The 57,671-nt window shown below is 45.8% G+C and carries 51 protein-coding genes (1 of these 51 running past the window's edge); 31 read left to right on the top strand and 20 right to left on the bottom strand.

Going from position 1 to position 57,671, the window contains the following annotated elements:
- Positions 1-389 (bottom strand): LacI family DNA-binding transcriptional regulator (locus GCHA_RS04885; RefSeq protein WP_039992116.1); only part of this gene is annotated, 389 nt, incomplete at its 3' end.
- A gap of 166 nt (positions 390-555) precedes the next feature.
- Here GCHA_RS04885 and manD point away from each other — a divergent pair.
- The 8 genes from manD to GCHA_RS04925 all read left to right on the top strand — a co-directional run bounded on the left by manD (position 556) and on the right by GCHA_RS04925 (position 9,123).
- Positions 556-1,773 carry a D-mannonate dehydratase ManD gene (manD, locus tag GCHA_RS04890; protein ID WP_007985702.1) on the top strand — a complete coding sequence of 406 codons (1,218 nt, stop codon included), beginning with the start codon at positions 556-558 and terminating at the stop codon, positions 1,771-1,773.
- A 51-nt stretch (positions 1,774-1,824) separates the two neighbouring features.
- Entirely contained in the window at positions 1,825-2,964 is a 1,140-nt protein-coding gene (locus GCHA_RS04895) for a Gfo/Idh/MocA family protein (protein WP_007985703.1), read from the top strand.
- Between the two features lie 11 nt (positions 2,965-2,975).
- Positions 2,976-4,808, top strand: coding sequence for a sodium:solute symporter family protein (locus GCHA_RS04900; protein ID WP_007985705.1), 1,833 nt, complete (start codon positions 2,976-2,978; stop codon positions 4,806-4,808).
- A gap of 3 nt (positions 4,809-4,811) precedes the next feature.
- Positions 4,812-5,852 carry a hypothetical protein gene (locus GCHA_RS04905; RefSeq protein WP_007985707.1) on the top strand — a complete coding sequence of 347 codons (1,041 nt, stop codon included), beginning with the start codon at positions 4,812-4,814 and terminating at the stop codon, positions 5,850-5,852.
- A gap of 689 nt (positions 5,853-6,541) precedes the next feature.
- The gene (locus GCHA_RS04910) at positions 6,542-6,922 is read left to right on the top strand and encodes a GreA/GreB family elongation factor (RefSeq protein ID WP_007985710.1); all 381 of its coding nucleotides are present in this window, start codon (positions 6,542-6,544) and stop codon (positions 6,920-6,922) included.
- A gap of 35 nt (positions 6,923-6,957) precedes the next feature.
- Entirely contained in the window at positions 6,958-8,310 is a 1,353-nt protein-coding gene (gene gdhA / locus GCHA_RS04915; protein WP_007985712.1) for an NADP-specific glutamate dehydrogenase, read from the top strand.
- 99 nt (positions 8,311-8,409) lie between these two features.
- Positions 8,410-8,619: a DUF2798 domain-containing protein gene (locus GCHA_RS04920; RefSeq protein WP_013754881.1), complete on the top strand. Its 210-nt coding sequence runs from the start codon at positions 8,410-8,412 to the stop codon at positions 8,617-8,619.
- A 270-nt stretch (positions 8,620-8,889) separates the two neighbouring features.
- Positions 8,890-9,123 carry a DUF2798 domain-containing protein gene (locus GCHA_RS04925; RefSeq protein ID WP_496196112.1) on the top strand — a complete coding sequence of 78 codons (234 nt, stop codon included), beginning with the start codon at positions 8,890-8,892 and terminating at the stop codon, positions 9,121-9,123.
- Here GCHA_RS04925 and GCHA_RS04930 read toward each other — a convergent pair.
- From GCHA_RS04930 to GCHA_RS04945, 4 genes are all read right to left on the bottom strand, one after another.
- A complete protein-coding gene (locus tag GCHA_RS04930; RefSeq protein ID WP_007985714.1) occupies positions 9,120-10,562 on the bottom strand; it encodes a TolC family protein in 1,443 nt (480 codons plus the stop codon). The genes GCHA_RS04925 and GCHA_RS04930 overlap by 4 nt on opposite strands.
- Positions 10,562-11,590 carry an efflux RND transporter periplasmic adaptor subunit gene (locus GCHA_RS04935; RefSeq protein ID WP_007985717.1) on the bottom strand — a complete coding sequence of 343 codons (1,029 nt, stop codon included), beginning with the start codon at positions 11,588-11,590 and terminating at the stop codon, positions 10,562-10,564. Before GCHA_RS04935 ends, GCHA_RS04930 begins: the two co-directional genes overlap by 1 nt.
- Positions 11,587-13,263: an ABC transporter transmembrane domain-containing protein gene (locus tag GCHA_RS04940; RefSeq protein ID WP_007985719.1), complete on the bottom strand. Its 1,677-nt coding sequence runs from the start codon at positions 13,261-13,263 to the stop codon at positions 11,587-11,589. Before GCHA_RS04940 ends, GCHA_RS04935 begins: the two co-directional genes overlap by 4 nt.
- 381 nt (positions 13,264-13,644) lie before the next feature.
- Positions 13,645-14,304: an NADPH-dependent FMN reductase gene (locus tag GCHA_RS04945; protein WP_007985721.1), complete on the bottom strand. Its 660-nt coding sequence runs from the start codon at positions 14,302-14,304 to the stop codon at positions 13,645-13,647.
- Positions 14,305-14,511: 207 nt separating this feature from the next.
- On the opposite strand from GCHA_RS04945, the gene GCHA_RS04950 reads away from it, so the two are divergent.
- The gene (locus GCHA_RS04950) at positions 14,512-15,582 is read left to right on the top strand and encodes an MBL fold metallo-hydrolase (protein WP_007985723.1); all 1,071 of its coding nucleotides are present in this window, start codon (positions 14,512-14,514) and stop codon (positions 15,580-15,582) included.
- 267 nt (positions 15,583-15,849) lie between these two features.
- On the opposite strand, the gene trpS is transcribed toward GCHA_RS04950, so the two are convergent.
- A complete protein-coding gene (trpS, locus tag GCHA_RS04955; RefSeq protein ID WP_007985724.1) occupies positions 15,850-16,872 on the bottom strand; it encodes a tryptophan--tRNA ligase in 1,023 nt (340 codons plus the stop codon).
- A gap of 682 nt (positions 16,873-17,554) precedes the next feature.
- Positions 17,555-19,645 (bottom strand): TonB-dependent siderophore receptor, encoded by a 2,091-nt coding sequence (locus GCHA_RS04960; protein WP_007985729.1) that lies wholly within the window; start codon positions 19,643-19,645, stop codon positions 17,555-17,557.
- A gap of 401 nt (positions 19,646-20,046) precedes the next feature.
- On the opposite strand from GCHA_RS04960, the gene GCHA_RS04965 reads away from it, so the two are divergent.
- A complete protein-coding gene (locus tag GCHA_RS04965; RefSeq protein WP_007985738.1) occupies positions 20,047-20,574 on the top strand; it encodes a hypothetical protein in 528 nt (175 codons plus the stop codon).
- Positions 20,575-20,577: 3 nt separating this feature from the next.
- Positions 20,578-22,020, top strand: coding sequence for a PepSY-associated TM helix domain-containing protein (locus GCHA_RS04970; protein WP_007985740.1), 1,443 nt, complete (start codon positions 20,578-20,580; stop codon positions 22,018-22,020).
- A gap of 199 nt (positions 22,021-22,219) precedes the next feature.
- On the opposite strand, the gene GCHA_RS04975 is transcribed toward GCHA_RS04970, so the two are convergent.
- Positions 22,220-23,188, bottom strand: a complete 969-nt coding sequence (locus GCHA_RS04975; protein WP_007985742.1) for a GlxA family transcriptional regulator — start codon at positions 23,186-23,188, stop codon at positions 22,220-22,222.
- Positions 23,189-23,321: 133 nt separating this feature from the next.
- Between GCHA_RS04975 and GCHA_RS04980 the strand changes: the two genes are divergently transcribed.
- From GCHA_RS04980 to GCHA_RS05015, 8 genes are all read left to right on the top strand, one after another.
- Entirely contained in the window at positions 23,322-24,476 is a 1,155-nt protein-coding gene (locus tag GCHA_RS04980; RefSeq protein ID WP_007985744.1) for an acyl-CoA dehydrogenase family protein, read from the top strand.
- A gap of 79 nt (positions 24,477-24,555) precedes the next feature.
- Positions 24,556-25,518 (top strand): NAD(P)H-dependent flavin oxidoreductase, encoded by a 963-nt coding sequence (locus GCHA_RS04985; RefSeq protein ID WP_007985752.1) that lies wholly within the window; start codon positions 24,556-24,558, stop codon positions 25,516-25,518.
- Positions 25,519-25,602: 84 nt separating this feature from the next.
- Positions 25,603-27,216 (top strand): acyl-CoA carboxylase subunit beta, encoded by a 1,614-nt coding sequence (locus GCHA_RS04990; protein ID WP_007985754.1) that lies wholly within the window; start codon positions 25,603-25,605, stop codon positions 27,214-27,216.
- A gap of 83 nt (positions 27,217-27,299) precedes the next feature.
- Positions 27,300-28,112 (top strand): enoyl-CoA hydratase/isomerase family protein, encoded by an 813-nt coding sequence (locus GCHA_RS04995; protein ID WP_007985756.1) that lies wholly within the window; start codon positions 27,300-27,302, stop codon positions 28,110-28,112.
- Positions 28,113-30,149 (top strand): acetyl/propionyl/methylcrotonyl-CoA carboxylase subunit alpha, encoded by a 2,037-nt coding sequence (locus GCHA_RS05000; protein WP_007985757.1) that lies wholly within the window; start codon positions 28,113-28,115, stop codon positions 30,147-30,149. It begins immediately after the preceding gene.
- Positions 30,150-30,161: 12 nt separating this feature from the next.
- Complete coding sequence (locus tag GCHA_RS05005; RefSeq protein WP_007985759.1) at positions 30,162-31,976, top strand: acyclic terpene utilization AtuA family protein; 1,815 nt, start codon at positions 30,162-30,164, stop codon at positions 31,974-31,976.
- Positions 31,973-32,845 (top strand): SDR family oxidoreductase, encoded by an 873-nt coding sequence (locus GCHA_RS05010; protein ID WP_007985761.1) that lies wholly within the window; start codon positions 31,973-31,975, stop codon positions 32,843-32,845. The genes GCHA_RS05005 and GCHA_RS05010 overlap by 4 nt, the downstream gene beginning before the upstream one ends.
- Before the next feature lie 31 nt (positions 32,846-32,876).
- Positions 32,877-34,478, top strand: coding sequence for a class I adenylate-forming enzyme family protein (locus tag GCHA_RS05015; protein ID WP_007985763.1), 1,602 nt, complete (start codon positions 32,877-32,879; stop codon positions 34,476-34,478).
- Between the two features lie 105 nt (positions 34,479-34,583).
- Here GCHA_RS05015 and rpoH read toward each other — a convergent pair whose 3' ends face one another.
- Complete coding sequence (rpoH, locus tag GCHA_RS05020; RefSeq protein ID WP_007985764.1) at positions 34,584-35,435, bottom strand: RNA polymerase sigma factor RpoH; 852 nt, start codon at positions 35,433-35,435, stop codon at positions 34,584-34,586.
- 530 nt (positions 35,436-35,965) lie between these two features.
- On the opposite strand from rpoH, the gene GCHA_RS05025 reads away from it, so the two are divergent.
- Positions 35,966-37,207, top strand: a complete 1,242-nt coding sequence (locus tag GCHA_RS05025) for an EAL and HDOD domain-containing protein (protein ID WP_007985766.1) — start codon at positions 35,966-35,968, stop codon at positions 37,205-37,207.
- Positions 37,208-37,285: 78 nt separating this feature from the next.
- On the opposite strand, the gene ftsX is transcribed toward GCHA_RS05025, so the two are convergent.
- The 3 genes from ftsX to ftsY all read right to left on the bottom strand — a co-directional run bounded on the left by ftsX (position 37,286) and on the right by ftsY (position 40,499).
- The gene (ftsX, locus tag GCHA_RS05030) at positions 37,286-38,266 is read right to left on the bottom strand and encodes a permease-like cell division protein FtsX (protein ID WP_007985768.1); all 981 of its coding nucleotides are present in this window, start codon (positions 38,264-38,266) and stop codon (positions 37,286-37,288) included.
- Between the two features lie 70 nt (positions 38,267-38,336).
- A complete protein-coding gene (gene ftsE, locus GCHA_RS05035; RefSeq protein WP_007985773.1) occupies positions 38,337-39,011 on the bottom strand; it encodes a cell division ATP-binding protein FtsE in 675 nt (224 codons plus the stop codon).
- Between the two features lie 24 nt (positions 39,012-39,035).
- The gene (gene ftsY, locus GCHA_RS05040; RefSeq protein WP_007985774.1) at positions 39,036-40,499 is read right to left on the bottom strand and encodes a signal recognition particle-docking protein FtsY; all 1,464 of its coding nucleotides are present in this window, start codon (positions 40,497-40,499) and stop codon (positions 39,036-39,038) included.
- 84 nt (positions 40,500-40,583) lie between these two features.
- Between ftsY and rsmD the strand changes: the two genes are divergently transcribed.
- On the top strand, positions 40,584-41,168 hold the full coding sequence (gene rsmD, locus GCHA_RS05045) for a 16S rRNA (guanine(966)-N(2))-methyltransferase RsmD (RefSeq protein WP_007985776.1): 585 nt from the start codon (positions 40,584-40,586) through the stop codon (positions 41,166-41,168).
- Between the two features lie 20 nt (positions 41,169-41,188).
- Here the strand turns inward: rsmD and GCHA_RS05050 are convergent, their stop codons facing one another.
- Both GCHA_RS05050 and GCHA_RS05055 read right to left on the bottom strand, forming a co-directional pair.
- Complete coding sequence (locus GCHA_RS05050) at positions 41,189-41,779, bottom strand: YjaG family protein (RefSeq protein ID WP_007985778.1); 591 nt, start codon at positions 41,777-41,779, stop codon at positions 41,189-41,191.
- Positions 41,780-41,801: 22 nt separating this feature from the next.
- Positions 41,802-42,392 (bottom strand): YhgN family NAAT transporter, encoded by a 591-nt coding sequence (locus GCHA_RS05055; protein WP_007985780.1) that lies wholly within the window; start codon positions 42,390-42,392, stop codon positions 41,802-41,804.
- Between the two features lie 273 nt (positions 42,393-42,665).
- On the opposite strand from GCHA_RS05055, the gene GCHA_RS05060 reads away from it, so the two are divergent.
- Positions 42,666-42,848: a hypothetical protein gene (locus tag GCHA_RS05060; protein WP_007985782.1), complete on the top strand. Its 183-nt coding sequence runs from the start codon at positions 42,666-42,668 to the stop codon at positions 42,846-42,848.
- A 115-nt stretch (positions 42,849-42,963) separates the two neighbouring features.
- On the opposite strand, the gene pepB is transcribed toward GCHA_RS05060, so the two are convergent.
- Complete coding sequence (gene pepB, locus GCHA_RS05065; RefSeq protein WP_007985785.1) at positions 42,964-44,247, bottom strand: aminopeptidase PepB; 1,284 nt, start codon at positions 44,245-44,247, stop codon at positions 42,964-42,966.
- Between the two features lie 67 nt (positions 44,248-44,314).
- On the opposite strand from pepB, the gene sfsA reads away from it, so the two are divergent.
- The 7 genes from sfsA to panC all read left to right on the top strand — a co-directional run bounded on the left by sfsA (position 44,315) and on the right by panC (position 50,332).
- Positions 44,315-45,019 carry a DNA/RNA nuclease SfsA gene (gene sfsA / locus GCHA_RS05070; RefSeq protein WP_007985787.1) on the top strand — a complete coding sequence of 235 codons (705 nt, stop codon included), beginning with the start codon at positions 44,315-44,317 and terminating at the stop codon, positions 45,017-45,019.
- 166 nt (positions 45,020-45,185) lie between these two features.
- Positions 45,186-45,635 carry an RNA polymerase-binding protein DksA gene (gene dksA / locus GCHA_RS05075; protein ID WP_007985788.1) on the top strand — a complete coding sequence of 150 codons (450 nt, stop codon included), beginning with the start codon at positions 45,186-45,188 and terminating at the stop codon, positions 45,633-45,635.
- A 75-nt stretch (positions 45,636-45,710) separates the two neighbouring features.
- Positions 45,711-46,628, top strand: coding sequence for a tRNA glutamyl-Q(34) synthetase GluQRS (gene gluQRS, locus GCHA_RS05080; protein WP_083881826.1), 918 nt, complete (start codon positions 45,711-45,713; stop codon positions 46,626-46,628).
- 150 nt (positions 46,629-46,778) lie between these two features.
- The gene (gene pcnB / locus GCHA_RS05085) at positions 46,779-48,104 is read left to right on the top strand and encodes a polynucleotide adenylyltransferase PcnB (protein ID WP_083881827.1); all 1,326 of its coding nucleotides are present in this window, start codon (positions 46,779-46,781) and stop codon (positions 48,102-48,104) included.
- On the top strand, positions 48,101-48,589 hold the full coding sequence (gene folK, locus GCHA_RS05090; protein WP_007985791.1) for a 2-amino-4-hydroxy-6-hydroxymethyldihydropteridine diphosphokinase: 489 nt from the start codon (positions 48,101-48,103) through the stop codon (positions 48,587-48,589). The genes pcnB and folK overlap by 4 nt, the downstream gene beginning before the upstream one ends.
- Before the next feature lie 86 nt (positions 48,590-48,675).
- On the top strand, positions 48,676-49,473 hold the full coding sequence (panB, locus tag GCHA_RS05095; protein WP_007985792.1) for a 3-methyl-2-oxobutanoate hydroxymethyltransferase: 798 nt from the start codon (positions 48,676-48,678) through the stop codon (positions 49,471-49,473).
- A gap of 7 nt (positions 49,474-49,480) precedes the next feature.
- Positions 49,481-50,332 (top strand): pantoate--beta-alanine ligase, encoded by an 852-nt coding sequence (gene panC, locus GCHA_RS05100; protein WP_007985793.1) that lies wholly within the window; start codon positions 49,481-49,483, stop codon positions 50,330-50,332.
- A 79-nt stretch (positions 50,333-50,411) separates the two neighbouring features.
- Here panC and panP read toward each other — a convergent pair whose 3' ends face one another.
- Positions 50,412-52,019 (bottom strand): pyridoxal-dependent aspartate 1-decarboxylase PanP, encoded by a 1,608-nt coding sequence (gene panP / locus GCHA_RS05105; RefSeq protein ID WP_007985795.1) that lies wholly within the window; start codon positions 52,017-52,019, stop codon positions 50,412-50,414.
- Between the two features lie 232 nt (positions 52,020-52,251).
- Here panP and GCHA_RS05110 point away from each other — a divergent pair, with 232 nt between their 5' ends.
- Entirely contained in the window at positions 52,252-52,965 is a 714-nt protein-coding gene (locus tag GCHA_RS05110; protein WP_318248932.1) for an EAL domain-containing protein, read from the top strand.
- A gap of 16 nt (positions 52,966-52,981) precedes the next feature.
- On the opposite strand, the gene trmB is transcribed toward GCHA_RS05110, so the two are convergent.
- Genes trmB through GCHA_RS05125 form a run of 3 tightly spaced genes read right to left on the bottom strand, consistent with a single transcriptional unit; the run spans position 52,982 to position 55,396 of the window.
- Complete coding sequence (gene trmB, locus GCHA_RS05115) at positions 52,982-53,659, bottom strand: tRNA (guanine(46)-N(7))-methyltransferase TrmB (RefSeq protein ID WP_007985799.1); 678 nt, start codon at positions 53,657-53,659, stop codon at positions 52,982-52,984.
- A gap of 14 nt (positions 53,660-53,673) precedes the next feature.
- Positions 53,674-54,444 carry an ABC transporter permease gene (locus GCHA_RS05120; protein WP_007985801.1) on the bottom strand — a complete coding sequence of 257 codons (771 nt, stop codon included), beginning with the start codon at positions 54,442-54,444 and terminating at the stop codon, positions 53,674-53,676.
- Positions 54,437-55,396 (bottom strand): ABC transporter ATP-binding protein, encoded by a 960-nt coding sequence (locus tag GCHA_RS05125; protein ID WP_007985802.1) that lies wholly within the window; start codon positions 55,394-55,396, stop codon positions 54,437-54,439. The genes GCHA_RS05120 and GCHA_RS05125 overlap by 8 nt, the downstream gene beginning before the upstream one ends.
- Positions 55,397-55,708: 312 nt before the next feature.
- On the opposite strand from GCHA_RS05125, the gene GCHA_RS05130 reads away from it, so the two are divergent.
- A complete protein-coding gene (locus GCHA_RS05130) occupies positions 55,709-56,299 on the top strand; it encodes a carboxymuconolactone decarboxylase family protein (RefSeq protein ID WP_007985803.1) in 591 nt (196 codons plus the stop codon).
- Between the two features lie 180 nt (positions 56,300-56,479).
- Here GCHA_RS05130 and GCHA_RS05135 read toward each other — a convergent pair whose 3' ends face one another.
- A protein-coding gene (locus GCHA_RS05135) for an alpha/beta hydrolase (RefSeq protein WP_007985805.1) crosses the window boundary here: on the bottom strand, positions 56,480-57,671 show its 3' portion. 245 nt of this gene lie beyond the right edge of the window; the window shows 1,192 of its 1,437 coding nt (coding positions 246-1,437); its start codon lies off the right edge, out of view; the stop codon is at positions 56,480-56,482.

Here is a 57,671-nt window from a genome sequence, read left to right on the forward strand (position 1 = left end):
TTCTTACCTGAAGACGCGATAATAATGCCGTCTACCCGCATTTGATAAAGGGCTTCGAGCGATTTTGCTTCGATTTCTGGGTCGAAATCTGTGTTGTAAATTAGTGCGTTATAATCGTTATTTTTGCAAAAATCGTCTACTCCGCGAATCGTTCTGCTGGTGTCAAAACCCGTTATATCACGCACTATCACGCCTATCGTTTTGGTTTTATCGGCCTTTAGATTTCTGGCAATGGGGTTGGGCACATAATCTAATTCTTTAATTGCAGCTCGAATACGTATTTGAGTCTCTTTCGACATATAGTCAAAACGGCCGTTAAGGTATTGAGATACCGTGCTTTTTGATACTGAAGCAAGCTGAGCAACATCGATTAGTCTAACTTTTGCCATGGGGAATTTTCTACGATTAGGTTAAATAGCGCTATGTTGACATAGTGCAAGATTATGCTAACTTGTTCAACTAAACCGGTTTAGTTGATTTTGTAATACACAATTTGATCAGCCAAACGGTATGCAAAAAGTGGTTTATAGAATAACTAGATCAAGAGGGCGTCAGTTGAAAATTACACAGGTGAAAGTATTTGTTTGTAATCCCGGCCGGAACTTTGTCACCGTTAAGGTGATGACGGATGAAGGGATATACGGTTTTGGTGATGCAACACTTAATGGTCGTGAAATGGCAGTGGTTGCTTACTTAGAAGAGCACGTAGCGCCGTGCTTAATTGGTCGAGGCGCCCATAACATCGAAGATATTTGGCAGTATCTTTACAGGGGCGTTTATTGGCGTAAGGGCGCGGTGAATATGGCTGCCATCGCGGCGATCGATATGGCTTTGTGGGATATAAAAGGTAAAGCGGCCAATATGCCAGTGTATCAGTTGTTAGGCGGCAGAAGCCGACGCGGCGTTACCCTATACGCTCACGCCAGTGGTGAAACCATAGAAGATACCCTAGATAAAACCGCTGAGCATATCGCTCAAGGTTTTAAAGCAGTGCGTTTGCAATGCGCAGTGCCCGGTTTGAATGTGACTTACGGCGTGCTTGGTGACAAAGCAGATTATTTTGAGTTGCAGGGTAACCGCCCTTTGCCGCCAGAAGAAGACTGGTCAACCCAAAAGTACTTCAATATGGTGGTTGGTTTATTCAAGCAAGCCAGAGAGCGCTTCGGCAATGACGTACACCTGTTGCATGATGTGCACAGTCGCTTAACTCCCATCGAGTCAGCCCGTTTAGGCAAGCTGCTGGAACCGTACAATTTACTGTTTTTGGAAGATGCCTCTATCGCTGAAAACCAAGATAGCTACAAGGTGATCCGCCAACATACCACCACGCCGCTGGCCATAGGTGAAACCCACAACACCATTTGGGACTGCAAAGATCTTATTCAAAATCAGCTCATTGATTACATTCGCGTTGCGGCCACCCACGCCGGGGGCATTACACCTTTGCGACGTATTGCTGACTTTGCCAGTGTTTATAACGTGAAAACTGCGCCACACGGTGCGCCGGACCTCTCCCCTGTGTGCTTTGCCGCTCACATGCATTTGAATTTATGGGCGCCTAATTTCGGTATTCAAGAGTTTGTTGGTTTTGGCAATGAGCACTCTAAGCGAATTTTTAAGCACACAGTTGAAGTGAAAGATGGCTTGGCCAATGTCAGTGAAGCGCCAGGTTTAGGTATCGAGTTTGACGAAGAAGCCGCGAAAGAATACCCCTATAAACGTTCCTATTTGCCCGTGAGTCGACTTGAAGATGGCACTGTGTGGAACTGGTAATTTGGCATTTTTGATTATGAATTTAGTCTTTGATAAGTAGAGATAAAAAGCATGAGTAAAAGTATAAAAGTATTGATTCAAGGCACAGGTTTCGCTGGGCAAGGGCACGCAGAGGCGTTTAGGTCTGTAGGAGCTGAAGTGGTTGGCATCGTTGGCAGAACGCAAAGCGTGGTAGAGCAAGTCGCCAAAGACATGGAGATACCGTTCGCCGGAACAGATTGGCAGCAAGCGTTAGAGCAATGCAAGCCTGATGTGGTGTCGATAGCCACACCTGGCGGCGCCCACGAAGAGGCGATTACCCAAGCCATAGAGTTTGGATGCCATGTGTTTAGTGATAAGCCCTTAACCGCGACTGGCGAGTCGGCTAAGAAGTTGCACGAATTAGCCGTTGCCAAGAAGGTAAAAACTGCCTTTGCTGCCAGCTTTAGATATATGCCTGACGTTATTTACGCTAAGCGTATAGTGGCAGCTGGAGCAATTGGTGAACCGCTAGAAGTGGAATGCATATCGCATTTTAACTTAGAGCGAGATATCCCATTTGGTTGGTCACACCGCAAAGAAGATGGCGGTGGGCGCTTAAGTAACAACTTCACCCACAAGTTGTCGATTGTTACCTCGATTATCGGTGAGAAGATTTTGTCGATTATGGGCGAAGTGCGGGATGATCTAGGCCGAGCGCCGATAGTGGAAGGCGTACATAACTTCAAAAAACGCCGGGACTTTATTCCTGATGATCTCAATGACCCAGAACTAAAATGGGGAGAATCAAATGTGGAATGGTCATATACCGTTCTGGCGAAACTCGAATCTGAGTTGGCTGAAAAGTCAGTGTCTGTGTTGTTTAAACATGGCGGCTTGCATCCGCGCTTCAATGAAGATCATATTGCTATTTACGGCAGCAAGGGCGCTATATACATCAAAGGCCATTATGGCAGCGGCCCCTTGTATTTCTATGATTCAAATAACCAATGGACTCGACTGCCGTTACCGGACGATATCGTTGATAACACCCCGCAAGGTGAAGGCGACACCGAGCGTAACTGGCGCTACCTTATTCGTGAGTTGGTTAACGATATTAGAGGGGAAAAAGTCGCACCATATCAGACCTTTAAAGAAGGTGCTCAATATCAGCAACTAATTGATATTATTCGCGAAAATGATAATTGGGTTGACGTTAGTCATCTGCAATAAAAGGCAATCCCATGTTTTATGAATACTTGGTTATCGCGGGTTATTTCATACTGATTTTAGGCATCGGCTTTGCCTTTAAAAATATGGCGAAAAACTCCACCAGTGATTACTTTCGTGGTGGTGGGCGCATGCTGTGGTGGATGGTCGGCTCAACTGCGTTTATGGCGCAATTTTCCGCTTGGACCTTTACCGGTGCAGCGGGTAAAGCCTACACAGACGGCTTTGCCATTAGTTTGGTGTTCTTTGCTAACACCTTTGCTTACTTCTGCGGTTGGGCTTATTTCTCAGCTCGCTTTCGCCAAATGCGAGTTGATACGCCAACAGAAGGTATAAAACGGCGCTTTGGTAGTCAAAACGAGCAGTTCTTCTCTTGGGCGTTAATTGTTTTTAGCTTTATCAATGCTGGGGTTTGGCTAAACGCCTTAGGGGTGTTCGCCAGCGCGGTATTTGAAGCGGATATTACTCTGACCATTATTGTGACTGGGCTTACCGTGGTGTTTGTTTCCGTGTTATCTGGTGCTTGGGGAGTTGTTGCCTCTGACTTTGTGCAAACCCTTATTGTGGCAGTGATTTCTGTTGCGTGTGCCATTGTTGCGCTGGTGATGGTGGGCGGCCCAGTTGAGCTTGTGCAAAACTTCCCGACCGATTTTGTCATGGGCCCAGACATGAATTACGGGGCGATTTTAGTCGGTACGTTTATCTTCTTTTTAGCCAAACAAATGATCACCATCATGAATATGCATGATGCGTTTCGATTCTTAAACGCTAAAGACTCCGACAATGCGCGCAAGGCAGCGTTGCTCGCCATGGTATTGATGGGCGTTGGTAGCATAGTGTGGTTCATACCGCCTTGGGCGTCTGCCATTTTATACCCTGATGCGGCGGCGTCTTACCCTGAGTTAGGCAACAAAGCCGCTGATGCCGTGTACTTAGTATTTACCCGCAATGCCATGCCGATTGGCACGGTGGGATTGCTATTAGCTGGGCTATTCGCGGCAACCATGTCGTCCATGGATTCAGCGCTGAATAAAAACGCCGGTATTTTTGTGCGCAGTATTTATCAGCCGTTGTTACTTAAAAAGAACAAGAACGTGAGCGATAAACAGCTACTTAATGTCAGCCGCTGGGTGAGCTTTATCAGCGGGGTGCTGGTTATTGTGGTGGCCTTGTTCTTTAAATCACTCAAAGAGCTCAGCTTGTTTGAGTTGATGATGAGCGTTTCTGTGATGGTGCAAGTACCTTTACTGGTACCGCTGATATTTGGCTTGTTTATCAAGAAAACCCCCAATTGGGCGCCGTGGGCGACAGTGATAGTAGGTATGTTTGTATCTTGGTTGACTGCGAATGTGCTTACTCCAGAGGTTTTTGCTAATGGGATAGGGCTAGAGCAAGCACTTACGCGACGGGAGTCGATTGACGTGAACTTGATGATCACCATCGCCGCGCACTTAGTGATTACTGCTGGTTTCTTTTGTTCAACGTCCTTGTTCTACAAAGAGGCCCGAGATGACCATAAAGCCGGCACAGATAGCTTCTTTAGGGATCTTGAAACCCCGGTGATTGCCGATTTCGAGCAAGATGAATATGACAAACAGCAACGTCATAAGTTGGGCACAATGGTGATGTTCATGGGAACGGGCGTGTTCGTGATGATGCTTATACCTAACCCTATGTGGGGGCGTTTGGTCTTCGGTTTATGTGCAAGCACTATATTACTGATGGGATATTTGCTTAAAAATAGTGCCAAGCCTAAAAATATCCCTCTGAAAAATGCTCAATCAGAAACGGCCACGCTAGAAAAAAGCCAAGCTAGCGAGCGTTTCAACCCAGAAGAAGGGCGCTAAGCAATGATTGACACAAGATGTGTAAATGAAGGAAAGGGTTCAATAGCGCCATGGGTATCCAAGTTAGCGCCTAGAGGCTTGACTGTTAGCAGAGTAAATCAGGTTTTTATTCTGCTAATAGCAGCAATGCTAAATCTGGGTTGCCACGCTGTGCCTGAAAATGGCGCTGTTAGCCAAAAAGCTGAACAAAATGCTGAAAAAAACGCGAGTGACATTAAAGCGACAGGCAACGATGAGACTAAAGCGGTGCACTTACGCCATGGGGTTGATGAATCCGCTGGTGGTCTTAGTGCTTATATTGTCACTATCTCAAACGCGATTTTTTATCTTGAAAAAGAAGGCGGGGGCTTATCCAGCATGCTCGACACAGACGGTGTTGATTGGATAGGCTTTCATAATGTTGCGGGCTCAGGCTGGAAGGGGGAATACCGCGGCTTTCCTAATGCAATTCATAAACAAGATGGCAGTTATTTTCATGCGATGAATGCAGGTACAGCGCCTTCCACGTCTCGGGTGACGATTGAAACCCCTGAGCATGTTCAAATTGTTTTCACGTCGGGCAATGGTAAGTGGCAAGCGAACTGGGATTTTTACCCAGACAGATGCGATTTTACGATGGCGAAAGTGAGCCCAGGTTATCATTACTGGGTGCAATATGAAGGTGTTCCAGGTGGGTTGATGGACGAAAGTGACTTTTGGTACAACTCAGCCGACAACCAGCGTCACCCCATTAACGAATCATTTATTGGTGATTTACCCAGCCCAGAGTGGTTTGCCTTTGGTGATGCGAACTCTCAGCGTATGTTGTATTTACTTCATCATGAAGATGACCTTCAGCGCGGTGCAGAGCAGCTAGCGCCCGATCAATCAGAAGACAAGCACCCAGACAATTACGTTAGTCGCCCTTACATGACGGTGCTAGGGTTTGGGCGCAGCAATAAAGATAAGTTCCTCAACACACCGCGGCGCTTTTCATTGGGATTTGTTGAGTCAACTGGTTATGAGAGCCTTGAAGAAACCGTGAGCCATCTTATTGCTCAATAGTGCGAGGGCTCATTGACACGAGGGCTCGCTGTCTTGGAGGCTCTGCCTTGAGATTGTCGGTATTAGGGGCTCTGTTTTGCAGATTTTCTGCATTGAGCCGTCAATGACCCAGGGCACAGTCTTTCTCGTGACTTAGAGCATCGTGTGGCGTAGTGCATCGTGTGGGGCAGCGCATCGTGTGGTGAAGTCAGTGAGGAGTATGGCCAATTTGGCGCCACCTAATACGGAGTTAAAAATATACCGCATTCTTTTCTATTGAATTATATTTTTTGCGGGCTATTATCAGCCTCATACCTTAAGGGCGTAATGCTCGAAAAAAATAATGCTCAAAGATAACGTTCAAAAAAAGTGTTCAGAAAGAATGTTCAAAAATAGCGACATCAACTTCATAAAGAGTAGCTTACTCACCTTACCAAATTAAGCCGAGCGTAGTCCTTACGCTCGGCAGATTTCCCCTGTTTATTCCTTTGTTTTTGTTAGCAGTACGGTTAGAAAATCAGCCGTCGTTATGGGTGTTTTTAGGCCCTTAAAAACCGTGTTTTATCTAGCTGAATTGACGTTTTAAAAGCGGGTTTATTTACCCTTTTAAAGAACGTGTTCAAGCTGCCAATCGAAATAAAACTAATCAGTTAAAGTCAGAGGCTCTCAAGAGCTTCTTTTTGTAAAACAAAAGAACAGAGGTTACTAAGATGCAACCCAATATTATTATTTCAACTGCCGATTTAGCTGAACTCGAATACCAACTGGAGCGCGCTAAATTACCTGCAGATACTGTACGAGCGATTGAAAACGAGTTAGACCGAGCGAGCATAGTCGCTTGTAAAGACTTACCAGAAAACGTTGTCGCAATTGGCAGTAAGGTCACTTTCAAAATCCTAGACAGCCAGAAAATATTTACCAAAACCTTGTGTCTGCCACATGACACCATTAAGTATGAAGATAGTATCTCGGTGTTTGCCCCCATAGGTTCAGCCCTAATTGGTCTTAGCACAGGGCAGTGTATTACATGGCAAACTCAACGCGGTGAGCAATCCGTGGAAATTATCAATGTCGAAAGTAACAAACGTTAAAGCAAGCAACATCAGCGAAACAAAGAGGGTAATTGATGACATATATTGAGCAAACGATAGCGGATTTGAAGCGCAGTAGTCCGGCACAAACGGAGTTTTATCAGGCAGTTGAAGAGGTATTAAACTCGCTTGAGCCATTGCTTGAAAAGAACCAGCGTTATCAACAGCAAGCGATTATCCAGCGTATTGTTGAGCCTGAGCGGCAAATCATGTTTCGCGTGCCATGGGTAGATGATCAGGGCAACATTCAAGTGAACAAAGGGTATCGGGTTGAATTCAATTCAGCACTAGGCCCTTACAAAGGAGGTTTACGTTTTCACCCTTCGGTAAACGCAGGGATTATGAAGTTTCTCGGCTTTGAGCAGATATTTAAAAATGCGTTAACAGAACTGCCTCTCGGCGGAGCAAAAGGAGGGGCTAACTTTGATCCTAAGGGGCGCTCGGATGCTGAGATCATGCGTTTTTGTCAATCCTTTATGAATGAGCTTTACCGACATATAGGCGCTAGGTGCGATGTACCTGCGGGCGACATAGGCGTGGGAGCCAGAGAAATTGGCTACATGTTTGGCCAATATAAACGCTTAACAGGCCGATACGAAGGGGTACTGACCGGTAAAAGCTTACTTTGGGGTGGGTCACTGGCACGTAAAGAGGCCACTGGTTATGGTGCCGTCTATTTTGCGAATTACATGCTTGAAGAGCGTGGCGATAATCTACAAGGTAAGCGCTGTTTGGTATCGGGGGCTGGCAACGTGGCTATTTATGCCATGGAGAAACTGTATCAGCTTGGCGCTACCCCGATAAGTTGCAGTGACTCATCCGGCACGCTCTATCACGAAAGCGGAATAGACCTGAAGTTAATCAAGCGCCTTAAAGAAGGGCGTCGCTGCGACTTAGTCGAATATCTTAATACCTACTCAGAGGCAGTGCATACCCCAGCGGCTGATTATCCGAGTGACGGCCACACAGTCTGGCGTTATCAAGCTGATGCTGCTTTCCCTTGTGCTACTCAAAATGAACTGACGCTAAAAGATGCCGAAACGTTGCTGGAAAACGGCTGCCATTTAGTGACAGAAGGGGCGAATATGCCGTCTACTAACGATGCGGTTAATGCCTTTTTAAATGCAGGCATTGCTTATGGTCCAAGTAAGGCGGCGAATGCTGGAGGCGTAGCGACCAGTCAGTTAGAAATGGCGCAAAACGCCAGTATGCAAACATGGACCTTTGAACAGGTAGACCAACGCCTGAAACAGATCATGAAGAATATATTTGTCGCGGCCAATGAAACAGCGAGAGAGTTTGATTGCGAGGGCAACTTGGTATTAGGCGCTAATATTGCGGGGTTTCGCCGGGTAGCGGATGCAATGATTGAACAAGGGGTGGTGTGAAGTTAGTAAGCACACAAACATATAGTTGACAATATCAACTATATGTTTGTTATTTGCGTTTATAAAACCAACCCTTTTCGTCAGATTTTGGTGAGCGCTATGTCAAAAACGTTAAAGAAGATTTTACTCGTGACCGCTATGGTCACACTAGTCGGTGGCGCTTTCACTGGTGTCATGACGTATTCGAACATCGGCTTTAGCGACGCATTTACCCGTCAATGGGCGCTTTCGTTTGTTCAAGCTGTATGCGTTATTTTCCCAACGAGTGTGGCGGTGATGTGGGCAATGAATAATACCATTCCACGTTAATAAGTGGTCACTCAGCGAGAGTTTAAAAGGGCTTAAACAAGGCGCATGACTGAATGAATAGTTGTTCTCTTTCGAAGTCATGCAACGCAGTGTAAGCCCTTTTAAAACTCGCCTGCAAGGAATGCCCCAGCGGCTTTTGCTCTGCGTTCTCACTATTCGAAAGGGAACAACCATTACTTCATAGCGACGCCTTAATCAAAAACCGCTGGACGCATTCTGAGGAGGTCACTTATTAATGCGGATTGGTATAAAGTAGTTGAAACGGTATTCGTGCGCTTATCAAGTTTACATAAAAATCTGATTTTTGGCTTTGGTATGGCGCTTAGTATGGAAGCTATCATGGCGCTTAGCACCACCTACCGTAATATCGGTTTAGGTGACCTGCAGCAGTTTAGTCAGGCCTTTTTGGCGAGTTATTTAATGGTATTACCGGTCGCTTTGGTGCTTTCACCTATAATGACGTTGCTGATAAAACCGAAAATGGAAGCGTTTCTGGCGAGCTAAGGCATAGTCTTAAAACCGGATTGGCTGTCCGTATTCAACACCCTAGCTGTGAGTGTTTGCTGAATAAAAGCGTGGTCGAGCACAGCATTTATTTTTAAGATGGCCAGTGCTTCACGGTAAACATTGATACGTGCGGTGAGGGCTTTTAACTCTGCTTGAAATGCGTCAGCTTCTCGATTGTTTAACATGAAAAAATCACTCGAGCCGAATTCAAACTGCCGCTGTTCTTGTTCAAACAGCTTACGAGACAAAATGACCTGCTGTTCTTGCATCTTGTGTAAACGCTTAGCATAAGACAAGTTAACCAAGCGCTCTTGTAACTTGGCATCAATCGAGCGTTGTAGGGCGTTGGTTTTCTGCTCAAGGGCGCTTATTTCGAACTGTGTTTTGCTCTTTTTCGCTTTCGCTTGTGAGCGCTCAAACGGAACCGAAAAATACAGGCCTATCTTGGTTTCAGTGTCTTGCAAAGACGTGGGGCCCGAACCTATGTCTCTTGCGACTTTAGCTTCAATATCAAGTTTGGGTAGTAGCGCCACTTCTGCTAAGCGCATTTTTTGCTTTAGTACTTGCATCTCGTGGGCTTTAGCGGTCAAAGCCGGGTGCTTTGTAGGGCCGCCGGTGATTATTGCTTCGTTGAATGCCTTTGGCCATGCAATCTGTGATGCGTTTATCGACTGCATAGCTTGGCTATCTGGAAGATGCGCACTGTGCATGTAGTAGCGTAACTTTTGCAAGCTGCCTTGCACCTTACGCTCAGCAGCAAGCAATGCAGATTGGCGCTCTAATAATCTGGTTTCAAACTCAAGCAGCTCAATTTCGGCTACGTCCCCTTCTGCGACTCGCGTTTTAATGCCTGCTTGTCGATTTAGGCTCACCGTGACGAGTTGCTCAATTTTATGGTAGTAACTTAGTGCTTCGGCCCAATCTAAATAGGCCAATATGGCTGAATAATAGAATTCGCTTTGGGCTAGTTTTGCTTCTTCGTTCCACATTTTGTATTTGAGCCGTGCATTGGTCATGGCCGTGCGATTTTTATCGGTTTCTCTACCCTGAAGCAACGACAGCTTTACCCCGACAGAGGCTTCGCCCCCAGACAAGGTGGCGTACTCCTGCTCGTATATAGGAAAGTCGCCATCAGAAATACGGTATTCAGAGAAAATTTCAGCATTGTACGCTTCAAGGGGTTTAGAGAATTTTTGCGCAGCTTGCAGCCCATCGTAATACCCTGTTACCCGAGAAAAGCTGTTGTGCTCTAGCTTTGCATCATAAGCACCGTCAGCGTATTGAATATCAGCTTGGTATTGACCTGTGGTGGCATCAATGGCCAATATTTCTGGGTGGTTTTTAGCCACCTGCGATAAGTATTCTTGCAAGGTTAAGGCGCTCGATGATGGACAAAAACCAAATAGTAGTAAGCTATAAACCACGAGCCGGCACATTAATTTGCGCCTCCTTCGGTTTGGTCGGTGCGAACAGGTGGGAAGTTGTTAAGCTGTCGCCATAACTCGTAGCCAAGCCTGACTTCCTCTAGCAGTATCCAGGCACGAACTCGGCTGCCCAAGCGTGCGCTTTCATGCTCTGGCCAAGCAACGGTGGTATTGACTGGGGCAATCCATACGGTGAACATACCAAACTGATCTGCAACAGGTTCAACAAAGGATACTACGCCTTCAAAGGTGCCCACTGACATACCGGGCCAGCCGCTAAATTGGAAGGTCGGCCAGCCTTCAAACTGAATGCGCACTTTCTTACCTTTGGTGGCAAGCGCGGCATCTAAACCGTTAATTTTGATACTAATTTGGCGCTCAACGTTGGCGGGTACAAACCAGCCTAAAATGCTGCCCGCTGTGACATAGGTTGCACTGCCGCCTGACTGAAGCCTAACGACTGTGCCGTCTACGGGGGCAAATTTAGTGCGCGTTTCTTGGCGGGCGAGGCTCATTTTTAAGGTGTCTAGATCTTCTTCTGTTTTAGCCGCTTCGGCCTTGAGTTTTTCTAATGCGATTTCGACAGATTCCACTTCTTTTTGGGAAACCAGCCCTTCTTGCAGTAACTTTTTTTGCCGTGACAGGTTACTTAATGCATTTTGCACAGAGAGCTTATTTGATACATAACGCTGGTTGGCCGCAACTTGCTGCGAGCGTAGCTTTTCAAGACGGTCAGAGTCTACGTCTACTAAAGTGACGATGGGCTCGCCCTTTTTAACCTGGTCGCCCTCTCTGACGTGCCATGTTTCAATTTGGCCATTGAGCAGCGCCGAGATAGGTTGAATGCGCGAGAGCGGGTCAGGGGAATTTACCGAGCCAGTACCATAGGCTGTTTGTACCCAAGGGGTAAACGTAAGTAAAAGAACAGCGCCTATTACTAACGTGATCACCAACCAGATAATCGTTTTGTGGGTTCTGGGTACCTTTAAGCTGTTTAAGGTTTTCATCGCGCCCATAAAGTCAGTGTGTGCGTTGCTCATTGGCTCACCTCCTGACGTTTAGCCCCATTGTGTTGAGGCTCCTTCTTGCTTTCAAGCTCGATCGTGCCATTAAAAAAGGCCGTTGTGGGGGCGTTAGAGAAATACAAAACGGTTAAGTCGGTATCTTGAATAACCCCTAAAATACGCTCGCGCCTGGTGGTGGGTATCGCGTCAAAATGTTGATTAATCACCAACACCTTGGGCTTTGAAAGCATTACCACGACTAATTTAAGCAATATAAATTCAAGGGGCTGTAGCGGTGTTCCTACTGGGGATATCGGCGTTTTTAGTTTTTGCGGAAGCGCGCTAATCACTTCCGTTAAGCCCACTTTTTCAAGGGTAATGTTGATATCGCTGGTGGATACACCGGGCGCGCACATTTGTATGTATTCCTCGATGGTGCATTCAATAATCAGTGAACGATCTAATACGAACACCGCTTGGCGTAAATCGTAAGTGTCATAATCAGATAAGTCGTTGTTATCTAAGTTTATCCACCCAGATGACGGGGTTTCATAGCGCTTGAGCAAGTTGACTATGGTGCGCTGAGTCCAGTTGGACTGAGTCGATACAAAATACTTATCGCCTTGGGCGATGTGTTTATTGATCAGGCATGACTCATCTTTGCGCCGAATAACGACATTGTTGAAATCTAATGCGCCGCCGGCTGGGGCAGGTTTGGGAGTTTGTTCTAGCGCTTCTTGTGGCATATTGATAGCGCCACCGATTTTGTCTGCCGTGCCATATAATTCGTAATAGAGTTTTAAATAGTGGCTGAAGCGAGATAAGCCTAAAAATACCGCTGCCATAATCAATTCTGCAGCCACCAATTGCCCAATAGACAACTGCCCGCTTATTACTAACCAGCCGCCTAAGCCAAGCAACGCAGAGCTAGCCAGTGCGTAAAGCACTAAGAACATAACGACTTGCTTAAAGGTAAATGAAAAGTGGCGAGAGTGGTTATCAACATATTCCGATACGTAACGCTCAGTTTTCTGCCCGGCATAATCGAACTGAGAAGACGATTTTACGAAGTCATTGGCCGACGCCAAGTTGCTTAGCCATTTTGCTGTGGAGTATTTTGACGCTGATAGATGCACAGCTGTTACCTTGGCTTGTGTCGACCACAGCCGCCAAATCACATACATAATTAAAATTACGCACAAGTTAAATGCGAGCAAAAACGGGTGGTAAAACGAAACGAGAGTAAAGCCAACGATCATTTGTAAAATCAGGGCAATGCCATCAATCATCAAGCTGGGAATATTTTTTTGCAGCGTCATGATGTCGAAGTAACGATGGGTGATCGAGGTGTTTTGACTGCCTTCAAAATAGCTATGGGGCGCTAATATAGTGCGCAGACTTAGATCAGCCACTAGGCGAGCATAAATGCGCCTTTCGTAATATTCCATGACTCGCATGCGCAGGGCAGCGAAGCACCCGGAAAGCAGCAAGGTACTGAACAAAACAATCGCCAGAGTGATCACGGCTCGCGTTGACGCTATATTGGCAATGGTGTTGATTAAGGTTTGCACCGCGATAGGAACGGCCAACGTCAGCAGGCCAATGACCACACTGTAAGCGATAACGACCGCGAAAAAAGAACGTTCTGGTTTTAACAGCGCAAACAAGGTTTGGCGCAAGTTAACTAAATCAATATTTTTGGGGGACATTTTGGGCTCGTCTCGAATAAGTTAGCGTCAATACACGGTGAATTTCAATGTTGTTAACTTTATAAAAACTGAGCTCTCACAGTAATACTCAATAGTGGCACTTGCTTGGCAGCAGCATCACTTCAGATAGCTTACTGATTTCTTTCAGATATTTAAATGGGCTATATTCCCTGAGTATATAAAATTTATTCTTAATTAAGGTGCTTAATACTGGAATTATGATGATTCAGTTCAGTTTACAAATGAGAACTTTATCTTGTAGGCACTCTTTTTTGCCAAATTCTTGTCAAAATTCTCAATTAGTCGAGTGATTTTATCCTCAGGCTGGTATACCAATTTCATTAATTAGAACCCCGTCAGAATACGTCCAGCGATTTTGATTTAAGGCGCATTTCGCTCACCGGGTGTGGTGTTAAATGTTTTGAGCATGTCGTGAGGGTTTACGTTTTCACTGTGTGTTTTACAGGCCTGGGCCCACCACGCCAATTGACCAAATGTACGGGCAAAATAGTCGAACCAAGACGCTTGATCTTCACCTGATTCTGGCCTGCCATCTTCGGTAAACACATCTTGCGCTTTAGGGACGTGGATCATGGCTGAGACCGGCAGGCAGCCAAGCTCAGACAAAAACGTTCGCATACCTACAGCCGCGCGCATGCCACCCCATTGCCCAGCAGAATAAGTGACAATGGCACTAGGCTTATAAGAAAACAATGAACTACCAAAATGGTTGAGTAAGTTGGTTAATGCTGGGCTCACGGTGTGGTTGTACTCAGGACTTAGCATAATGAAGCCATCGGCGGCGGAAATTTTTTCAGCCAGAGCATTTAACACTGTTGGCGCTTTACTTTTCGCGTAGGCAAAATGGGGCTTGAACACAGGCTCAAGTGGGTAATCGAGTGCATCAATTAGCTCAAACTCATGCTCATTAAAACGCGTGTCTAAACAGGCCATACAGGCCTTTGCGACCCTCAGCCCAAGGCGAGCAGGACGAGGCGGTGTGCTATCACGCACTGTGCCCAAAAATACTAAAAATTTCATAATGTTACCTCCATTTTTAATCAGTCGAACGAGGGGCAATACCGTTATGCTGCCAGCTATATTTACGCAGGCCTCAGTATTTCATCTTCTGGGCTGAATCGATAGTGTGCTATTCAAGGCTTTGATAGTTAATGATTCATCGTTGTGCGTGGTGATCGAGGTAAAACTTGATTGTAATAGGATGATAAAAATTGTGGAGTACGCCCAATGACGATCGATTTTATTGATGTACAAGCGCCTGAGCCGGGTGAGTGGCAGCAAGTCTCACCTGGTATTTTGTGGTTGCGCATGCCACTGCCGTTCGAGCTGGATCATATCAACTTATATTTGCTTGAAGACAATGACCGAGCCACGGGCAAGAAAGGTTACGCACTGATTGATACTGGCATTGGGGTAAGTAAAACCCAACAGTTATGGGATAGCTTACTGAGCAAACTGGATGTGCCCTTAACCAAAATCATTGTGACGCACATGCACCCAGATCATATTGGTATGGCAGGCTACTTAGTCGATAAATTTCGCGCGCCTTTATACATGAGTCATTCTGAATACTTTGTGGGCAGAGCCATGAGTGCGGGTAGCAGAGGCGCATCAGACTGGCAAGATGATGAGTATTTAGTGCGCTGCGGCATGTCGCCTGAGTACGTTGCCAGCGCCAGTGAAAAGCGCAAAACTAATAAAGGAGTAGGGCAGGTTATTCGGCCTATTCCTGTGCATCATGAACGTTTACAAGAAGGTGACGAACTAACCATAGGCGAGCATCAATGGCGCGTTATGATTGGCCGGGGGCACTCACCAGAGCATGTATGCTTGTTTAACCCTGCCACTAAGGTGTTGATTTCAGGCGACCATGTATTGCCAATTATTACCCCGAACATAGGTGTTTACAGCACAGAGCCAAACGCTAACGCTTTAAAAATGTACCTAGATACCTTGCCACAGTTTAAAACCCTGCCCAGCGACGCACTGGTTTTGCCATCACACAAGCAACCTTTTATTGGGCTGCATAAACGGGTTGATGAACTGATTGAGCACCATTATGAGCATCTAGCCAACTTAAAAGCGTTCTGCGCCCAAGGTAAAACCATTAAAGAATGTTTACCTGTGTTATTTAAACGGGAATTGAACGAACACAATATGTTCTTCGCCATTGCCGAAGCACTCGCGCACCTTAACTATTTGTATTTCGACAACCAAGTCAGCCGAAAGACCAACCAAGACGGCCACTATGTATTTACCTTGATGGATTACGACTTAGCTGACAGGGCTATAGGTTAAGCCCGAAGCAGAGCCAAGCCGTCCGTAAAAGAGCAAAGCTATAAGGGAACTGCGTTTGGACTGGCGTTAACAATGCAGTGCGCAATAGCTCATATCTGATTGTGACGTTGCTACCAATAGGTTTGATCCTGAACTGATAGGCGACTTAAATTCATGACGTTCGGCTTTATCTCTATTTAATAATTACATTTAGGCCTTCGTTAGAATGTACACATGATGTCGGTATGTGCGTACATTTGCTAGCCGAACTAGCTTAGTCGTTTTTGACTAGAAAAATGGATTCAAACCAAAGATATCTTTCACACTATGAAGAGTGATGTTCGTCTTGTGCCGAGAGATTTCACTACCCGTGCGCAATATATCTATTAACTGTGATTTGTCATTCAGGTACTGTTCCCTGCGCTCACGGATTGGCTTCAATAACTCTTGCAGGCACTCTTCAAGGATCTTCTTTGTCACGCCGTCGCCAAGACCACCACGTTGGTAATGTTCTTTAAGTTGGCTTACATACTCTGTATCTGGATGAAAAGTATCTAAGTAAGTGAAGACAATGTTTCCTTCCACTTGACCTGGATCTTCAACTCTCAGGTGATTTTGGTCAGTGTACATACTACGCACAGCAGCTCTTAGCTCTTTTTCGCAAGCGCCAAGGTTAATGGCGTTGCCCATTGTCTTACTCATTTTGTTTTTGCCATCTGTGCTTGGCAATCGTGACGTTTGGCTTAGTAATGGCCGACATTCATTGAGCACAGGCTTACCTGCCAACGAATTTACCTTTCTGACGATTTCATTCGTTTGCTCAAGCATTGGCAGTTGATCATCACCAACAGGAATCAATGTAGCATTAAATGCTGTGATGTCTGCCGCTTGAGAGATCGGATACGTTAAGAAACCTGCGGGAACCGAACGCTCAAAGCCTTTGCTTTTTATCTCACTCTTCACGGTTGGATTACGCTCAAGTCTCGCGATAGTGACCAAGTTGCTGTAATACATTGTTAGCTCAGCAAGGGCTGGTAGCTGAGATTGCAGGCAAATAGTGGTTTTCGTTGGATCTATGCCAACAGCCAAGTAGTCAGCTACTACGTTTAGTATATTGGATGACACCTTTGAAGGGTTGTTTGCGTTGTCTGTCAGCCCTTGCATATCAGCGACAAGGATTGTTTGATCGTGACTGTCTTGCAGGGATACGCGTTGCTTCAGCGAACCAACATAATGACCTAAGTGAAGTGGGCCAGTGGCTCTGTCGCCAGTAAGAATAGTTTCTCGTTTTGTGGGTAGTTGATTTTTCATGATATATCTCTAGGTCAATAAAAAATGCCACTGGAGATATAAAGAAAATACAAACTTAGCTACCGTCCAGCAGCAAAAGAATGTACGAATTCTGTGCCGCTCAGAGTGAGCGCCACCACTTGATAGATGTAATATGAATGAATGATATTTTCATGACTTCAAGCCTAGCAAAATAATTGGAGCGCCTCAATAATACCAATCCGCATTAATAAGTGACCGTCTCAGAATGCGTCCAGCGGTTTTTGATTAAGGCGTCGCTATGTAGTAATGGTTGTTCCCTTTCAAATAATGAGAACGCAGAGCAAAAGCCGCTGGGGCATTCCTTGCAGGCGAGTTTTAAAAGGGCTTACACTGCTTTGCATGACTTCGAAAGAGAACTAGTTTTCTTTTAATAAAGAGCTGTCAGTCATGCGCCTTGTTTAAGCCCTTTTAAACTCTCGCTGAGTGATCACTTATTAACGTGGAATGGTATAACCTTAATAAGTGCCCGCAACTGCGGCTTTTTTCACTTACTCGGCGCTCACTTTGAATAACAGCCTTTTCATCCAACCTACCAGATCACGTTAAGGTGTATTCAGATAGCGATGGCAAAGGTGTAACGATATGCAGCGAGAAAACAAAAAGGGCAAACTCAATTTGCCCTTTTTGCTGTTGATTAGCACGCTATAAATAGTGCCTGGTGTTAAAAGGCGTAAGTCGCGCTGATTACGCCATTGATAGGCGCTGCGTAGTAAAACGAGCTATGTAGGCTGCTAATGTACTTTTCGTCTGTTACGTTGTTCAAGTTTGCTTTTACCGTCAAACTGTCACTAATGTCATAGCTTGCGTATGCATTGAGTAAAAAGTAGCTGTCTTGGGTTACGTTGTAATCGGTGTTCTTGGTTTTTGATTGCCAACGACCATTTAGACCGACTTTCAGGGCAGGTAGTGCAGGAACAGAGTAATTCATCGAAAAGTTAACGTAGTCACGAGGTGCCCAAGTGTTGGCATCTTGGCCGTCAGTATCTTCGATTTCGATGTTGGTATAGCCTAAAACAAGATCAAGGTTTTCGGTAACTTGCCCGGTGATTTCAACTTCAAACCCAGTCGATTCAACATCAACCCCATAATAGTAAAACTGACCGTTATCAGGGTTAATGCCAGCATATGATGCAAGGTTTTCTTGTTCAGCAGTGAAGTAAGCAAAGGTCGTTAAAAGAGATTTATCCATCCATTGTACTTTTATGCCCGCTTCGGTGTTTTTACCTTTAGTAGGGTCAAGGTATTGCCCTGTGATGTCATATTGTTCTTGTGGCTGGTAGATATCTGAATAACTCGCGTAGGCATTGATGTCTTGGGTTATGGCATACGTAAAGCCTAAATAAGGGCTTAACTCACTCTCGCTGTTATCGATTGTGGTACCGCTATTGTCGCCACTGCGCTCGAAATCAATGGCATTTACACCGGCGATCATAAACAAGTTGTCGCTTAAGGTAATTTTGCTTGAACCGAAGATGCGGGTTAGGTTTTGCTTAATTTCTGAATACAGTGTGCGTTCTTGCCAATCAGGCTCGGTGATGGTGTTAAGAGCGTAAGGGAAAGCGGGCAGTGCGCCCCATGCTTCTTCGGCAAGATCGGTTGCGTAGTTAAACATCGTGTCGGTACTTTGCGCATAGCTAACACCCATTGTCGCTTCATGTTCAAAGCCAAACGCAGTAAAAAATCCTGATGTTTTTACTTCAATTAAATCGGAATCAATTTCTGAGTCATAGCGACCAGGGTAACCGTAAAGTCCTAAATTGGTCTCTTTGTCTATGCTGCCATAAGCATAAAAAAGCTTATCTTGTTCTTCGAAATAGCGTTTGTGATAGTTCACATCAAGACGCCAGCTGTCGTTAATTTGGTGGGTAAACTCTACAAATGCGTTGGTGTTGATGGTGTCCCACATGGTCCATTCTTGGGACGTTGTGTCATTGTCGTCCCACTGTGCTTGCGTGCCGTCTGTGTAATTAAATACTAAGCCGCCCCATAAATTGCCATCAGTGTTGGCGTCTTGATGAGATATTCCGACAGTCAGGGTGGAATGGTCCGTTAGCTGACCATCAACAACACCGTAGAGGTAACCTAAGTCATCAGATAAACCATCAAGATGGGAGTTCTTATCTTCAGCGGCTACAACAAAGCGCGCTGCCCAGCGGCCGTCTTCGGTAAGTAAGGTGTTGTAATCGCCTTGAATGCGTTTGAAATCATAAGAGCCTGCAATAACACTCACTTCGCCGCCTGTTTCATTGGTAGGGCGTTTACGCACATAGTTGATGGTGCCTGATGCGTTGCCCACACCGGTTAACAAACCATTGGCACCACGAATGACTTCGATGCTTTCGTAGCCGTATGCGTCGATTGCACCAGTGACTATGCCCCAATCATTGGGTAGCCCTACGCCGTCAATTTGGGAGTTTTTGATTTCGAAACCACGAGATGAGTAGTTAGTACGATTAGTTTCCCATGCTTCAACGGTTACGCCTGTCGCTAAGCGCAAGGCGTCATTGATGTTAAAGGTGGCGAAATTTGCCATTAGGTCAGAGGTGATAACACTAATGGATTGCGGCGTTTCGCTGATATCCATAGTTAAACCGGTGGCACCTTCGCTAATTCTGTCTTGACGTACACCAGAGATAAGTAAGTGTTCTACTTCGCTGACTTCTTGTTGTTCCTGGGTGTCAGTTTTGTCCTGGGCGTGTGTTTGCATGGCAAGTGTCAGTAAAGACAAGCTAAATAAGGTGTGCGGCTTCATGTGGGTTCCTGTTGTTATCAATATATGAAAAATCGAGCTAAGAAGTATACATGAATGGAATTGCTGATGATAATGATTTGTATTTACATGGTGGTTTAAGTGATTTCGAAGGTAGATAGTGTTTTTAGCGTCGTAATATAGTGAAAAGAAACAACTTTACAGTACTAATAGGAATCATTATTATTAACTTTTAGCTCAAGCTATTGGCTTTGCAGTGTATGAAATAGCCGCTAAGCGTTCATTTGTTATGCTATCGGATATCGGATATCGGATATCGCATATCTGATGGATGCTGGCGAGACTCTGTTAGCCTAAGATGCTCTTCGTTTTAGCCGCATTGAGTCGCTCTTTTAGCCCGCCAATACCCTAGGTTTACTTATAATAAAAACGACGGAAACCCAATGATACTGTTACTCGCAATAGCGCTAGGCTTAATAGGCAGCTACCTGCTGTATATCAGCTGGAAGCAAAATAATAGATTCGCCGCCCTAGCAGGGTGGGTTAGCTTATTCGTTACCGTGCCATTACTGGTTATGGATTTAGGGCCTGAGTTTGGTACTGTGTTTGCCCTTGGTTTACCTGCGCTTTATGTCTGGTTGGGTATTCTTCGCGAGCAAAAAACGCAGCCACCCAAGCACATCGATAGGCAGTATAAAAAGACTCAGTTTAACGGCAAAAAGCTGCTTAAAAATAGCGGCTACATTGTGTACCACCTCATCTTATTGATGTTGGTCAGCAGCTTGCTGGTCATTGCCGCTCTTGATTTACTGCCACTTGAGAGGCCGAATCAATTAGCCGCTGGGGTGATTATTATTCCTTTGGTGTGGTCTGGCTTGTCGTTCTGGCATCTAGCTTCTTCGAAAACACGTACGCCCTTACTGTTTAGTGCGTTTGTTTCACTTGCTTCTAGCATTTATCTATTTGTTTAATTTATGAAAAATTCAGATCAAAGCGCAAACCTAGTAAACACGCCATCCATCAGTAAACGTTCGCTCTCTGCCCACGCTTGGTTGGGGTTATTTGTCAGTGCGTTTATGTACATTATTTGTTTGTCAGGTACGTTGGCGGTATTTCATCAAGAGTTAGAGCGATGGGAACAACCTCAAATACCTGAAACCACAGAAGTAGATATACAGGCGATTGATAAAGCCTACGACAACTTTGTCGATACTTACCCTGAGGATACAGAGCATATGTATGTGGTCTTTCCAGGTTCCGGCATTCCGCGGGTGGTGGTCGAAAATGACCATGTTGCTCATTTTGTGAACCCAGACGGTTCCTTAGGTGAAGTTGAGCAATCAAATTGGACAAAAATGCTGGTGGATTTGCACCTCTATCTGCATCTGCCCAAAAGCTTCGGCATGATTGTGGTTAGTGCGTTTGGGGCATTGTTATGCGCACTTATTTTATCTGGCTTTCTTGCTCATCCTCGAATTATTAAAGACGCTTTTCGTTTTCGCCGCGGTGGTCCAGGGCTGCAAGAAAATATTGATTTGCATAATCGTTTTAGTGTGTGGGCAGCTCCGTTTCACATCATGATCGGCGTAACAGGAGCTTATTTCGGATTAACAACCGTATTGATTGGGCTGGCGTCACAAGCGTTTTACGGCGGCGATAATCAAGCCGTTATGGACGAGCTATTTACACCTGAGCCAGTGCTTGAGCAGCCTCTGCAAAGGCCGCAAATTGGCCGAGCAATGGAGTATATAAGCCAGCACAATCCTGAAGGTAGCCCGTTATTTTTAACGGTACACGAGCCAGATACACCTGGGCAGTTTATTGAGTTTTTCGTGAAACAACCTGGTCGGCTTATTTATTCCGAAAATTATCGATTTGATGTTCAAGGTAACTTTATCGAAACGGCTGGATATCGCGACGGTGAAACGGCCAAGCAAGTGATTTATTCGATGTATCGTCTGCACTTTGGTGAGTTTGCAGGGAATGCCAGTAAGTTATTGTATTTTGTGCTGGGTATGATGCTAACGGTGGTATCAGCCACAGGCATTAATATTTGGCTCAATAAACGCAAAACCACGGACGTCATTAATCTATGGTGGCCAACCTTTGTGTGGGGCACACCACTGATATTAAGCGTAAGCGCGCTACTTAACTTATTCATTCACGTACGCTTAGACCTGTTTATCTGGCTGGGTTTAGTAGTGGCCCTAGCGATTGCAGCGCGACAGCAAAATGTACAATTGTGGGTGGCCAGACTAAAGCAAGCGCTAGCAGTATCTTTGTTGGCACTGGTTGCTGCGTACACCGCTAAATCGGGTATTGCGGCCTTTAACATAGCGGCGCTACAGTTGAATATCCCGCTGGCTTTATTTGCGATTTACTTATTGCTTAAAGGGGGCCGGCAAGCTCGCCCTTAGTCGCGCTGGTGCTGTTATCAGCAACGTGCCGGTGCTATTTAATGCATCTTGAAAGGAATGTCCCAGCGGCTTTTGCTCTGCTTTCTTACTATTTGAGCGGCAACGGCCATAACGGCAAAGCGACCCCTTGTTTAATAACCGCTGGATGAATTCTGAGGGGGCAGTTATTAATGCGCAATGGCACAACTACTGCGTAACGTTAGTGCTGACGATAGTGTTGTCGCCAAGAAGAGGCATTTTTACCATAGCTACGCTTGAACAAACGATTAAAATGCCCCGCATCTTGGTAGCCGACTAGCCAAGATATTTCCTCAACACTCTTGTCGCTGTGCTTTAGAAATTCTTTTCCTTGCTCAACTCTTAGCTGCTGAATGTAGCCCAAGGGCGTTTCCCCTGTGGCTTCTTTAAAGCGCCGCTTGAAGGTACGGGTACTCATATTCGCCTTACCCGCTAACGTCTCAATACTAATGGGTGCCATAAAGTGGATCTCTAGCCACTGCTGTATAGCTAAAATATCATCGTCTTGATGGTAGGTTTGATGACCCATAGAGGTGAATTCGCCTGAATAGCCACTGCGAAAATCGACTAAAAAAGCGTGCTCTACCGCCTCTCCTACTTGTGGGCATGATAAGCGCGAAATCAAATACACCATACTTTCCATGGCTGCGTTCATGCCTGCTGAACAATAAATCTCCCCCGTGGCTGTAATGAATCGCTCGGGGCGAATATTCACTTTTGGATAACGTTTTGCAAAGTCTGCCTGCTTATGCCAATGGGTGGTGGCTATTCGGTCATCTAGTAGCCCTGCCTCCGCCAGAAAGTAAGCCCCCGTCGCCGCAGCCATAATGGGTTTACCTTGTTTGTGCCATGCGCGCAGCCTAGGGTAAAGCGCTGCTTGTTGTGTCAGCAGCGTATCCACCTCGCCCCATATACTGTGCAGAATAATCAAATCAGTATCTTGCACTGCTTCTAATGCGCAGTCTGGGGTAATGGCTAAACCGCTAAAGGTGGTCGTGGGCTCTCCATCTACCGTCACCAACGAAATATCAATGGGCGGGCCAAGTAGGCGCTTTTGTAAGGTAGAGGCAAAGGCTAATACATCGTGAGTTAGTCCTAAGCTAAGGCCCATGGCGTTTTCGCTGGCAAATAATGTAACGTGTTTGAGCATTTTGATCTCCAGTGCTATTCGGCATTATTTACAAAGTTGGCCCAAATGGCCAGTTAAATGACCTGAGTCACGCTGTTAACAGAAATTTTACAACTTTAAGATAGGGACACTGATGCTGAGCCTGGAGAAAATAATGCAGCTTACCCAAGAGCACGATGCCCTTAGAACAACCGTTAAAAATTTTGTCGATAACGAAATGGATCCTTTTGTCGAAGAATGGGAAAACGCAGGTATTGCCCCTTTGCATTCCTTGTTTAAAAAAATGGGAGACTTGGGCTTATTAGGCATCCACAAACCTGAAGCGTTTGGCGGTTCGGGACTCGATTACAGCTATAACTTGGTTTTTGCTGAAGAATTGGGCCGTGCGTATGGCGGTTCACTCCCTATGGCAATTGGTGTGCAAACGGATATGGCGACTCCGGCTTTGGCGCGTTTTGGTAGCGATGAACTTAAGCGAGAGTTTTTAGCGCCTGCCGTAGCGGGGGAAATGGTCGCATGTATTGGTGTCAGTGAGCCAGGGGCTGGCTCCGACGTGGCTGGGCTCAAAACTACGGCAAAAAGTGACGGCGATGATTATGTCATTAACGGCAGTAAAATGTGGATAACCAATGCGACGCAAGCTGATTGGATCTGCCTGTTAGCCAATACCAGTGAAGGGAATGTGCATACCAATAAATCCTTGATAGTGGTACCTCTTGATACCCCAGGGATCGAAATTTCAAAACCACTGAACAAATTAGGTATGCGTGCCAGCGACACTGGGCAAATCTTTTTTAACGATGTCCGGGTACCCAAACGTCATTGTATAGGGGAAGAAAATAAAGGCTTCACCATGCAGATGATGCAATTTCAAGAAGAGCGAATGTACGCTGCAGCAAGTGCCCACAAGGGGATGGAGCGCATGATTCAAAACACTATTGAGTGGTGCAAAGAGCGTCACACATTTGGTCAGCCGGTACTAAACAACCAAGTAGTGCATTTTCGCCTAGCAGAGCTACAAACTGAAGTGGAAGCTCTGCGGGCCCTTACATGGCGCGCCTGCCAACAACACGTAAATGGTGAAGATGCGACCTACTTAGCCTCGATGGCCAAGCTCAAAAGTGGGCGTTTATGGCGAGAAGTCACTGATTCTTGTTTGCAGTATTGGGGAGGCATGGGGTTTATGTGGGACAACCCCATCGCCAGAGCGTATCGAGATACACGTATTTTATCCATTGCTGGTGGCAGTGATGAAATGATGCTGGGCATTATCGCTAAGCACATGGACATCTTCCCTAAACGCCGTTAGTAGGCAAAGGGTTAGCACTAGCCTGTGAACGAGAGTCCTTGACTTGTAGTCACCTCTGGAAAAACCAAGGGAAAATAACATGGCGATACCTGCCTTATTTAAAAATAAACTGAGCCTTCCTGTGATTTGTGCACCCATGTTTTTGGTGTCCAGTCCTAAGTTGGTCATCAGCGCCTGTAAAAATGGCATTGTTGGGTCGTTCCCTAGCTTTAATGCCCGCACACAAGATTTACTTGATACTTGGCTTAGCCAAATTCGCAGTGAGCTCGATGAACACATAGCAACCAATCCAGAGGGGCCGGTAGCGCCCTTTGCGGTGAACTTGGTGGTACATCCTTCCAATACTCGACTCAGCAGCGATCGCGCTGTGGTTAAAAAACATCAGGTCCCCTTTGTGATCACTAGCCAAGGTAACCCAGCTGAGGTGGTTGAAGAAGTGCATCAATGGGGTGGTTTGGTTTTTCATGATGTTATCCGCGCAGATCATGCCAAAAAAGCCATTCAAGCTGGCGTTGACGGCATCATCATAGTGACGGCGGGCGCAGGCGGGCATGCGGGTGAAATTAACCCCTTCGCGTTAGTGCGCGAAATTCGCGAGTTCTGGAATGGCCCTTTAGCTCTGGCAGGTGCGATTAATGACGGTATGGGGGTGCGCGCAGCAGAAGTGCTTGGGGCAGATTTTAGCTACATGGGGACCCGCTTTATCGCCACTGAAGAGGCCGAAGTTGAGGGGGATTACAAAACCATGTTGGTAGACGCTCAAGTTAGCGACCTTATATACACCGACACCTTTACCGGCGTGAAGTGCAATTTTTTAAAACCTTCAATTGCACGAGCGGGAGTCGATTTAACGAAATTTACTGCGAAAACCCATGTGGATTTGGACCTAGGGGAAAGCAACGCTTGGAAGGATTTCTGGAGCGCAGGTCATGGTGTGGCGGGCATTAAACATGTGCTGCCCATGACTGAATTGGTGGCGCAGCTCAAAGAAGAATATCGCAGCGCTGTGGCGACTCCGGCGTTTTCAAGCGCGAGCAAATAAGCATGAGCAATCTGTTATCACAAAATAGACAAAAACAGATACCCAACGTCTTTTTCACCCACGCTTTTAATATGGATGGAACACATGACCCTATTTAACAGCCAGCTTGATGAGCAAAGCGATTCTTTTAAACAAAACGCAGAGCTGATGCACAGTGCGGTATCGGAATTTAGAGATATTGAAACCCGAGTTATCCAATTAGCAGAGGAAAAAGCCCCGCGTTATATCAAGCGCGGCCTTCTCCCACCCAGGGAAAGATTGTCGCGTTTGCTTGACCCGGGAGGACCGTTTTTAGAACTGTCGACCTTATGTGGCTATATGCAAGAAGGCGATACAGATGGTTCTGCCGCAGGTGGTGGAGTGATCGCTGGCATAGGCTATGTTTCAGGTGTGCGCTGCATGGTCATGATTGATGACTACTTAACCAAAGGTGGCAGTATTACTCAGCTTGGTAGTCAAAAACGCCTGCGCATGTATCAAATGGCTTTGCAAAACAAGTTACCGGTGATTGCCTTAGCCCAAAGTGGCGGCGGCGACTTAACCTCATTGGGGGATTGGTTTGGGTTCTCAGGCGCGGGTTTTGCTCTGCAGGCCAAGCTGTCTGCGGCGGGTATCCCACAAATTACTCTTGTACATGGGAGTGCAACAGCGGGCGGTGCTTACCAACCTGGGCTGTCAGATTATGTGGTCATGATCAAAGGGCAATCCACTGTGTATCTGGCGGGGCCGCCACTGCTAAAAGCGGCAACGGGGGAAATCGCCACCGACGAAGAAATTGGCGGAGCACAAATGCACAGCGAAATTTCTGGTGTTGCCGACTATCAAGCTGAAAATGACGCAGACGGTATTCGGATTGTGCGTGAGATAACCGCTAGCTTGGACTGGAATGACAGTGCTCATTCTCATGCAGTAAGTCAGTACAAGGGGCCTTTGTACGACAAAGAACAACTATTGGGCATAGTGCCAAAAGAAGCAAAAACGCCTTACGACGTGCGCGAAGTCATCGCACGCGTTGCCGATGGCTCAGACTTTCTCGACTTTAAAACTGAGTACGACATGGGAACCGTATGCGGGCACATGAGATTGCACGGCATGGTCTGCGGCGTTATTGGTAACAATGCACCTATCACTGCTCACGGCGCAGCCAAAGCAGCGCAATTTATACAGCTATGTGAACAGTCGGGCACGCCGATTGTTTTCCTGCACAACACCACAGGTTTTTTGGTCGGCACAGAGTCAGAACGTGCCGGCATTATCAAGCACGGCGCCAAGCTCATTCAAGCGGTCACTAACACTAGCGTGCCTAAAATCAGCCTTGTGCTGGGCGGCTCATACGGCGCCGGCAACTACGCTATGGCAGGGCGTGGTATCGAACCTCACTTTATGTTTGCTTGGCCACGATCGGTTGTGGCCGTGATGGGGCCAGCGCAAGCAGGCAGTGTACTCAGAACGGTAGCCAGCGCCAAAATGGCCCGAGCTAATGCGATTGATACAGGCAAATTGGACGCACTTGAAAAGCGCACGGTAGAAGTGATGCAGGCAAAGTCTGGCGCCTTGGCTAATTCCGCTCGCTTATGGGATGACGGCATTATTGACCCAAGAGACACCCGAGAAATACTGGCTTTCGTGCTAGATATTTGCAGTGAAGGCCAAGCGCGTAAGGTCAATACCAGCCAGTTTGGTGTACCTCGATTCTAGCGATAAAAATACGAAATATGCACTGCCCTTATTTGGGCTAGTCACGATTAACGGAATAGAGATAACCAAATAGAGATAAGTAAATGTCGAATGTAAGCCAACAGCAGTATCGGGAAATTTTAATCAGCCTTACTCAAGGGGTGTTGACCATCACCTTTAATCGCCCTCACAAGAAAAACGCGATGAATTTAGCCCTAGTTAAAGAAGTCATGGCGGTATTTAGCGATATAGCAGATGACAGCTCGGTGCGTGCAGTGGTCATTTGTGGCAGTGAAGGCAACTTTTGCGCTGGCGGCGATATTTCAGATATGCACAGCGACGCGGGCAGTGAACAAGATAAGCAACAAGCTATTTGGAATTTCAATCGCAGCTTCGGGCGCATGGTCGCCCAAGTGAATCAGGCGCCCCAAGTGGTTATTACCTTACTTGAGGGGGCGGTATTGGGCGGTGGTTTTGGTTTGGCGTGCGTTTCAGACATTGCTATCGCCCATCAAAGTGCGGTGTTTGCGATGCCTGAAACGGGGCTTGGTGTGGTACCGGCACAAATCGCCCCTTTTGTGGTGACGCGTATCGGCTTAACCCAAGCACGGCGTCTAGCGTTACTCGGGGAACGTGTTGGTGCAAATCAGAGCCAAGCCTTGGGTATTGTGCACTTTGTTTGCGAGTCACAAGAAGCACTGCAAGCTCAGCTCAATGAGGTACTCAAACAAGTACAGCGCGGTGCGCCAAAGGCCAATGCCAATACCAAAGCACTGATGCTGAAGGTAGGAACAGTCGAGCTGGAAACCCTGTTGGATGAAGCGGCGGATGTATTTGCCCAAGCCTTATCGTCTGACGAAGGTAAAGAGGGCACTCAAGCCTTTATGCAAAAACGCAAACCAAGTTGGTGTGTATAAATGAGTACTGAGCAAATGACTGATAAACAAATCAAGGAAACGCAAAAGCGTGAGTTATTAAAACGTGGCTTGTTTAATAAAATACTGATTGCCAATCGTGGAGAAATCGCCCTCAGGGTGATCCGCACTGCGCGTAATTTAGGTTACCGCACCGTGGCGGTTTATAGCGAAGCAGACAAAAATTCCCCGCATGTACTCGCTGCTGACCAAGCAGTTTGTGTTGGCCCTGCCAGCGTGTCCGAGTCGTACCTGATGATCGACAATATTATTGCTGCAGCGCACAAAACCCAAGCCGATGCTATTCACCCAGGCTATGGTTTTTTATCCGAAAACCCAGCGTTTGCGCAGGCTTGTGCTGCAGCGGGGATTCAGTTTATTGGCCCTGATGCCTCGGCCATTGAATTGATGGGCAGCAAGCGCTTGTCTAAGGTGGCCATGTTAGACGCAGGCGTGCCGTGTATCCCCGGTTATCAAGGTGCAGAACAAAGCGACCAAGTGCTGATTGAAAAGGCGGCAGATGTGGGCTTTCCCATCATGGTTAAAGCCTCAGCCGGTGGCGGTGGGCGCGGTATGCGTTTGGTCACTGAGCAAGGTGAACTGGCCGCGCAAATCAAAACTGCACGCTCTGAAGCACTTAGTGCGTTCGGCAGCGGTGAACTCATTCTTGAACGCGCTGTTTTGGCTCCCCGTCATATCGAAATCCAAATATTTGCTGATAGTCAGGGCAATACCGTTTATTTAGGTGAGCGTGACTGTTCGATACAGCGTCGTCATCAAAAAGTGGTTGAAGAAGCACCATCGCCCTTTGTGGATGAAGGGCTGCGGGAACGTATGGGGCAAGCTGCTGTGAGTGCAGCCAAAGCGTGCGGTTATCGAGGTGCAGGCACGGTTGAGTTCTTGGTTGATAGTGACAAAAATTTCTACTTTTTAGAAATGAATACCCGCTTACAAGTAGAGCATCCGGTCACTGAACTTATCACAGGTCTGGACTTGGTTGAGTGGCAACTGCGGGTAGCTGCGGGTGAAATGCTACAACTGACCCAAGAGGACGTTTCACTCAACGGACACGCCATTGAGGTGCGGTTGTACGCGGAAGATCCTCGTCAAAATTTTATGCCGCAAACGGGCAATATTCTTGTATGGCAGTACCCTGAACGTGAAGGCATTCGCGTTGATCACGGTATTCATTGCGGCGATACCGTCAGTGCCCATTACGACCCTATGTTGGCTAAAGTCATCGCCTTTGGGCCAGACCGAGCAACCGCCGCAAGGCGACTCGCCAGTGCCATTGAAGACATTCAACTAGTGGGTGTGAACACCAACAGACGCTTTTTACTCAATGTACTGCGCCACCCCGCTTTTATAAACGCCGAGGCGACAACGGCCTTTATCGAACAACATTTTACTGAGCATGCCAGTACCCAAAATACAGCCCCCGCTATAGGCACACTTGCCAGAGCCGCCATGATTTACTTTCAGCACCCTTCATTTGGCCAGCCCTCTTGGAGCAGTGCAGCGCCTCAGGTGTATCACTTTACCCTGAAAATCAATGAGCAGACTCACGCAGTGCAAATACAAAAACACGAGGATGGTTATTTAGTCAAAAGTGAAGCACAAGAGACCGAACTTACCCTAGTAAGTCATGGGGCTAATCAAGCCGTAGTGGTTGAAGAGGGGATCCGCCAAGGTTTTAGCTATGCGCTGCAAGACAAAACTCTCTTTTTAGACGATGGCAGCGGCCATTACCAAATAGACGATATCACCCAGTTACCGGCAAGCGTGAGTGAACAAAACGCGAGTGGCGAAATCAATGCCGTCATGGACGGAGTGATAGTTGACGTATTGGCAAAAGAGGGGGATGCCGTTGAAGCCGGGCAACTTATGGTCGTCATGGAGGCCATGAAAATGGAACATCAGTTAAAGGCGCTGAGCACAGGGCGAGTCACTGAGGTGCGCGCAGCAATAGGCCAGCAGGTGAAATCCAAACAGCTATTGGTCACTATCAGTAGCAACGACGATACGCACAGCGATGCGTAACCAAGGACGTTTATGAGCAACAAAACAGTAAGAATTGGCGGTGCATCGGCCTTTTATGGCGACAGTCAACTATCAGCTCGCCAGCTGGTGGACGATGGCAATATTGACTACTTGGTGTTTGATTATTTAGCCGAAGTCACTATGGCGATTTTGTCTCAAGCCAAAGCCAAAAACAGTGATTATGGCTATGCCGTAGATTTTGTCACTGTGGCCATGCGAGATGTATTGGCCGATTGCGCCCAAAAGGGCATAAAAGTGATAGCAAATGCGGGCGGCATGAACGTACCAAGCTGCATCACGGCGCTTGAGCAATTGTGTAGTGAGCTTGATATTAATTTGAATATCGCTGGGGTGTACGGTGATGATTTATCCACCAATCGCCAGAATCTAGATAGCGATGACCTTGCAGAAATGCAAACTGGACAGCCTTTACCCGAGCGTTTGAGTAGCATCAATGCCTATTTAGGATCGCGCCCCATCGCTGACGCCCTAGCTGCTGGGGCAGACCTGGTGGTAACAGGTCGCGTAGTGGATAGCGCCTTAGTGTTAGGGCCACTAATGCACGAATTTAACTGGCAAGAAAACGAATACGACAAACTGGCTCAAGGTGCATTGGCCGGGCATATTTTAGAGTGTGGTGCCCAGTGCACCGGTGGTAATTTTACTGATTGGCATTTGGTGCCTGACTTTTCCACCATGAGCTACCCTATTGCTCAAGTGAGTGCCAACGGCGCGTTCGAGGTAGGTATAGTACCAAACACAGGTGGCATGGTGACTGAGGCCACGATCGGCGAACAGGTTTTGTATGAAATAGGCGACCCAGCGAATTATTTATTGCCAGATGTCGCCTGTGACTTTAGCAATATCACCCTGACCCAAATGGGCAAAGATCGGGTCAGCGTTTCAGGGGCGAAGGGGCGAGCGCCGGGTAATCAATATAAAGTGTGCGCCACCTACGTCGATGGCTACAAGTTGTTAAGCTCTTTCTTTATGGGCGGCGAGCGGGCAGCGGAAAAAGCCAGAGTAAACACAAACGCCTTTATTCGACGTACAGAGCGAGCCTTCGCAGATAAAGGATTAGGAGGATATCGGCGCACGAGTGTCGAGATTATCGGTGCTGAAGATACCTATGGTCCACACGCGAAAGCCCAAGAGACGCGAGAGGTGATTGCTAAGGTTGGTTTGCATCACGATAGCAAGTTGGCGTTGCACTTTGCCGCCAGTGAAATCGCCTATTTAGCCACTTCAGCTGCACCGGGCATGAGTGGTTTTGGTGCTGGGCGACCCAAACCGCAACCATTGATTCGCGTACATTCGGCGCTGATTGAAAAATCTCACGTACCCGTTACGGTGCAATTAAACAAAACCGTGCTCTTCACACAATGCTACCTTACCCCAGAGTCATCTCACTTTGCAGAGGCTGCGCAATTTTCGCCAGATGCGATTAAAGCTGACGCTACAAGCTCTGATGCTGCAAGCAGTGAGTCGCTGACTAGCGTACCGCTGGTAACACTGGCTTATGCTCGCAGCGGTGATAAAGGCGATAACGTCAATATTGGGCTTATTGCGCGAGAAGCTAAATACTTACCTGTACTTTACCGACAAGTGACTGAACAGGTCGTCGCTACCTACTTTGCTCATCAACTTGAAGGTCACGTTTTGCGCTATAACCTACCAGGCATAAACGGGTTTAACTTCTTGATGACCCAAGCATTAGGCGGTGGTGGTACGGCGTCACTCAGAACAGACACACAAGGCAAGGCCGCAGCACAAATGTTGTTATCGATGCCGATTACGGTGCCGAAAAGCTGGGTAGAAAAAGCATGAGCTATCAATCGTGCTTGAGGGCGAATTGTTTTGCTGATCAAACATATGTCATCACGGGTGGCGGCAGTGGCATAGGGCGCTGCGCCGCCCATGAACTGGCAAGTTTAGGGGCAAACGTTGTTCTGCTTGGCCGTAATCTAGAGAAATTGCAGCGCACCAGTAATGAGATCATCGAAGATGGCGGAAGTGCAGACTATTTTGCTTTAGATATCCGCGATGAAGAGCAGGTCATCACCACCGTAAGCGCCATTTTACAAGCCCATGAACACTTACATGGCTTACTGAATATCGCAGGTGGGCAATTTCGCGCGCCATTAGAGGCCATCAGTAAAAAAGGCTTTGAAAGCGTGGTGCAAACCAATCTTGTGGGCGGCTTTTTAATGGCCAGAGAATTGTTCAAACAACACTTCAGAGCCCATGGCGGCAGCATAGTGAATATCACCGCGGATAATAAAAACGGTATGCCGGGTATGGGCCACTCGGGTGCAGCGCGGGCTGGGGTCGAAAACCTCACCAAAACGGCCGCGTGGGAATGGGGGCGATATGGCGTGCGAGTGAATACGGTGGCCCCTGGCTGGGTGGCGTCTTCTGGCCTTGATACCTACCCTCAAGAGATGCAAGCCGCCATAAAAAATCTAAAACATGCAGTACCCCTGGGGCGTATTGCTAGCGAAGCAGAAATCTCTTCGGTGATTTGCTTTTTAATGAGCCCAGGCGCCAACTTCATCAGCGGCCAATCTATATGGGTAGACGGCGCTGCAAGTATGGGCTCTGCCCCTGCACTTGCGCCACTTGGCCAAACAGCACCCGTTAACGGCACAACATGGGACGGCTTTCATCGCTCAGCGCCGCCCAAGGTTTTGCGCTAACGCCCAGCACAATATCAACGAGGATATGAAGATGAATAACCACGCATTGAATAGAAACCTGATAGAGCGCGTTGCCCTAGGTGACCTGCTACGTAAGCGCAGCAGAGACAGCGGCGAGCAGCCTGCCATTGTAGATTTTCCAGCCGGTGAGCGCCGTGCAACCAGCTATAACGAATTAAACAAACGGGTGAATCAGTTGGCCCACGGCTTAATCGCAAAGGGCGTTAAACAAGGGGACAAACTGGCGTTATTCTCAACCAATCAGCGCGACATGCTTACCGTGTATTTTGCCTGCTACAAACTCGGTGTAATTGCCGTACCGATTAATTTTATGCAAGGCGTAGACGATGTGCGCTACAACCTTGAACACAGCGAAACCTCAGCCGTTGTTTACGAAGCGATGTTTGCCGAGCTAGTGCACGCCAGCACCGAAGGTAATCCACACATCAAGCTGACGGTGCAAATGGGCAATACCAAGGGCAAAACTGATTACAGCTTAGAAGCGCTGCTCGATAATCAAAGTGAGCAAGAGATTAATGACCGTATTATTGAGGACAGAGACACGGCCCACATGATCTACACTTCGGGCACCACTTCACGACCTAAAGCGGTTGAGTCATCCCATCTGGCGCTGACCATAGCGGCGTTAACCGGTGCCATTGAGCTTGAGCTAAATCGATATAATCGCATGTTGTTGGTGCTGCCGCTGTTCCATTGTGCGGCATTATCTGTGCTGCACCCAGTGATGATGCGCGGGGGCTGCACTGTGCTGCACGCCGCATTTGACCCTAACATTATTGTGGATAGTCTTGAGCAGGAAAAAATCGAAACCGCCGTGTTCATGCCCATGATGTGGCATGCACTGCTCGCTACGCCGAATGTTGAACAGCGCGACTTTAAACACTTCAAATTAGGGGTGTATTCCATGGCTGCTATGAATAGTAGAAGCCTAGAAAAAGTACGTAAAACCTTTGGGTGCGTGATGCATTTGGGCAGCGGCCAAACCGAGTTCGCCCCCGTTGCCTGTATGTATCGAGATAAAACCCCAACCGAATTCAGCGAAGGTAATTATTGGGGGGAGCCCGTTTGTACTGGTGAGCAAGCGATTATTGATAAGCAAGGCAACGAGCTTCCCAACGGCGAAGCGGGAGAGATCGTATGGCGCGGGCCACAAGTTATGAGTGGCTACTATAAAAATGAGCAAGCCACAGCGGAAGCGGGTAAATTCGGCTGGCATCACACGGGAGATATCGGCTTAATCGATAACCAAGGCCAACTGCTGTTTATTGACCGGATCAAAGACACGATAAAATCGGGTGGCGAAAATGTTTCATCACAAAAAGTAGAACAGGTGCTTGAGCTATTTGACGGTGTTGAACGAGCCGCTGCTTTTGGCGTGAGTCACCCTCATTGGGGGGAAGCTGTATGTGCCTGTATTATAAGCAGTACTTTGAGCGAACCAGACATTCCCAGTATCGAGGACCACTGTAAAGCGCAGCTAGGGAAGTTCGAAGTCCCTAAAGCTATTTTCATCTGCGAAACATTACCCGTAACAGGCACAGGAAAAATCAGAAAGGTAGAGCTAAGAGCGCAATATAAAGACTTGTTTATACCCATTCCAGTCAATAATTAATCACTCAGCAAAAATTTAAAAAGGACTTAATCCAAGCGTTTTAATATTTCACAGGCAATAAAAAAGCGCGTTAATAAACGCGCTTTTTTGGTATCAATGAGTGGATTATGACATCGCACTCTGTAACTTTTTCATAGCGTTCTTTTCGATTTGACGAACACGCTCTGCAGATACTTGGTACTTATCTGCAAGATCTTGCAATGTGGTTTTATCGTCACTTAACCAACGCGTCTGAATAATATGTTGGCTACGCTCATCAAGGGTTTTTATCGCAGAGTAAAGCTTTTGTGATGCGGTCGCATCCCAATCGGCATTTACTACTTCTGTTTCAACGTCAGGGCTTTTATCTTCTAAAAACTGTACTGGCGCGAAGCTGCCACTTTCGTCGTCATCGGCAGACAAGTCAAACGCTTGGTCATGGCTACTCATGCGAGCTTCCATCTGTAGCACTTCTTTCTCGCTTACCCCAAGATCGCTTGCAACCTTTTGTACTTCTGCATGGGTAAACCAACCTAAACGCTTTTTGTTTTTACGTAGATTAAAGAATAACTTACGCTGCGCTTTGGTGGTCGCAACTTTCACTATACGCCAGTTACGAAGTACAAATTCGTGAATTTCTGCTTTTATCCAATGTACAGCAAAAGACACTAATCGAACGCCTACTGTAGGGTCGAAACGTCTCACTGCTTTCATTAGTCCAATGTTACCTTCTTGGATTAAATCCGCTTGAGGTAAGCCGTAGCCAGAATAAGATTTAGCAATATGCACAACAAAACGTAGATGAGACATAATCAGCTTTCTTGCAGCTAATAAATCGTCTTCCTGTTGTAAACGTTCTGCTAGACCTTTCTCTTCTTCAGCGGACAACATATCAATGCTGCTAACAGCTTGAACATAAGTTTCGATGCTACCGGTCTGTGGAACGGTTAACGTTAATGCACGCATATCTGTAGTCATAATCACCTCGTGTAACATTGTGTTCTAGGAACCATGCAATGACTTTGCCATCCCAGAACTGCTTTGAGTTTACGCTTGTTGTAATAGACCACTCAAAGGCGAAAAAATTTCATGTAGCGACTGATGTTTCAGTAATATATTATACAAAAAACAGATCTCTGTGATCCAGATCAATTGAAAAGTTTTACTGCGCTACTTTTGGGGGTTGCTCATACTTCATGAACAACGAATGATGCAACCATAATAACAGTTACCATTGTACGCAAGAACTATCTTCGCAATATTAATATTCTATTACATATGCTGGTCTTTCATCACATTTGATAGACTATATTGATCTTTTTTTGTTTTATTGAAGTAAAAACAATCCTTTGTCGTATTTACAAGGTTTAAAATAGTCTGTTAGTCTGACTTTGTTCAAAAAAACGACGAAAGTACATCGAAGGTACTAAAATTAATTTGCAGCGCTCCCCAAGCGTTATATCTTTTGGACTAAATAGTCTTAATAAAATGTTTTCATAGGGATGTAAATGTTCGCCTTTATTGCTCGTCAGCCTATTTTAGATCGTAAACGTGATGTATTTGCCTACGAATTGCTTTTCCGAGACGGTAAAAACAATTGTTTTCCCGATGCCACTCGCGATGAACGTACCGAAAAGCTCATCGCTAAGCATTATCTTACGCTAGGATTGGATGACATTTCTTGCAATAAAAAGTCGTTTATCAACTTCCAAAAAGAAACATTAGTCAATGGCTTACCTGACGTTCTTGACCCGTCAAATGTGGTTGTCGAACTATCCGATACCGTATTACCTCACGACGCTTTGTTAGATGTGTGCCGGCAAGTCAAAAATACCGGTTTTACCATTGCGTTAGATGATCATAAACTCGATCCTAAATGGGATGATTTTTTACCTTACGTCGACATAGTTAAGGTGAACATCATGCAAAGTGACTATGACGGTATAGCTAAGGGGATGCCTAGGTTACTAGATTCCAATGTAAAATTGGTTGCTGAGCAGATAGATACCCAGCAAGATTTCGAAATTTATCGAGACATGGGCTTTGATTATTTCCAAGGTTATTTTTTCGCTAAACCAGAGGCGATAAAACAACAGAATTTACCCACCTCAAAGCTAACCTTAGTCGAGTTAATGGGTGTGAGCTCAAGCGAAACGTTTGACATAGAGCGCGTTAACTCTGTGATAGAGCACGATGTTGGCTTATCTTATATGTTGTTGCGCTTTGTGAATAACCCTATGGTTAACAAGCGTTACAAGATTACGTCATTACGCCATGCTATAACTTATATGGGCGAAGTGGAGCTCAAGAAGTTTGTCGCCTTGTTGGCTTTAGCGAACCTTAATGATGACAAACCGATAGAGTTATTACACTTATCTCTTGTACGGGCTAAGTTTTGTGACTTGGTGGCGCGTGAATCGAAGAAAGGTGATAACCCACCAGTAGGCTTTTTAGTGGGGTTATTTTCATTGTTGGATGCAATATTAGATCAACATATGGATACCTTGCTCAATCAATTGCCAATTGATGATGACGTAAAGTTTGCATTAAGTGGTGGGCAAAATGATTTGTCTATTTATTTAGTGCTGGCGAAGGCATTTGAAAGTGCTAATTGGCTCAAGGTTATCCGCATTGCTGGCTTGCTGAAAATAGACCAAAAGCGCCTGCACAGTATGTTTAATCAGGCGATTGTGTGGGGTAACGGCTTGCGTCAATCTGTATCGCCACACTTTCCTGAATCAAAAGTATAGCCACTCGTTTCTAGTAGTTTACCAATTGCTTTTGCAGCGACTTACATCCTGTCGCCTGAGATTTACCTCAGGCAAATATTACTTAGGCTCAATTGCGCTCACATGGCGCTTCACGGAAATCATTGAGCCAACAAGCCCCAATACAACAGATGTAGAAAGCATAATAAGTAGGGTGCTGAAATCAACGCCTGTAAGGGTAAATTGCTTTTGATAAAGCGCACTAACAGCTTCAACACTTGAGCTCATCCACCATAGTAAGCAAATCACAGTAAACCAGGCCAACAATCCACCTAATAAGCCGTACCAAAAGCCTGTGTACATGAAGGGGCGTTGAATAAAGGCGTCAGTGGCACCCACGAGTTTCATCACTAAAATTTCATCTTTTTTGCTTAAAATATTTAGTCTAATGGTGTTACCTATAATCAACACCACGGCTAAAAATAGCAACAATGCGATCATAGTGACCAACTCTTTGGCCACCGTGAGAATAGCGTCTAGACGTTGTAACCATTCTAAATCCAGCTTGCCGATATCGACTTCTCGCTCGCTACGCAGTTTATCGAGTAGCAAACGCGCGGCGGCAGGGCCAGCATGCTTTTCGGTAGGGGCCACTAAAACCACGGGAGGTAACGGGTTCTTGTCAAGATACGCAATCGCATCACCAAAGCCTGAAAGTGTCTTAAATTCGTTTAGAGCGTCATCTGCGGGTATGTAAGTGACTTTACTAACCTCTGGCCAAGAATTAATGCGCGTCAGTAATTGGTCAATATGTTGTTTGGACGTTTCAGCTTTTAAAAATAGCGATATTTCGGAAGCCTGATCCCAACCGGCATTTATCTGCTCAGCATTTTTGACCAGAATATATAGGGTGCTGGGTAAGGTAATACTTAATCCGAGTACGCCTATGGTCATCAATGAAGCGGCCCCTGCTCGCCACATTTCACCTAAGCTACCTAACGCTTGGCGAAGATGGCTGAGAAAAAACATTTGAATGCGTTGAAGAATAGAAATTTGACTTAGTTGAGCGCCTCTAGAGCGCCCTTTAAATAATAAACTCATTCTTCAAACTCACTTATGTGTGTGCGGCCAGTTAATGCTGAGTTGGTGTTCAGCTGCATGAGCGCTCTGATTAAAAGTCTTGAGATAGGCCATCGGTGATCATTTGCCCATTTTTAAGGGTCAGTGTGCGGTACTTCATGCGAGCAATCAGGCCCAAATCATGAGTTGCGATAAAGACTGATACCCCAGCTTGGTTAAAATCTTCAAATAAGCGGATGATTTCCATCGACAGTTTTGGATCTAAATTACCGGTTGGTTCATCTGCTAACAACAGTGGCGGCTTGTTCACGACAGCGCGAGCTATGCCGACTCGCTGCTGTTCACCGCCAGAAAGCATAATAGGCAGGTTTTTCACTTTATCGCGCAGGCCCACCATTTCAAGCGCCGCATGTACTCGTTTGCTGGTTTCTTTATGGGAATAGCCCTCAATAATGAGCGGCAAAGCGACGTTGTCGAACACGCTTTTATCCATCAATAATTGATGGCTTTGAAATATCATACCGATATCACGGCGAATATAGGCAATTTGCCGACGGCTGATTTGATTTAGGTCATGACCATTGATCAACACTTTTCCTACAGTAGGGCGTTCCATCAAACTGATCAGTTTCAACAAGGTACTTTTACCCGCGCCGGAGTGGCCGGTGAGAAAAGCCATCTCACCAGGCTCAATGTGAAAGTCAACTTTGCGCAGTGCTTGTTGCCCTCCAGGGTAGGTTTTACTGACTTGCTGAAATTTGATCATAGCATCACTCTTGGCGCGTTCGGCTTATTGACTACTTTGGGCATTCGCATCAGTGCCGCTCTCAGCAAAGAGTGCTTCCACAAATTCATCACTGGCAAATGGACGTAAATCGTCAATCCCTTCGCCTACACCTATATACCGAATAGGAATTTTAAATTGGTCGGCTAAGGCGAAAATGACCCCGCCTTTTGCGGTGCCATCTAACTTGGTTAATGTGATGCCTGACAGACCCACTGCCTGATTAAATAATTTAGTTTGGCTAACAGCGTTCTGACCCGTCGCTGCATCTAGGGTTAACATGACTTCGTGAGGTGCGTTTGGATTAATTTTTCGCATAACGCGCAACACTTTTTTCAGCTCTTCCATCAGGTGTTCTTTGTTTTGCAGACGCCCTGCGGTGTCAGCAATCAGTACATCCACATTGCGAGCCTTCGCTGATTCAAGAGCATCATAAATTACTGACGCGCTATCAGAGCCAGTTTTTTGCGCTATCACAGGGATGTTATTACGCTCCCCCCATACTTGTAGTTGTTCAACCGCAGCAGCTCTGAAGGTATCGCCGGCGGCTAACATCACTTTTTTGCCCTGTGACTGAAATTGCTTAGCCATTTTACCTATGGTGGTGGTTTTACCTACGCCATTAACCCCAACCATCAAAATAACAAACGGGCCCTCATCTGCTTCAGGCACAAGTGGCTGACTGACTTCTTGTAATATTTCGCTCATCTGTTGCTTGAGTAATTGATACAAGGCATCGCCGTCTTTTAATTGGTTACGTTTCGCGCCATCAGTCAATTTTTTAATGATTTTATTGGTGGTATCCATACCCACATCAGCGACTAATAACTGTGTTTCCAATTCTTCGTATAAATCATCATCTATGGCTTTACCACGAAACAAGCTGACAAAACCGCTACCTAAGTTAACTTTGGTACGCGACAAGCTCTGTCTTAACTTGGCAAATAGTCCCATTTTGGCTGGTTTCTCTGATTCTGGCTCAGGTGTCGGCTCTGGTTCAGGTGTTAATTCTAACGCTGTTTCTTGCACCTCTGAGGTGATTTCTACTATCTCGCCAGGTTGCTCAATTTCAGCTGTTTTTTCAATTTCATCAGCTTCTTCAATTTCATCTGGTTCTTCAATTACAGGTGAGGTTGAAACATCAGCTTCTTCCAGCTCAGAGGCCAAGACGGAGGCGGATTCGTCTATGTCATTCGTTTGACTACTCTCACCCATAAGAGACTGTTTATCGGTAAGGGGCGGCTCATCTACCGCGCTTTCTACTTCCACAGCAGGATGAGCATGAGAAGCGTTTTCTACCTCAGTCTCCACAACATTATCAGGGGCACGCTCTTGCTCGACAACTTGCTCGTCGATGATTTCATCGCTTTGCTGCGGTATTTCTTGGGCTTCTTCTGGTGCGCTCTGAGGGGGATTTTGTGGCTCTGACTTGGGCTTGTCTTTTTTGAGCCAACCGAAAAACTTGGACATATTAAATAGAAATCCTTGGAAAATCGTTGAATTAATTGAGTACACTTACGTTACTTTGCAGCAATGATAGCATTCCTACTATAAATGAAGCGAGACGTAAAAAAGACTCAAGCCGCCAATGGCGCAATTCGTATTATCAGCGGGCAATGGCGTGGGCGTAAATTGCCGGTGATGAACGTTCAAGGCTTAAGGCCAACCACAGATAGAAACAAAGAAACTTTGTTCAATTGGTTGATGGCATATACCCAAGATAGCCGCTGCTTAGACGTATTTGCAGGCAGCGGAGGCTTGGGGTTTGAGGCACTTTCTCGCTACGCTAAACACGTTACGTTTATTGAGTTAGACAAAAATGTTGCGCGCAATTTACAGCAAAACCTGATCACCTTGAAAGCCACAGAAGATAGCGCAAAAGTGCTATGTGGTGATGCTTTAAGTTATTTAAAGCAGCTAAACGATGAGTTTGATTTGATTTTTGTGGACCCACCTTTTAATCAAAACCTTGTTCCTAAAGCCATTGAGAGCATTGAACAGGGTGGTTTGCTCGCCAAAGATGGTTTGATTTATATTGAATGCGAAACACAAAATGCTCAATACAATGTGCCGCCTCAATGGCGTTTATTAAAAGAGAGCAAAACTAGCCAGGTGACAGCGCGGCTGTATCAAGGCTAGTTGCTGATGGCATAATAAAACTAAGGAGTAATATCGATTCCGATGTTACTCATACCCTCGCCGATAGCGATTGCTTTTAACGCTTTACATGTTTCGCCATTTTTAGGGCTATTGGCTAACAAAGTGAGCAACTCTTGTTGGATTTCGATTTCCCATTGCATCAGTGGGTGCTGTTTTATTTCTTCGTCTGTTATTTCGTCATCAGAGGTGGCTTCAACAAAGGTTTCCACTGTGCCTTGGGCGAGTTTACTGACCACAACGGCACCTTGTAGATCTTCTCCCATTAACAATAAAATAAGCGCAGACATTGACATGGCGGTGTCGATAGCCGGGTAAACGCCTATGCTGTCGTAATCGTTAGGGTCAGGTACGTTTGCTTCTACCTTTTCCAGTTGTGCGGCAAAATTGATTTTTGTTTTCGGATGAGCAAGCCATTCCCAGATCACATTTAAACTATTTCGATATGGGCTAGGGTCTGCAAATTCGGTCGCTTCACAAAAAAGCTGGTAATTCGGTAACATACGCTCTAATAACGCTGCTGAAAAGGCAACCGACTGCCAAGTCTCTAATTCTCTAACTTGTTGAAAAATAGTTAGTTTGTTTTCTTTCATTGTTACCTCGTTGTTCCGCTTCTTACACTAGCGAATAAAATTTTCCGATGCCATCAAGTAGCATTTGAATTGAAATCATAATTAGGATCATCCCCATCAAACGTTCAATGGCGATCAGGCCTCGCTCACCTAGTATGCGATGGAACAGGTTCGAAAATATCAATATAACCGCGCTCACCGACCAAGCGGCCAGCAGTGCCAAAGACCAATCTAACATACGGCTATGATCTTGGTTTGCGAGTAGAATAAGTGCCGCAAGAATAGATGGGCCAGCAATCATTGGGATAGCTAATGGGACAATAAAGGGCTCTTCACCTGCCGGTAAGCCGGTTACACCGCCGGGTTGTGGGAATATCATTTTTAATGCGATCAAGAATAAAATAATGCCGCCGGCGATACTGACAGTTTCTTGCTTAACACTTAAGAAATCGAGTACGGCTTGGCCGCTGAACAAAAAGCCCATCATGATCAGTAGAGAGAAAAACAACTCTCTGATCAGAACGATACGACGTCGCTTAGGTTCAATAGTTTTTAACACTGACATGAACACTGGAAGATTGCCTAGTGGGTCCATAATCAAAAATAATGTAATGGCCGCGGACCAAGTTTCCATAGTGCTACTCTTTCGGGAGTTAATTAAGACGGGTGTGGTTGGGCAAGTGTATAACATCTATGCAGCTCAGCCCATCTGATTGAAACATTTATCTATTTTTAAGTGTTAAAGATCAACGGCTCTCAAAGAAATTGTTTGCTATGGTTATATCAATACCATTAAATTTTAGCTGAGTGGTTAATTATTTTTTGGAATTGGTATCAGGTGCGGCATTAGCCTAGTTGTAAAGTTTCCACGTCGGTAAAAGGTGTGCATATTTAAAAGGATTAGAAAATGAGCGTGATGACAGTAGATGAGGTAGCAACGTTTTTGGGTGTAGAAGCAATACGCGTTGAACGCTTAGAACGTGAGAGTTTATTGATTGCTGTAGACAAAGACGAGCAGGGCAGGCCGCTATTTAACGCCAAAGATGTAGAGAAATACAAAGTGCTCGCTGAGCGTCTTGGCGGGCTATGAGCTTTAATTCAGCAAACCTAGGTACGTCTTGCGCACCTAGGTTGTTTCACAGTATTCGGGAAACCAAATACTTATTCAGTTACCCATTATTCTGACATTCTTTATTCAGACCCCCTTATTCTGATAATAGGGCCTTGGCTATGGTTCGAATACCTAAACCTGACGCGCCTGCAGGTGTATAGGCATCTGCGCTATCGTTAAATGCCGCGGCCAAATCTATATGCAACCAACCTTGACCGTCATTGCTTACAAACCGCGAAAGAAAGCCCGCTGCGTTTGATGCGCCTCCGGCACCTCCGCCTTTTTGCGCCCGGCTATTGGCGGTATCTGCATAATGAGATGGGCATTTTTCTTGATGCCATTTCTCTAGCGGCAAGGGCCAAGCCGGCTCGTTTTCTTCATTAGCGTACCCTAATGCGCGCTGCATCAGACTTTTATCTAGAGCGAAAAAGGCATTGTAGTCACGGCCTAGTGCTGCACTGGCAGCTCCTGTTAAGGTTGCTGCATCAATAATCAATGGCGCTTGGGTCTCGCATGCCGCCATTAAGCCGTCTGCTAGCACTAATCGGCCTTCGGCGTCGGTATTGACGATTTCTACCGTTGTGCCGTTTTTATAGGTGATTACATCGCCTAGCTTATAAGCATGGCCACTGATTAGGTTCTCTGCACAGCATAAATATAGTTTCACCCGTTTGTCTAGGCCCTGCATAATCGCTAAGCCTAAACCACCGGTTACCATCGCAGCTCCGCCCATGTCACATTTCATGTGCAACATACCTTCGCTACCTTTAATGCTATAACCACCACTGTCAAAGGTTATGCCTTTGCCCACTAACGCTGCGCTAACAGGAGCAAGGGGGTCGCCTGTTGGGTTGAAGTCTACTTCAAGCATTACAGGTGGGCGCTGGCTGCCGCGGCCAACGTTATATAACCCGTGCCACTGTTGTTCTACAAGCTCCTCACCCACCCACTGCTTTGCACTGACGTGACTAGGGCTTAAGCTGGTTAACCATTCTACACTGCTGCTAGCCAACTTTTCGGGCGACAGATCTTCGGGTGTGGCATTGGTCTGATTGCGAGTGAATACCAACGCTTGATAGCGCTGGGTTAAGGTATTGCTATTTTCGTCATCTGCCCACTGAATGTGATGCTGTTTTTTACTACTGGTAAAGCTGTAGGCAAAAGCCCACTGTTGTTCGATTTGCCATTTACCGCATAAAGTCACGAAATCTAAATTTAAACCGTCTAGAATGCGCGCTGCGCGGCGAATGGTTCTATGTTGAGGGTCTTCAGATAATAAATGGATTGTAGCGCTTTCATTGTCGAATGAGAGCACAGCGTTCTTGCCCCAATGGGCAGCGGCTGGCGCATTAGACAGTTGGATAGAAAGTCGAGACATAAAACACTCCTAAGATAAGTAAGCCAATATCATAACAATTTTGTAACGATAAACAGTATGGTGATGAATGCAATTTAATAACAGTTTGATTGAAGGTGTGTTGATTAAACGTTACAAACGATTTTTAACCGATGTCACGTTATTGAATAAAGGTGAGGTGGTTGCTCATTGTCCTAATACTGGTGCAATGACGGGATGCGCTGAGCCAGGCATGCAAGTTTGGCTTTCTGCAAGTGATAACCCTAAGCGGAAACTGGGCTATACTTGGGAGTTAGCGGTAACCCAACAGGGTCATTGGATTGGTATCAATACTAATAATGCCAATAAAATCGTCGGGGAAGCGCTGACGATGAAGACAATTAGTGAATTAGCTGGCTATGACAGTGTGCGAGCTGAAGTCCGTTTTGGGCACGAAAATAGTCGAATTGATTTCCTTCTTAGCGCATCGAGCAAACAAGATTGTTACATTGAAGTGAAATCGGTGACCTTGTTAGAAGATGAGCAAGGCTATTTTCCGGATGCCAAAACGGTTCGAGGGCAAAAGCATTTGCGCGAGCTAACAGCTATGGTCGAACAAGGTTATCGTGCTGTTTTGCTGTTCTGTGTTCAGCACACCGGTATTCAAAGTGTAAAAGTGGCAGAACATATTGATCCAAAATATGCACAAATGTTTGCTCAAGCAGTTGAGGCTGGGGTAGAAGTATTGGCTTACTCATGCGTAATTAACGAACAAAATATTACGCTAAATCAACGACTCCCAGTGATTGTATGAAAATATAAGTTGCTTTTTTCGCCGACATCGCCATATTGCCCGTCGGAATTTGGTTTTTAGCATTAACAGCAGGTCAGTGAGTAGAATTGCCAGCGGTATTTCTTTCTGTTATACATACCCGCTTGCACAAAACCGTCCTGTGCTCGTAGTTAAGGAGAATTGGCTGATGCCAACAGGAAACACGATGAAAACACTCGGATTATTAGCCCTAGCTGGTCTTACTCCTTATCAGGAGAAAGCAGGCGAGGAATACATGAATGAAAAACAAATGGAGCATTTCCGTTTGTTATTAAAAGCATGGCGCGACCAATTACGCCAAGAAGTAGATCGTACCGTGCATCATATGCAAGACGAAGCGGCTAACTTCCCCGACCCAGTTGACCGGGCTGCTCAGGAAGAAGAGTTCAGTATTGAACTTAGAACCCGTGACCGTGAACGCAAATTGATCAAAAAAATCGAGAAGACCCTTAAACGTATTGAAGAAGACGATTTCGGCTTCTGTGATACATGTGGTATCGAAATTGGCGTTAGGCGCTTAGAAGCGCGTCCTACTGCCGATATGTGTATCGATTGTAAGACCTTAGCTGAAATTAAAGAAAAGCAGCTGCAAGGTTAATACTGATAACGAAAAAGCTGCTTAACGCAGCTTTTTTTATGCTTATGCACTATTTCATTTGCACGATTTCGTTTAATGACCACCCCCTTTGATACACGCCGACTTCATCAAGACACCTGCTATGTAGGGAGGTTTGCGCCTTCACCTTCTGGTCCATTACATTTGGGCTCTCTTGTGGCTGCTTTAGGTAGCTATCTACGGGCGCGGCAAATGAACGGGAAATGGCTCTTACGAATCGAAGATATTGATCCACCGCGCGAGCAAGCCGGTGCTGATGAACTCATCAAAGAAGCGTTGAACGCGCACGGTCTATTATGGGATGAAGATGTTATTTATCAACGTAATAGCTATGAGCGTTATGAGCAAGCGCTTACATGGTTGCGTGCAAACGGTCATTGTTATTTTTGTCAATGTACGCGCAAACAGCGGCTGGCAAACCCGAAAGGACAATCTTGTGCTTGCGCCCAGTTAGCATTGAATCCTCAGGGCTGCGCAACCGTTCTTCGTAATACCGGTGCTGTACACGAAATCGATGATCTAGCGCTTGGGCGAGTTTCTTTTGATGAACAGTGCAAAGACGATTTTATCTTACGGCGCAAAGACGGCTTATACGCCTATCAATTAGCTGTGGTCATTGATGACATTGATTCAGGAGTAACTGAAGTCGTGCGCGGCGCGGATATTCTACCCGCTACAGCTTATCAACTTGCGTTATATAATCTGTTTAAGCAGCCTGCACCCGCATACGTGCATTTACCGCTTGTGATGGGCGACAATGGTCAAAAGTTGAGTAAACAAAATCATGCTCCCGCACTAAATAATGAGCATGCAACTGATAATTTGTGCGCAGCATTAGAAACGTTAGGTTTGCGTGTGCCGAGTTATTTAAACAACGCCCTGGTGCCAGATATTTTAGACTTTGCAGTGCATAACTGGAGCGTGGCGCTTATTGCTGACAATGGTCATGCGTTTGACAATAGAATTGACGCGTAAGACAGGTTATGATCCGACGCGTTAAACAACCTGCTTTGGGTAGTCCCTTATATTGGAGCTGAACTTATTATTTCTCGCGTAATCAACAAGGTTAAAGAGGCGTTTAAAACCACGCCGAGCACAGCTAAAACCACTCTTGTTGCCAACATAATTCCCCGTGCTGAACATCCGGTATCACGCAGCGACATTAGTGATAACGCGTTAAAGGTATTATATCGTCTGCACAACAACGGTTATCAAGCCTTTTTGGTTGGTGGTTGTGTGCGTGATATTTTGCTTGGAAAGAAACCCAAAGATTTTGACGTCACCACAGATGCGACGCCAGAACAGGTCAAAGAACTGTTTAGAAATTGTCGACTGATCGGGCGCCGATTCCGTTTAGCGCATGTTGTATTTGGTCGAGAAATTATCGAAGTCGCTACATTTCGTGGCCATCACCCAAGCCAAGATGAAGACAAAGAGAACGACAAAGACAAAGATAGCAAGGGTCAAAACCTAAGTAAGCAAAGCGATCATGGCCAACTATTGCGCGACAATGTATTCGGTAGCATAGAAGAAGATGCAGAGCGACGTGATTTCACGGTCAACGCGATGTATTACAATATCGCTGACTACAGCATTCATGATTTTGCCAATGGTATGCAGGCGGTTAAAAATCGTCAGATCACTATGATTGGCGACCCTGCTACGCGCTATCGAGAAGATCCCGTGCGTATGCTACGTGCAGTGCGATTTTCGGTAAAACTAGGCATGAAAATAAGCCCTGAAACTGCTAAGCCCATATACGAACTAGCCCCATTGATGGCGAACATTCCACCGGCACGCTTGTTTGAAGAGGTGTTGAAGCTATTGCTGTCAGGGCAAGGTCTAGAAACTTACAAACTACTCAATGAGTTCGGTTTGTTTGAGCAGTTGTTCCCGCAACTAACACCTTTACTTAAATCGCAAAATAGTCGTGAGCTTGCGTTTATTGAGCAGGTGCTAATGAATACGGATAACCGTATTAATTCGGATATGAAAGTGACGCCCGCGTTCATTTTTGCAGCGTTGTTATGGTATCCGTTAGAAGAGCGCTGTCAGCAGCACATGGTAGAAGGCGGCTTAAACCACTTCGATGCCTTTAATTTGGCCTTGAGTGATGTATTACATCGCCAAATACAGCGCATTATGATCCCCAAGCGCTTTACGATTACCGTACGTGAGATTTGGCAATTGCAACAACGCTTGCCAAAGCGTTACGGGCGCAGGGCATTTCAAATGCTTGAGCACCCCAAATTTAGAGCTGCCTATGATTTCTTACTGATACGTGGGCAAATTGAAGGTGGCGAGTTGCTGGAGTTATCCCAGTGGTGGACTGACTTTCAAAACCTTAACCCTGAGCAGCGCCAAGGCATGTTGAAAACCCTGCGCGATAAAGAAGGTGGCCCGCCTAAACGCAGAAGCCGCTATAGAGGCAAGAAGAAAGCTGCCCAATGAACCAAGTTTATGTTGGGTTAGGGAGTAACTTAGCCCAGCCTGAACAACAAATAAAAGATGCATTGCTGGCCATTGCGTCGTTGCCTGATACTTGCGTAACTGCCACGTCGAGCTTGTATGTGAGTCGGCCAATGGGGCCGCAAGACCAACCTAGCTATGTTAACGCAGTGGTTGGCGTGCAAACTGAAATGCAACCTGTTGAATTTCTTCATTGCTTACAAAAAATTGAGCTTGAACATGGTCGTGAGCGTAAAGCTGAGCGCTGGGGGCCACGAACCCTAGACTTGGATATTCTGCTTTTTTCGAATCAAGTTATTGATTCTGTTGAACTTACGGTTCCGCATTACGGTATGAATGAACGAGAGTTTGTCTTGTATCCTCTACATGAAATTGCCCCCGAATTACAACTTCCAAACGGCACGAAAGTGAGCGAAATGCTCAATAATTGTCCTATCAATGGGTTGGAAAAATTACCCTATAAATGAGTTTGATAGAAATCCGTTAAAAAATCAGTATAGTGCCTGATTTACTCAAGCTCTATTTAGTGTTCATCGTACTGGAGTGATTCAAAATGAAAAAAGTCACAACTTCCACGTTGTTGAAAATGAAGCAACAAAGCGAAAAAATTAGTGCGCTTACCGCATATGATGCGAGCTTCTCAAAGCTGTTTGATGAGCAAGGGGTAGACGTACTGTTAATTGGCGATTCATTAGGCATGGTTTTACAAGGCTGTGATGACACATTAGGCGTCAGCATTGATGATGTGGCGTATCACACCCGCGCCGTACGTAAGGGTGTTGAGCGGGCATTTGTCATCGCAGATATGCCGTTTATGTCTTATTCCACCCCAGAGCAAACTTATCTCAATGCCGGCAAACTCATGGCCGCAGGGGCAAGTATGGTTAAGCTAGAGGGCGGTCGCTGGCTATTGGATTCCATCAAAGGGCTAAATGAGCGCGGTGTACCTGTTTGTGGTCATTTAGGATTAACGCCTCAGTCAGTGCACGTTTTTGGTGGTTTCAAAGTACAAGGCCGTGATGATCTGCAAGCAGAGCAAATGCTCGAGCAAGCCAAAGAAATGGCAGCAGCAGGGATTCAGTTGTTGGTACTAGAATGCGTACCAACAGAATTGGCCGGTGCTATATCTCAAGCGATAGATATTCCCGTTATTGGCATAGGCGCAGGAGCAGAGACTGACGGACAAATTTTAGTCATGCATGACATGTTTGGTATTAGCGCCAACTACATGCCGAAATTTTCGAAAAACTACCTTCAAGAAACTGGCGATATGCGCACAGCGGTAAGTCAGTACATTGAAGAAGTGAAAGACGGCTCTTTCCCGTCTGAAGCCCATAGTTTTAGTAAGTGAGTTCAGTATGCGAGTGATCAGTAATATTGCCAGTTTACGCGATGTGCGTCGCAGCTGGCAGGCAGATTCTAAAGTGATTGCCTTTGTTCCTACCATGGGCAATTTACACCAAGGCCACCTTAACTTGGTAAAAGAAGCCAAATTAAAGGCCGATGTGGTGGTGGTTTCAATTTTTGTTAACCCATTACAGTTTGGGCCGGATGAAGACTTAGAAGCCTACCCACGTACATTAGAGAATGACCGTAAGGTACTTAGCGAGATGGGAGTTGACGTACTCTTTACCCCGCAAGTGAAAGACATATACTCACGAGGCCTTGAGCAGCAAACTTTTGTCGAGGTGCCAGGCATTTCCTATATGATTTGCGGTGCCAGTCGCCCTGGTCATTTTCGTGGTGTGGCGACCATTGTTTGTAAGTTGTTCAACATGGTCCAGCCGAACATGGCGTTCTTTGGTGAGAAAGACTTTCAGCAGTTGCAGGTCATCAAAGCCATGGTTACAGACTTATCGATGAATTTAACTGTGCATGGCGTCAAGACCACGCGAGAAGACGATGGTTTAGCCATGAGCTCGCGTAATCAGTATTTAAATACTGAACAGCGCGCACTGGCTCCGACGTTGTTTACGCGCTTACAAGAGATGCAGGACAAGATTGAATCCGGTCGCCGTGACTTTTCGCGTATCACCAGTGACTGTTGCGAGCAGCTTGCTGAAGCCGGGTTTAGTATCGATTACATCGAGATCCGCTCTGCGGATACGCTTTTGCAGCCAGGACATGAAGAAACCAAAGTGGTTATTTTAGCGGCTGCCTTCTTAGGGCGCACGCGTCTAATTGATAACCTGCAGGTATCATTAACTTAGCTATTATTGTTTTTACCCGCAGAAATAAAAAGGCCGTTAGTAAATACTAACGGCCTTTTTGTTTAATAATAACAAAAGCTTACTCGGTGTTAGTTAGCTCAGCCCAATTCTGACTTTTGCTAGCGATCGCTACCTGTTCGTCAAGAATGTTCTGCAAGTCCTTTTCTGTGGTCAACGGGTTAGCCAATACCACGCGAAAAACCGTCATGGTTTGCTCGCCATAGGTTTGAGTTTGCAAACGAGTACGTGATACAAATGATTTACCCGCTTCACGCTGTTGTTTTTGTACATAAACAGTGAGCTTATCAAGCTTCTCGTTAAAGTGAGGGCTTAATGATGGGTCGGCTTTAACCTGTTGCTGCACTTCTTGTGGGTTAACCCGATAAGTGAGCAATGACAGGGTAGGGGGAGTGATCAATTCAAAGTCAGGGTGTGACTGGATCATACGCGCGAAAATTTTGGCTTTTTCGATGCTTTGGTCAATCAATAATTCGTACCCTTGGCGACCAAATATATGTAAAGAGGCATATACCATCATGGCCATGCCGTTACGCGAACCTTCTAACGTGGTGGCACCTAAATCTTTTGAGCCAGCACGCAATATGTAGTTAGCGTGATGACGCACAGCATTACTGTCGTTAGGATCTTTAAACAACACCATACCTGCGCCCATAGGAACATACATTTGCTTGTGTGCGTCTATGGTGACGGAATCGGCGCGCTCGATCCCTTTAAGGATATTTCTATGGGTGCTTGAGAATAGCGTAGCTCCGCCCCAAGCGGCATCCACATGGAAATGACAGCCCAACTCTTGGGCGACATCAGCTAGCTCGTCTAGTGGGTCTACGTGGCCTGTTTCTGTGGTACCAGCTACACCAACAATACTGAGGATTTTATTGCCCTGTTCAGCGTATTGCTTACCAAAAGCGAGGGCTTTTTCAGGGGACAAGCGTTGGGTAGGGCAATCTAACGTGATGAGCTGTTCGCGACCTAAACCGAGTAAATCCACCGACTTTGATAGAGAATAATGCCCTCGGCGTGAAGATAAAATCGCCATTTTTTTATAGCCGTAATGGTCTAAACCTGCCGCTAACCCTTCTCGGGCAACCCCTTTAAACACGCCATCGGCAGCTAACGCTTTATTACGTGCTACCCACAGCGCGGTCACATTGGCTATGGTACCACCAGAGCAAAAAGCGCCTAAGGCGTGATTCGCACTGTGTAAATACGTATTGTAGAACTCACTGTCTTGGGCATACACAAGTTCGTGCATCATACCCAATACTTGACGCTCTAAAGGCGTAAAGGCTTTAGAGGTTTCGATTTTGACCAAATTTTGATTCAAGCCAACTAACAATTTAGCTAACGATAAATGAAAATACGGTAAGGCAGATGTCATGTGCCCGATAAATGTTGGCGAATAAGTATTAACCGAATTAGCGACTAGTTTTTCAAGTAAATTCGCGGCGTGCTCAGACACAAACTCTGGGTGTTCGGGCACATTAAATTCAGCAAAACTTTGTTCTATTTGCTCAAGTGACGTGACTTTCGTTACCACGTGTTGAGACAAAAAGTCAGCCAAGTTATCTGACAGATGCTGCTCAATCTGAGCTAACTTAGAATCTTTACCTTCAGGCATGGTAAACACTCTAAACAAATGCTCTAAACTGACTTCAGCTACGGCCACGCTTGACACCTCTTATGAAAACTTTCAGGTCGCGAACTTTACATTAATTTTCCAGCGAGACCAACATAAACCCCCAGTTTATGAAGGGCTATAGTGACTATTTAACGACTAATTTAAGGTAACAGAGTGTGTGAAGGGATGATACACAGAATAAAGTGCCTAAAAGTTGTTCAATTCAGCCTAGCCATTAGGAACTAACTTGCTATAGTATAAAGAAAAAATGCTGTCAATTATGAAAGTTTCTCAAGTTACTGAAAGCTTCAACCCCGATAACGTTGTGCCGTTTTTTCAACCTATTATGGATTTAACAAATAATCAGGTTTGGCGCTACGAATGCTTAGCGCGCCTTATTACGTTTGGTGAGCGGCCTTTTATCCCAAGCGAATTCTTATACTTGGTTGACCGGCAAGAAAGTCGTTCGCAATTAACCGAAACCATCTTCAATCGCAGTGCGCAATATTTCCGTGAACGCAATATGCCATGGAACATCAACATCAGTCTTGCTGATATGCAAGATGAGAACATTCATCGATTTCTTACCGAACAAGCCAGTAGCTACCCTAACCCCAAGCGAGTGGCATTAGAAGTCACCGCACAGAATGTGTTAGCGGACACAGACACCTTTTCAACCTTTTCTGACTTGTGTAAAAAACTTGGTTTGAGCTTATTCGTAGATAACATTGAACCCGATGTAAAACAGGTAGAACACTTACTTGCTTTGCCAATTAGCGGGTTAAAAATATCAGGACCGATTTTGGCGGACCTCGCTCAGAATGAGCAGGCACAAGCTGTAATCAAATCTTTGTGTGCTAAAGGGCAAACTAAGAATATCGCCTTAGTGGCTCAGCATCTTGAGAGCGAAGCACAACTCACTTTGCTGAAAAAACTTAATGTGCGTTACGCCCAAGGCTTTTACTTTAGTCAACCTAAGGCGCAGGCGCACTAACACTTGCTCTGGCAAATTATAATTGGCTAATCACTTGCCAGCTATGTTGGCCGCTTGCCCAATATTTACGTTCGAAGGGCGTTATGGCTTGCGCATCATGATATTGCTTCACCTCGCCACTAAAACCCGCTATTTCAAGGGCTAAAGCGAATTCCTGAATGTAAATTTGCCAGTTGCTACGCACCTCAAGTTGCCCGCCTAGCTTAACAATTTCTGCAAACGCAGGGCTGCCGTGCCAACGTCTTTGCACATGAGCAGATTTAGGATACGGATTGGGATACAACAAAAAATGCTTACTTAAGCGCCATTTAGCCTGCACTGCTAAGCGCCAAAAGTCATTTAGATCCGCTCTTAGTATCAAGGCGTTATCTTGCTTTAAGCTGTAATGCTCATGCTTACCCACGCGATGGGCTGACTTGTCCACACCAATGACTTTCGCCTCAGGGTGCTGATTGGCAATATGGGTGGAGCTTTCGCCCACCCCACAGCATGCATCTAATATGAGCGGGCCTTGCCAATCCCCTAGCCACTCCTGCGCCTGAGAAAAGGCCTGTAGAGTATGCTCAGTTAACGGACGTTGGCTAGCATGTTGTAAATGACGAGCAACCAAATCGGGTAGCTTTTCATGTACCCCCGTTTGGTTGCTGTCAATATGCCGAGAATTACCCTCGGGCGCAGTACTGTGGTTAATCACGTTTATTATTTCACCTAGCTTCTAATGCCCACGCCACGATTAATCAGTGAGTACGCAAAGCCAAGTAGCACCACATTAAACACCACTAATAAACCTAATGAGTGCATGTAGTTCACGTCAGAGACGCCTAAAAAGCCATAACGGAAACCATTCACCATATACACGATAGGGTTGATTTTACTAACCCACTGCCAAAATTCAGGCAACAGTGTTAACGAGTAAAATACGCCGCCTAAATAGGTCAGGGGAGTTAGCACAAAAGTGGGTACCACACTGATATCATCAAACGATTTGGCAAAGATGGCGTTAATCAAGCCCGCGGTGGCGAACAAAATTGAGGTTAACAGCAAGGTAATGATGATAATCGGAATACTGTGTAGCGTGATATCAACAAACAACATAGATACACAGGTCACGATAATACCGATGAGTATCGCCCGCGCGACCCCACCGCCTACAAAGCCGGCTATGATCACCCAATTAGGGATAGGGGCTACCAATAACTCTTCAATATTATGCTGAAATTTAGCGCTATAAAAAGAGGATGATACATTCGAATAGGAGTTGGTGATCACCGCCATCATGATAAGGCCAGGCACGATAAACTCCATATAACTGAAGCCACCCATTTGGCCGATACGACTGCCAATCAAATTACCGAATATGACAAAATACAAGGACATAGTAATTGCTGGCGGCACCAAGGTTTGTATCCAAATACGCAAAAAACGAGTGCACTCTTTTATCCATAGCGTTTGCAGTGCAATCATAGTGCGATTACCCATTAGCGAGCTCCTTTTGTGTTTTCTCTTTGTTTGCAAGCTCTTCGCGGCCTGATTCTACCAAGCGTACAAACAATTCTTCCAAACGGTTCGATTTATTGCGCATGCTTAAGACTTCTATTTTTTGGCTAGATAGTTGCTCAAAGACGTTATTCAAACTTTCTTCTTTGGCTACATCGACTTCGAGCGTGTGAGGGTCAAGTAAACGATACTCGAAACCTGACAATGCAATGCTTTGGTGCTCACCGGCCAAATCAAGAATAAAGGTTTCAATATTTAAGGTGGCCAGCAGAGACTTCATACTGGTGTTTTGCACGATTACTCCTTTATCGATAATCGCGATGTTGCGGCACAACATTTCGGCTTCTTCAAGATAGTGCGTGGTCAATATGATGGTGATGCCTTGCTCGTTAATTTCTTTTAGAAAGGTCCACATCGAACGGCGAATTTCAATGTCTACCCCAGCGGTAGGCTCATCCAAAATCAACATTCTGGGTTCATGCATTAGTGCCCGAGCAATCATTAAACGGCGCTTCATGCCGCCCGATAAATTGCGCGCCGGTTGATTGCGCTTTTCCCATAAATCTAGTTGCTTAAGGTATTTTTCAGCTCGCTCTTTTGCAACGTTGCGCGGCACACCGTAGTAACCTGCTTGGTTGACTACTATTTGAGTCAGTGTCTCAAATTGATTGAAATTGAATTCTTGTGGTACCAAACCAATGCATGATTTGGCTTCCACGGGTTGGGCGTCTAACGAGTATTCGAATATGTCAGCAGTGCCACTGGTTTTGTTCACTAGAGAACTGATAATGCCAATAGTGGTGGATTTGCCCGCACCGTTTGGGCCGAGTAGGGCGAAAAAATCACCCTGCTTTACTTCTAAATTAATCCCATTCAGGGCTCGGGTTCCACCTTTATATACTTTGGTTAACCCTTTGATATTCAATGCATTCATGCTTTATTCCGCGTGATTTTCAGGATGTTGGATTATCTGCTTTTACGATGACTGCCAACTTAGAGAGACAAAATGAAAAAGCATAAAGTTGTTGGCTGGATGTACTCACACCGAAAAGTATGCATTATATCATGGCGATGAATGAATAAAACACGACGAACAATGAATAAAATGTAAGGTTTTTAGTTTGTTACTCCCATAGGGACGTTTTTGGCTCTCAGCAGACAATGCAGAAACGCAAAGCAAGAAACCAACTAGTGCCCAATTAGCACCTAAAAGCCAGGACTCAATCAAAATAGGAGAGAAAAATCCATGGCCCATATGCAGCCCTTACCAAAAGAAACCACACCTGAATTAGCGGATGACTTCGCGATCTTTGAACAAATTTTAGGGTTTGTGCCTAACAGCCTGCTAACAATGCAACGCCGCCCTGATATCGTACGCGGTTTTGGGGTGTTAACCAAAGCAGTGATGGCACAAAACGGCACAGTTGATTTAGGTTTTAAGCGCCTCTTGGCGCACTTTTCGAGCCGGGCGGCAGGTTGCCAATACTGTGAAGCCCACTCCCTTATAGCCGCTAAAATTCACGGTATTTCTGATGAAAAGGTCGCAGCCGTGTGGGAATACCAAACGAGCCCACTGTATACCGACGCAGAGCGTATCGCTCTTGATTACGCCCTCGCGGCTGGCTCAGTGCCCAACGCAGTTGATGAGCCATTAATGGCAAAAATGCGCGCCTATTGGGAAGAAGACGAAATTGTCGAAATTCTAGGCGCCGTATGCTTGTATGGTTTTCTAAATCGTTGGAATGACTCTATGGCCACTGACTTAGAAGCCCCACCTAAAGCACTAGGCGAGGAGGTACTCGCTCAAGGTGGCTGGACAGGTGGTAAACACGTGTAACGTCAGCTGTATTCAATATTTATTTGCCTTCGTTGAATAAAAGAGCATATTGAACCTTAAAAGGGGCGCACTTAGTGCGCCCCTTTTGCTCTGCGTTCTCACTATTCGAAAGGGAACAACCATTACTTTATAGCGACGCCTTAATCAAAAACCGCTGGACGCATTCTGAGGGGGCACTTATTAGTGCGGATTGGTATTAGCATGGATCCAATCAAGTCCGTGAATGGCTGTAGTTGGAAATGCGATAGCATGAGAAGCACCCTCGATAGTCTTAAAATTAAGGATTAAGTGAGATGAATCGACGGCATTGATTTTTTCAGCCAATAATCGTGCACCACGCACCATATTTTGCTGCTCACCGAATTTTGGCGTCTCTAAGCTACCGACAGACAAATACACTTTTGTTTCATTTTTGGGCTTTTGCACATTCATGGCTAATAACTCGTTATCGTTAAACCAAACTGATGGGCTGCCCAGCACATACCCAGAGAATGTCTCTGGTGCTGTGAATAATACATAGGCGCCAAATAGTCCGCCAAGAGAGTTACCTACATATGTTCTGTGTTCTGGGGCGGCTCGATAATTTGATTCAACAAAAGGGATCAACGTTTTTCTAATAAAGCGCAAATGGGCTTTTGCACCGCCTGTTTCTAGTTTCCAATCTTTGGCCTTGCTCGGTGTAAAGTCTCTTACTCTGCTTGAAACGCCTTTCGAACCTTTGGAGTATGAAATGCCGACAATAATCGCTTCTTCCATTGTGCCACTATTCATGGGAAAACGCGTAGCGCCAGATACTATTGGGAAAGTGTATGGTGCATCAGTCAGATATATCACTGGGTAGTGCTGACTTTTATTGCTGCGGTAAGAGCGAGGTAGCTTGATGTAAAGCGGATAGATTCTTTTTGAGATTGGCTCTTGCAGCTCAACGAGCTCACTTCTAGGAATGCTATAAGCCACTTTTTCGCTTTTTTGCTCGAGCCAGTTGTTAAGTGGTTCAACCCAAGCCTTAATTGGTCGGTAAAAGGCACCGTGCTCTAGCCCTGTAGAAATCGAAATTTCTTCAAATGACGTCACCTTGTCACCACTGCGCTGTACGACTTGCTCGCAGGAACCAACTGTGTCTGAGGTTTCATAAATTGAAAAGATGTTCCCCTGCAAAATCACGTCACTTTGGGTGGCAAGGCTACTGGTGCAAGCCGCTAAAATCAGGTAATTAATATCGTTGTTGGCGATATAGCTTGACGCTATCGCCGTGATAAAGCCACCACGAGAAAAGCCTACTAAGGAAATGTTAGTTGCCGGAACCCCTTTGTCAATTAAGTGCTCAACTTGGTGCTTAAGCTTCTTGGCATGTTCAAACGGGTCGGTATTT

It is taken from the genome of Paraglaciecola chathamensis S18K6 (assembly GCA_000314955.1).
In the GTDB taxonomy this organism is placed as follows: Bacteria; Pseudomonadota; Gammaproteobacteria; order Enterobacterales; family Alteromonadaceae; genus Paraglaciecola; species Paraglaciecola chathamensis.

Excerpts from the sequence above, each read along its gene's own strand:
- GCHA_RS04895 (WP_007985703.1), top strand. The coding sequence starts at position 1,825 with ATGAGTAAAAGTATAAAAGTATTGATTCAAGGCACAGGTTTCGCTGGG.
- GCHA_RS04900 (WP_007985705.1), top strand. The coding sequence starts at position 2,976 with ATGTTTTATGAATACTTGGTTATCGCGGGTTATTTCATACTGATTTTA.
- GCHA_RS04905 (WP_007985707.1), top strand. The coding sequence starts at position 4,812 with ATGATTGACACAAGATGTGTAAATGAAGGAAAGGGTTCAATAGCGCCA.
- GCHA_RS04910 (WP_007985710.1), top strand. The coding sequence starts at position 6,542 with ATGCAACCCAATATTATTATTTCAACTGCCGATTTAGCTGAACTCGAA.
- gdhA (WP_007985712.1), top strand. The coding sequence starts at position 6,958 with ATGACATATATTGAGCAAACGATAGCGGATTTGAAGCGCAGTAGTCCG.
- GCHA_RS04920 (WP_013754881.1), top strand. The coding sequence starts at position 8,410 with ATGTCAAAAACGTTAAAGAAGATTTTACTCGTGACCGCTATGGTCACA.
- GCHA_RS04930 (WP_007985714.1), bottom strand. The coding sequence starts at position 10,562 with ATGTGCCGGCTCGTGGTTTATAGCTTACTACTATTTGGTTTTTGTCCA.
- GCHA_RS04935 (WP_007985717.1), bottom strand. The coding sequence starts at position 11,590 with ATGAGCAACGCACACACTGACTTTATGGGCGCGATGAAAACCTTAAAC.
- GCHA_RS04940 (WP_007985719.1), bottom strand. The coding sequence starts at position 13,263 with ATGTCCCCCAAAAATATTGATTTAGTTAACTTGCGCCAAACCTTGTTT.
- GCHA_RS04945 (WP_007985721.1), bottom strand. The coding sequence starts at position 14,304 with ATGAAATTTTTAGTATTTTTGGGCACAGTGCGTGATAGCACACCGCCT.
- GCHA_RS04950 (WP_007985723.1), top strand. The coding sequence starts at position 14,512 with ATGACGATCGATTTTATTGATGTACAAGCGCCTGAGCCGGGTGAGTGG.
- trpS (WP_007985724.1), bottom strand. The coding sequence starts at position 16,872 with ATGAAAAATCAACTACCCACAAAACGAGAAACTATTCTTACTGGCGAC.
- GCHA_RS04960 (WP_007985729.1), bottom strand. The coding sequence starts at position 19,645 with ATGAAGCCGCACACCTTATTTAGCTTGTCTTTACTGACACTTGCCATG.
- GCHA_RS04965 (WP_007985738.1), top strand. The coding sequence starts at position 20,047 with ATGATACTGTTACTCGCAATAGCGCTAGGCTTAATAGGCAGCTACCTG.
- GCHA_RS04970 (WP_007985740.1), top strand. The coding sequence starts at position 20,578 with ATGAAAAATTCAGATCAAAGCGCAAACCTAGTAAACACGCCATCCATC.
- GCHA_RS04975 (WP_007985742.1), bottom strand. The coding sequence starts at position 23,188 with ATGCTCAAACACGTTACATTATTTGCCAGCGAAAACGCCATGGGCCTT.
- GCHA_RS04980 (WP_007985744.1), top strand. The coding sequence starts at position 23,322 with ATGCAGCTTACCCAAGAGCACGATGCCCTTAGAACAACCGTTAAAAAT.
- GCHA_RS04985 (WP_007985752.1), top strand. The coding sequence starts at position 24,556 with ATGGCGATACCTGCCTTATTTAAAAATAAACTGAGCCTTCCTGTGATT.
- GCHA_RS04990 (WP_007985754.1), top strand. The coding sequence starts at position 25,603 with ATGACCCTATTTAACAGCCAGCTTGATGAGCAAAGCGATTCTTTTAAA.
- GCHA_RS04995 (WP_007985756.1), top strand. The coding sequence starts at position 27,300 with ATGTCGAATGTAAGCCAACAGCAGTATCGGGAAATTTTAATCAGCCTT.
- GCHA_RS05000 (WP_007985757.1), top strand. The coding sequence starts at position 28,113 with ATGAGTACTGAGCAAATGACTGATAAACAAATCAAGGAAACGCAAAAG.
- GCHA_RS05005 (WP_007985759.1), top strand. The coding sequence starts at position 30,162 with ATGAGCAACAAAACAGTAAGAATTGGCGGTGCATCGGCCTTTTATGGC.
- GCHA_RS05010 (WP_007985761.1), top strand. The coding sequence starts at position 31,973 with ATGAGCTATCAATCGTGCTTGAGGGCGAATTGTTTTGCTGATCAAACA.
- GCHA_RS05015 (WP_007985763.1), top strand. The coding sequence starts at position 32,877 with ATGAATAACCACGCATTGAATAGAAACCTGATAGAGCGCGTTGCCCTA.
- rpoH (WP_007985764.1), bottom strand. The coding sequence starts at position 35,435 with ATGACTACAGATATGCGTGCATTAACGTTAACCGTTCCACAGACCGGT.
- GCHA_RS05025 (WP_007985766.1), top strand. The coding sequence starts at position 35,966 with ATGTTCGCCTTTATTGCTCGTCAGCCTATTTTAGATCGTAAACGTGAT.
- ftsX (WP_007985768.1), bottom strand. The coding sequence starts at position 38,266 with ATGAGTTTATTATTTAAAGGGCGCTCTAGAGGCGCTCAACTAAGTCAA.
- ftsE (WP_007985773.1), bottom strand. The coding sequence starts at position 39,011 with ATGATCAAATTTCAGCAAGTCAGTAAAACCTACCCTGGAGGGCAACAA.
- ftsY (WP_007985774.1), bottom strand. The coding sequence starts at position 40,499 with ATGTCCAAGTTTTTCGGTTGGCTCAAAAAAGACAAGCCCAAGTCAGAG.
- rsmD (WP_007985776.1), top strand. The coding sequence starts at position 40,584 with ATGAAGCGAGACGTAAAAAAGACTCAAGCCGCCAATGGCGCAATTCGT.
- GCHA_RS05050 (WP_007985778.1), bottom strand. The coding sequence starts at position 41,779 with ATGAAAGAAAACAAACTAACTATTTTTCAACAAGTTAGAGAATTAGAG.
- GCHA_RS05055 (WP_007985780.1), bottom strand. The coding sequence starts at position 42,392 with ATGGAAACTTGGTCCGCGGCCATTACATTATTTTTGATTATGGACCCA.
- GCHA_RS05060 (WP_007985782.1), top strand. The coding sequence starts at position 42,666 with ATGAGCGTGATGACAGTAGATGAGGTAGCAACGTTTTTGGGTGTAGAA.
- pepB (WP_007985785.1), bottom strand. The coding sequence starts at position 44,247 with ATGTCTCGACTTTCTATCCAACTGTCTAATGCGCCAGCCGCTGCCCAT.
- sfsA (WP_007985787.1), top strand. The coding sequence starts at position 44,315 with ATGCAATTTAATAACAGTTTGATTGAAGGTGTGTTGATTAAACGTTAC.
- dksA (WP_007985788.1), top strand. The coding sequence starts at position 45,186 with ATGCCAACAGGAAACACGATGAAAACACTCGGATTATTAGCCCTAGCT.
- gluQRS (WP_083881826.1), top strand. The coding sequence starts at position 45,711 with ATGACCACCCCCTTTGATACACGCCGACTTCATCAAGACACCTGCTAT.
- folK (WP_007985791.1), top strand. The coding sequence starts at position 48,101 with ATGAACCAAGTTTATGTTGGGTTAGGGAGTAACTTAGCCCAGCCTGAA.
- panB (WP_007985792.1), top strand. The coding sequence starts at position 48,676 with ATGAAAAAAGTCACAACTTCCACGTTGTTGAAAATGAAGCAACAAAGC.
- panC (WP_007985793.1), top strand. The coding sequence starts at position 49,481 with ATGCGAGTGATCAGTAATATTGCCAGTTTACGCGATGTGCGTCGCAGC.
- GCHA_RS05110 (WP_318248932.1), top strand. The coding sequence starts at position 52,252 with ATGAAAGTTTCTCAAGTTACTGAAAGCTTCAACCCCGATAACGTTGTG.
- GCHA_RS05120 (WP_007985801.1), bottom strand. The coding sequence starts at position 54,444 with ATGGGTAATCGCACTATGATTGCACTGCAAACGCTATGGATAAAAGAG.
- GCHA_RS05125 (WP_007985802.1), bottom strand. The coding sequence starts at position 55,396 with ATGAATGCATTGAATATCAAAGGGTTAACCAAAGTATATAAAGGTGGA.
- GCHA_RS05130 (WP_007985803.1), top strand. The coding sequence starts at position 55,709 with ATGGCCCATATGCAGCCCTTACCAAAAGAAACCACACCTGAATTAGCG.